Raw genomic sequence first — 57671 nt, forward strand, 5'->3', positions numbered from 1 at the left:
AGGCATCTGGTCCCAGCTCTTGCTCTAATTGCCAAGCTTCCAAATAAATCTGTTCATATAAATCAAACGCATATAGTCCAAAATGCATAGAACCACAGGCTGGGTCAAGCATACGGATGCTACGTGGGTCTTTAAGCTTGCGGTACGGGATATAAACGGGTTGTTTTAGTAACTCTTCCTGACTTAAAGACTCGCCTTCAACGCTATCAGTTTCAGGTAGTTGCTCAGCAGACTTTAAAAATACCTCAGTAGGTCGACGCACCAGATAACTGCAACTGTCAATTAACGCCGTATTACCTTGAGTCATTTCATACCAGATACGCCCTAGGGTATTATCTGTTAAGAACTCCACTACATAACGTGGCGTAAAAAACTGGTTACGTACTGCCATCTCTCTACTATTTCTAGGTGCTCGTGAAGCTGAACGCATTTTATCGATTTCATCACGACCATTCCAAAACTGGTAAATCCAACCAATAGTTTCATCCTCAGCCCAAAGCGCTTCAATTTCGTTATGGTTGATTTCTGCTAGTAATTCTAATAACGCTGTCTCTCGAGGAAACAGTCGACCTTGTGTACTATAACGATCAAACAATACCGCCAGATCTATACTGAACTCATCGAACAAACTAAATAAATAGTTACGATAAGCATCGCCTGTCTCGCCGTGGCTAGTACCAGCCAATTGACGATATAGCTGAAAGCCTTTCGAGCTTTGCCCTTTACCAACAGATTCCAATAAAAAATCGCGAGCCTCTGCCATACGCAAAGCAGCCAAGCGATTAAGCACAGTAAATGCTTGCTCTCGTACGATACGGCTTAACACTTGCTTGACTCTATCTTTATCGCTTTTGCCCGGTGTAGTGGCTAAATAGTGCTCTAAAGTTTCACGTAATATATGAGCCGTTTGGCGCTGACTATTATTCAAATGTGTCAAGGAACTGATATCTGCCACGGTGCCCTGTTTTGGGTCCATACCGTAAACTGCTTGCAACTGACGTGTGAACTCATCACTTAAAATTTCGCGTGCACTATTAACAAATCGTTGTAGTCGATTTCGGGTAGTTTGATCAAATGCCATCTGTTTTTCCTTACCCTTTATCAGTAATAGAATGATTACTATGCGAACCATCAAGTGAAACAAGCAACTCAAACTCTTCAGCATGACGCAACTCACCGCGCAGTTGTTCTAACTTTGTGATAAGTTGATTCAGATCAGTCATATTCGTGATATAGGCCTTTGCTTGTATATTACGAGTAATGAGTGTCTTTCCCTCTTGTTTTTGTACCTCTTGTTCTTCATCCAACTTAGCTTTTAGACGCTGCTGGCTAGTACGCTTGATATTTCTTTTAATCTCCTGCAGCTGATTCTGAATACTATAATCCTGATTGACCAATTTGCGCAGCCCAATCAAGTCTTCACTAACAGATATAGACAAGTTTTCCAAATCTAAAAATACAGTATGTTGTTCTTGCTGCGTTAACTCTTGCCATTCCGCTATAGCAGTTACTTCTTGTTGAGCTTCTTTAATACGTTCAGCTTGCTCAGTTTGCATGATCACAACCGTATTACGGACATGACTCTTAATACTGGTTAAGTAACTAGCAAACTCTACGCTGTATTTAAAAAATTCAGCTTGGTTGAGGCGCTCACTCATATTATCGAGCACTTCTGCTAAGTCCATTTTTAATATACTGGGAGTTCCACTATCTGGTAACGAGTTAATCTCATTACGATGCTGCTGTAGTTTTCTTAAATCAGTCTCTAATCCTTGCTGTAGAGCAAGTGTGAGATCAGCCGACCATTTCAGACTATTATAAAATTCTGAATCCTCTCCCCCTAGTCGCGCTGATACATCAGACCCATCAGTAGAGAGTACTTCTGTAATATTATTAGTTAACGCTTCAATACGATCTGATCCTGGTAAATCCATGCTTTTCAGTTTTTCTGTTAAAGGGGCATATTTACGCTGTAATAAAGGAAATAGCTTAATAGCCGCCTTGCTTATTTCATCTTCTAACGGTACTACAATATCACCGCTTAGTTCAGTCAAGCGACTAGCCGCATTTGCAAGAACTTCCATACTTGGACGCTCTTCACGCAAAGACACACCTATAGATTTAAACGTATTATTAGTTTTTAAGGCGTCAATCGCTTTTTGTCCATTAACAGTCACTTCGCGCCCGGCAACTTTTAGTTTAATTTCTCCTGCCAACAACATAGCAGAAATTAGATAACGCACAGTATCTGGCGACCAACCATAAGGAGCGTCGGTAAAGATATCACTGAGGCGCTTGCCCTCAATAGAACCTTGGCGTTCGACCATGTCACGGATACTTGTAATGGCCTTATGATCTGTATTAATCGTAGCATTACCACTAGTACGCTGTATTAATCCAAGCGGGTCAATATCACTGGTAATACCTGATAAGCTATTAGTACTAAGGAATTTTTCTGCTAGGTTGGTATTCACTCGCACAGGCGCCTCACTGTAACGTTCAAATACTTGCGCCGCCACAATAGCTAAATGTTTACGTCCTGCTTCAATAAGATCTTGGTTAATACTTTCAACAGCCGTTACTTCTCCACGAAATACAAAAGACCCTTGCAATAAGCTACGCTTAATTAAGCGTACAAGTTCACTAAGCTTACGTTTAGAGATTTCTATCTGGCCTGCACAATACTCTTTAACTTCTTGATCTGGCTCATTACGATACTTACTAGCGATTTCACGACATCGATAAATATCTCTAGTGAGATCTATCATCTCAGGCGTAGTGCGACCGACAATGAAAATATTGTGCTTTGCAAGTTTCTCACGGCTTTCACTGATTAAGCGTGCTTTTGTAGCCTCGTAGTCTTTAGGATCAACTAATTCAGCTATTGTTTGTACTGCATTACGCTCACCTAATAAAGACGCAGGAACCCCATTCTCATTTTGAGATTTTAGACCGGTTTGTACTGATAAGGAGCCATTTAATTGTGTTGATGGCAAAGGTGAATATGCTTCTTTCAAACACTCGTTTTGAATACGACTTAGCTCGATAGGCCGTAAAGGTATGGTTGCACGCTCTTGCTCTATGTTATTAAGCTTTTCACTAAAGAAGCATAGATTACCTTCTTGCTCACCAAAAGGAACAATGGCATCGTTAATAAGCTCATCAACTGCTTTTTTCACTGCATCAGCATTAGATGCCGACATAATATCTGAATGCATAAGGCTGGTTATATTTTGCAATGAAATTGGTAAATTACCTAAAATTTGCAACACACATACAGTCTTAGCAATATCTTGATGTAACTCTGAGTCTGAAAAACGAATTTTAACTTTACCAACTGATTGATAAAGTGCTGGATAACCTTTTTCAATATCTTTTTTCAAAGAGTCAAATAAAGTAACCGTATTGGCTAACCAACCTACCGGCTGATTTGCAATAGGCTTGGTGACATCAGTCCCCTCAACCAAAATATCTTGGACGACTTTAATCGCTGAACGTAAACCAATACCCCCCGTCGATTTAGCTAAAGAGCCTAACAGATGTAGCAAAATATCAAAATGTGCTGGCAAGAATGGATAGAGATTAATAAAAGTCTGCTTATCAAAGTCAGCGCCGTAAGCGCGTGCATCTACAAGCTTTGTATGGTTACGTAGAGCTTGACCATGATTATCAAATAGATTCCCTAGTGTTGTTTCACCTGCTGGTGACTTACTGAGCAGACGACTATAACAAATCTCTTTGATGTCATTAGCTTCGAGATCTATTTGTATCGGGAAGCGGTCTTTCAACTTATATAGTTCAGGAGAATTAAGCGAAGCTTTTGGGTCATCTTCTGTGAGTGTTTGCTGTGCGGTACCGATTACCCAAACCTTACCATTACCAATATTTTTTAAGTTTTTGGCCAAGCCGTCCAAGTTGAGAATGAGGTTTTGTCGGGAGCCAACGTACTGACCTACTTCATCGATAATAAAAATGATGTGTTCTTTACCCGAAGCCTCACGGGCTATTTCAATCATTTCCTCTACACGATCATTTTCAAAACGGATTACTTCGCTGTCCTCAGTGTTAAATGATGATGCCGTTTTGAATAGTGTTGGATACATCTGGTGTGCTATTTCAGGAATAACACTATCAACAATCAAGTCATCATTGCGATAATCATCCCATTCCTCTCCTTCAGTGTAATCCCTAAAAATTTGTAAAAACTCATCATGACGTTTTTCTTTTTTTAACTTTCTTTCAAAAGCTGCTACTTTCAAATTACGAGAATAACCTGCCCATTGTAGAACTTTGTAGTACAGGACTGTAGATACCTCTTCCATTGTCGCACCAGCCAGCTGCTCACTAGCTAAGTCAAGCATAAGGACAGCCGCAGGAAATCTTTTTGACACAGAAGCTAGCAAAGCCTTCGTGGTTGATTTTTTAAATCTATCCTGAAGATGCTGGATAAAAGGAGTGCCATCAATCTTAATATTATCGTCAAAAGCTAAACCTAAATACTTTGTAAAAGAGCTCTTCCCTGAACCATAGAAACCTGAAACCCAGACACCTACCTCATTCTGCCCGCCTGCTTCCATAGCTGCTTGCATTTTACTAAGTAGTTTTTCAAATTGCTCTTCGATGCTCTCAGTGACAACATACTCAGATATCTCAGCTTTTAAACGTTCCTCTTGAGATACCCCATAAGTAATGACCTTTTCAATAGTGCGGTAAATATCTTTATTATTATCAAATAAGCTTTTAATTTCCATTATATATCCCTAAGTAAATCTCATTAATTAATTCAGATTATCAGCCACCGACATGTACTGAACGGTAGTTACCATCTTCCGGATAAAACCCTAAAAACTTAAGTTGGGTTTTACCTGTCCTCATACCTGGATAAAAAAATATAGTAGGTACATGAAACTTACCTTGAAGTTGGCTTTCCATAGACCCTATACGGAGATAAGGATGAAGGGCTTCAATATCTGACACTAATAAAATTGAGTTCGGTTTACCTTCAAGATCGGATAACTTAGCTTCAAGCTTATTTTGTAATGCGTTTTTTTTGGTAAGTGCTTCTGCTAATGATTTATTGGTTTTTTGCCACTGCAAACCTAAGTTTTCTGCTGAATCTCTATTCTCAAGAGCTGCTGAATCTTGCTTTTCCCAAGTTTTCTTAATAAAAGCAGGCATTTCATCAAAGACTTCTTGTACGGCTTTAGCCATAGAGAAAATATGCACGTCCCAACCTTCATTTCGGAGTTTTGCTGCCCATGCAGGAAGCTGCCGCTTTATTTTTAATATTTTTTGTGGATCAAAGATTAAATAAAAGATAGGCTCGAAGCTGGCATGACCAAACTCTCGGCCTACTCTCACTCGCTCCATTAACTCATTAAAATCAGTATTGAGCGATGACATCTATTACCTCCTCCATTTTTTTAAACTGCCAACTGATGCGAGTCACATCACCTGCTGACTGCACAATTAACCAGTTATTTTTTGCTAGTGTTCTTAACTCATCACGTACTTCATTAGGCTCCATACCAAAAAGCTTCCAGGACTCATGACTAATGATTGCGTTATCACCTAGACCGTTAAAATGTAGAAAGTGAGCTAAATATAAAGAAGTGTTTAAATGAATACGGATAGGTTGAATGGTTCGCGTAGGCGATCTACCTGACGACAATAGATTATAGTCAGCACAGCAACCAATAATATAAGAAGATACACGTTTAACAACCGAGTCTGCCCATGGTTTTTGCGTTTTCCCTTCATCTATAGCATGGGCCATAAAATCCCGAGCATCTTCAGTAGTTATTGTATCGTGACCACCTAAGTAACGGTTCCAATATACTTCTATAATAAAATCCTGTAGGACTTTATTGGCTTGTGCAGTGTGTATCAAAAATAGCTGATTAATATCTTGTGATGATAAAACTGGAGCCAGTTTTTTTAAATGAACAGCTACATTAGTTTTAATATATCGGGGTGAGAAACACTCAGCAATAATATTGCGCAGTCGACGTGCCGTGACCATTGGAAACAAACCAGAACTTAGTGCCTCTTCATATAACTCAGAAACCGTCATACCATGTTGGTATATCTCCAATAGAAGCTTAGTTTCATTAACGAGGCCTAGGCCGGCTCCCAGTTGCGTAGTATAAAATTGATTTCGAGAAATATCTGAACTCATTATGCTTCCTTCATATAAGGAAAGCTTTTATAGCCTTTTTTAAAGGCATTAAGATAGTGACTCGCTGCTACTTTCAGCATAAGCTCTAAACCCTCATCATTAAATACACCTACATTGACAGGCCCTTCAGACTTTTCAACCTCACTGTAGACCAGCTGTTCCAATGCTTCAACAGCACTATCTTTACTTAGCAGTCTTTCTTTCATATCGATATTTTGCACTGCTTTGGAAACTTCTCTTTCAAGTGAGTCTGGTAGCCTGTATAGATGATAGTTTTCACCTACACCGATATATTCATCGTGTACCAATAATGCTGCCTCACACACTCCATGATACTGTGCTAACAGCATTGTTCTAGGATATGGATACATAAGGAAAGCTGGACTAGATGCACCGAGAAAATTACTTCCCCACCAATCGAATTGACTCTTTTCACCCAGATAGCCAATTAAAAATCGATAATTCAATACTAAGTCTACAATTGGCATTTTTCAAAATTCCATAAAATTCATATTTATTATTAAAATAATCTATACATGCTAACATTCTTATAAACATACCTAACAAGCAATTGTCTAATTTTTCTGAAAAATTGTTCAATATTGCTCTATTACACTATCCGTCGTACCAAACGAATAGTGAATAGTCTCATAAAGTAGTGATCAAGAGCATAAACGATGGATTATTTAAACTGTTCCGCCATTAAAAAATGATAAGTATTAGCTTTTATTTCGGGCTTACTTTTTAGATGTCCTATTATATAGTGCATTTTTCTACTCATAGTATAGGATTTCAAAGCGTCCTAACCTTGTCGGATTTCATGTACTATATGCTATCGCATTAGTAATATTCAGGATAACTCTCCGAACTGCTTTTCGGTAGCTGAAATATTGCCATTTTGATTTTATTGATGGCTTCGGCTTTAAGTGGTGTACTGTATTAGGTTCTTCATTTTTTGTCCATGATAAACCTTACCTATTACGCTTAGTTTAATAGGTTTGATACTATGGTGTCTTCAGCGTAGCTCAGTTTGCGCTTGATTACTTTGAGCACAACATTAACAGCAGCATATTCTACCAATGATGCAAATACACGCTAATTCCAAGTCTTAAAACCAAATGCGTGATTGTCATTGATAATGCTAAGTTTCATAAAAATAAATGCATTCAAAAGCTATTGAACAGACATGGCTATCGTATCCTATGGCTGCCGCCTACAGCCCAGACTTGAAGCATATCAAAAAGAAATGGGCACAAGTGAAGTTTCTACGCCAAGGCTGGATGCAAAATGACTTATCTAAATTAGTTTATGATACTTGCCCTAGACATAACAATTTTATTTTGAACCGACTATCTCACGAGAGTCATTCAGCAATTATATAATCAAGCAAAAAATGATTACGATGATGAAACACTGGAGTATTATATTGATATGCAGGATGAGCTTTTGGCTAGTAATCACTCGTTTGTAAGAAATATGATTGAAAAATTGGGTGGTGGATTGCTAGCATATTTTTTTGAATTTAATATACTATTGAACAATAATCCTTTGAAATTAAACTGAAGAACTTTGGAAAAGTATGAAAAGTTTACAGCTCGCTAAAAATATAAAATTAGAAATCTTAAGACTTCTTGCTCAACAAGAAGAAAAGCTATTCAATAAAATTGATTCTGTAAGTTTTTTCGACTCAATATTAGATTTACGGACTAAACCATCTACGGACCCTAGGTTTGCAGATGCTAGACTCGACTTGCAACAGCACTACGTAAATAATAATGATTGGACACTGGAAGAAATATTACTCGATAGGTATGATTTCACCAATTCTGATGAAAATTTTTTCAAACTTCTTAATCTAGTTATATCCCCTACTGTCAATAATACGGAAGAAGAAGTAAAGTTTTTCTATTACACCCTAAATCCAATATTTAACAGCCACTCACTTGAATATCGCTTAAAAAGCATTAATGAACATGGTATCTCAATATTTGAGTTAGATACTTTGGATAGTGAGAACCAATTCAAAGATATAGTTGATAATCATATCCCAATTTTTGTTAATAAAGATAAAGATGTTAATATAATAGAGAAGCTAAATAAAAATCACCCTTTTTATATCTTGCTTAATCCAACAACATGGGATGATTATTCAAATAAAAATCAATTCACATTGTCAGTTCAATATAAAGATCAACACACAACATTAGGATCGTTGAAAATAATATCAATTGACTCCAAAAGTACAACACTGAGCTTGTCATACCAACTTACAAAGCTAGAAAAAGAATATTGTTCATTGGGAGAGAAAATTGACTACTATAAAAGCATCAAGGATTTTTTCGGAAACGATTATTTAAGTATCTTAAAAGCTTTTAATGATGTTGCTTTTTTTCCACAAATAAGTGAGTCTTTTGAGAACTCTTCGGATTTCAAAAATAGTTTAATCAGGTCTGATGGTCAAGAGCAGTTAATGCGTCAAGCACGTTATATTATTGATGGTTATGATCTAAGTAATCTTTATTCGTTTGAATATCTCTACAAGCCCAATTACTCAAATGATATTGATACTTTAAATATACCTTTTAATTTTAATGATAACTCTATCCTTCCTAATAGGATTTATGCGCTTATTGGTGAGAATGGTGTCGGTAAAACCCAATTAGTTTCAAAACTACCGATAGATTTAGCTAGTCACGTATTAGATACTTTCACTCCTAAAACACCACTTTTCAGCAAAGTTATTGCTGTCTCTTATAGTGTTTTTGATGATTTTAAAATCCCAAAAAGCTCATCAAAAATTAATTATATATATTGTGGTTTAAGACAAGAAAGAAACGGTGAAAAATATACGCTTACTAAAGGTGATTTAAAGGAAAGATTTTTTAGCTCCATTCAAAAAGTTCAAGAAAGTAAAAGGTTCGATAGTTGGTGTGAAATTGTTGACAATTTCTTTCCAAAAAATACAGTCGATCAATGGAAAATATGGAATGAATCTAATCTTGAATACGAATTAAATATTACTGAAATTAGTAATTCTCTCAATAACTTCAGTTCAGGTCAGTCAATTTTTATTTTTATTTTAACGGAAATATTAGCGAATATTCGCTACGATTCATTAATTATATTTGATGAGCCAGAAACGCACTTGCATCCGAATGCTATTTCTCAGCTCATTAATAGTATTCACCTATTAGTTAAAAAGTTCCAATCGTACTGTATTATTGCAACTCACTCTCCAATCATTGTACAAGGTATTCTGTCTAAAAATGTTTATGTTATAAGAAATGAAAATAATATTTTAAGTGCCAAACATCCTTCCATTGAAACATTTGGAGAGAATTTAACCAAAATTACAGATGATATCTTTGGTGCCAGAGATACAACCTCTCAATTCAAAAATGAATTGCAAATATTAATTAATAAAGGTTATCGTTATAACGAAATTATAAATTTACTTAAAACGAACAATGTACCTCTTAGCTTAAATCTTACTATTCTATTAAATAGTATGGTATCGAATTAATATGATTAATTTAAATCCATTACAAGATCCTAGTGTAGAATTTCTTAATGAAGTAGTTTCATCAAAGAAAAAGAAGAAAAATGAAATACCTCCATTTTATAAAGATAGAGTTATAGCATTATCTCAAATAATGTTGCCGGCATATCAAGTGTATGATGTTGCTTTCTTACAAAACACATTGCACAGAGTCACAGCAAGTATAACTTTTACCTCGAATCAAAAAAATGATTTACTTAATTTGTATAATTACAGTAGTAAACCATTTATAAAATTAAAAAACAAAATTATTTCACGACCTAATAATCATGAAGTTCATACTTGTCAATATTGCACTATAAACAGCATTAACACGTTAGACCATATTATGCCTAAAGAGAATTATCCTGAATTTGTAGTTCATCCGAAAAATCTTTTTCCTACATGTTCTCAATGTAATAGTTATAAATCGACAAAATGGATGACAAATGGTGTTTTTGAATTTTTAAATCCTTACCTTCATTATTTACCAAATGAACAATTTTTATTTGCAAATATTAACTATGTTAATGATACTTTTGATGTTCGTTTTTACTTAGGTAATCCAAATCATTTGATACCATCATATTTATTTGATGTTATTCAAAATCATTACAGGAATCTTCATCTTTTAGAGAGATTCACAAATGAATCCTACAAAGTTATTTCTGAATTTGATAATTCTATTCAAGGCTCGCTTACGACACAAAGTCTTGATAATTCTCTTAATAGTGCTCGAGCTTCTATCCGATTAAATCAAGCTACGTTTGGCTTCAATCAATTTGAAAATATTCTTAAGTTGGAGCTATGTAATGGTTTAGCTTTTAGACAATATTGCCAGGTCTCGGGGTATTAAATAGCCCTGCCCCTTTATAGCTAGTGAACTATGCTGAAGAAACCGTAGAGATAAACTTGGTAAACTAACGACCCAATAAGGAGTTTATCATGACCAAGAAATTAAGAACCTACAGTGACGAATTTAAAGCCGAAGCCGTCAAGAATATAGTAGATAATAAGGGTAATGTTTCAGCGACTGCAAAGCAGCTTGGTATTGCCATGCAAACGCTATCTAACTGGCAGAACAAAGCCAATCAAGGCAAGCTTGTCGGCACAGAACAAGTTGCTGAAGAGGAGCGCGAGATCCTAAAAAAGTCTACGGCGTACTTCGCAAAGCATAGTTAATCAGGTACGCCTTTATCAAAGATAATCAGCAGATATTTAACACCACCACTATGTGCCGTGTGCTAAGCGTAAAGCACTCAAGTTACTACGACTGGCTGAGTCGTGACATCAGCGCTCAGCAGATAAATCGTAACCATTGCGAGCTACTGGTGAAAGCAGCTAATGGTGAAACTCATGAGCGCTATGGTGTTGAGCGACTGCATGCAAAGCTAACAGAGCAAGGCTATGACATTAGCCTATACATGGTAGAAGCATCAAAGAAGCACACGGTATCAAATGCCGTCGTCACAAGCGTTTTAAAGTCACCACGGACTCTGACCATAACAAGCTTGTCTATCCAAACGTACTGGATCAAAAGTTTGATGCTAAGTGTCCTAATGAGGCGTGGGTAAGTGACATCTCTTATATTTGGACTACTAAGGGTTGGCTATATTTAGCTGGAGTTAAAGACTTATACACCAAAGAGCTGATTGGCTAGGCCATTAATAAGCGCATGACTGCAGATTTAGTCTGCAGTGCACTCAATATGGCAATCAAAAATAAACGACCCAGCCAAGGATTGATTGTGTACTCTGATAGAGGCAGCCAGTATTGTAGTCCTGCCTACCACAAGATCACCAAACAGCATCTGAACCGCCCCGGGATTGTCGGAGACTCAACATTCTGAGAGAATACGACAATGAAAAGACAAACCTACACTCCTGAGATTAAAGAACGCGCCGTTCGTATGCTGATTGAAGCGTCGAGCGACTACCCCTCTACCTGGTCAACCATCCAAGCCATTGCCCCTAAGATTGGCTGCACGCCTGAAACCCTGCGATCCTGGCATAAAAAGCACATCGATCAAACCATTCCTGCCTCAGTGCAAGCTCAAAGTGATAAAGAGCGCATCAAAGAGCTTGAACGCGAATGCAGAGAGCTCAGACAAGCCAATGAAATCATCAGGAAGGCTGCGGCTTTTTTCGCCCAGGCGGAGCTCGACCGTCCACTCAAGTGATGATCAGCTTCATCGACGACAATAAACAGTTTTATGGAATCGAGCCAATCTGTAGAGTACTACCGATTGCCCCATCAACCTATTATCGCGCTAAAGACTTAAGCGACAACCCACACAAGCACTCACTACGCAGTCAGCATGACGACTATTATGTCAGCGAGATTAAACGTATTTGGCAGGACAGTAAATGCCGTTATGGTGCGCGTAAGGTTTGGCAGCAGATGAAAGCGGATAATATTCATGTGGCTCGTTGTACGGTAGAGCGGTTAATGAGACAGTATGAGCTGCAAGGGGTCTGGCGTGGCAAAGGCAAGATTACCACTAAGTCTCGTGATGATCAGCTGCGAGCGAATGACTTGGTTAATCGCAACTTTAGTGCACGTCAACCCAATCGGCTATGGGTGGCGGACTTTACCTATATTAAGACGACAAGCGGCTGGGGGTATATACCGCTTTTATTATTGATGTGTTTGCTCGCGCTATCGTTGGCTGGAAAGTATCTAATCGTATGAACACCGATATGGTGATGGCGGCGTTAAATCAAGCGATAACAGATAGGAACAATCCTAAGGATGTGATTCATCACAGTGATCGAGGGGTTCAGTACCTATCTATTCGCTACACTTCTAGGATGAAGGATTCTGGCGTGATTGCTTCTGTTGGTACAACAGGCGATTCATACGACAATGCCTTGGCTGAAACGGTCAATGGACTCTATAAGTCTGAGGTAATTTATTACTTAAAAGAGAGCTGGACTGGCATTAATGATGTTGAATTAGCCACGCTTGAGTGGGTAGCACTTCGAGCACAGCTCTTGTCTTGCAAAGCTAAATCGATAATTAATCGATTTTTAACGCTTCTCAGGTTTAACAAAATACGACTGCATAGTTTTATTTGACCACTACAACCCGCCTACCAGCTCAAAAGTGACATCGATAAGCCGTTGACTCCAGCCTTTGCTCGCCAGCAACGCGATTAGCTTTTCTTTGTTATGGTGCATGTTGCACTTCCTATTTTAAGTATATGGGGTAAATCAGAACCTCTTAGCGACAAACTAACCGGTGCCGAGCGTATTTATTGATATTTATTCTTCTTCTCCGGTGATATAGCTATCTACTTCAACGCCGGTATATCTAACTGAACTAAGGCTTATCAGCTTTGGTTTCGAAGCAATAAGTTGATTCACCTGTTTGCTTTGTTAATCAAAGACTCAGACCTTGAATGGGTATTTAGAGACGGTACTCATATAAAAGCGCCTCAGCACAGTAGTGGTACTAATGAGACCGCGCAAGCTATTAGTAAAAGTGTGGGAGGTAGCGCTACTAAGATTCACTTAGCAGTGGATGCTCACGGTAAACCAATCAGTTTTATCGTATCAGATGGTATGACTCACGATGTTAAGGTAGCGCCAGATTCAGTTGATAATATTGATCTGAGTGATAAAGATATTCTATGTGCTGATAAAGGCTACGACTCTGATGCACTGCAAGAACATATTAAACGAGCAGGAAGCTTCGATAATACTCTTAGAAAGCAGAATACAAAATTGGATAACAACCATATGGAATGAGGCTTGTACAAATTTTGCCACTTAGTTGAAAATACATTCGCTCACTTAAAACGATTCCGAGCAATAGCCACTAGATATGACAAGCTTAAACAAAGCTATGAGGATACAGTGGCTATTACTTGTGCCTTTATCTGGATTAAGTTATGAATGTTCAACACGCCCTAATTAAATAGAGCTAAAGAAACTAATTTTTTAAAAATGCATAAAGTCCGTTATTATAATCTTCTAAATGCTGTAGCAGCTTGTTTTGCTGATTTAAACTTTGCCCTGAACAAAAAGTATCTATATAGTAGTCCTCCATTTCACGGAAGCTTTTTTCTAAACCAGTATGAATATTTTCAATCAGGTTCTGCTTATTGCTATCAACCATTTGCTTCATCATCGTATGGATTTGTAGATTAAAAGTATTTTCTTTTTTATCTTTCATCTTAAAAAATCCATAGGCAGCCCCTGCTGCGATGCCTACTACTGCCAAAGGCAAGGCAACGGCAGACAGAGCCGCCCCAATGGTCACTACTGATGCGTTGGCTCCCAAAATAGCCGCATAACCTGCTAAAGCAGTCCCCCCTGCACCCAAAACAGTTCCGCCTTTAATAGCAAAGTCTTTTACATCAGTATTGTCAGCGCTACTATAATCAGAATACGAGATGCTATGACTTTCCATATCCTCTTTCATTTTTTGGGTTTCAAGTATTTGAAAGCGCTTAAAGCGATTGATGATTTCACTAGCGTTAATCTCAAAAGCACTCCTAACGCTTCTATCGTAATTTTGTTCGATACTTGTCCTGATAGGGTCATTGTATCGATGCATGATGGCTGAAAGTTCACTGTCTATAGGTGTAATAGTAGCTGACAGATATATTTTAAGTTCTTGCTCAAAAGACTTATCTTTTAATAATTCATTGTATCTTTTGTCCATATCAAGGATTAAAGATTTTTCAATACGTGCTTCATCACGTCTCAAATCATCTCTATAATCATCGTAGGCGTCTATTTTTTCACGGGTCTGTCTGATGATGGATTGATGCACAATCAACTCTCTACGCGCTAAGGCTTCACAAGAGTCTTGCACGCTATCTTGTTTAACAATTTTGGCCTTATCATTCACTTTGAGCTGTAAATAATCTGTAAACTCATTAAATAAAGTATGATAATGGCTGTCTGCTGCAGCCTCATCATCTTCTATGACTCTAAAAGCTGAGAGAGCAAAAATTTTCTGTAAATAGTCTCCTGATGTACTATCCAGATATTCAATAAGCTCACTAGGGTCTTCATTAATTTCATCTATTTTATTAATAACCGCAATAATGGGCTTGCCCAAATGGGCAATACTAATGATATCTTCAGCAATGTCTGCCTGTCCTAAATGATTGCCATTAACAACCCACACTACCAAATCTGTTTCAAGAGCGATACTTTTTGTTAACGCTGAGTTTTGCTGAGTAATAGTCGCAAGCCCTGGCGAATCTAACAACAGTAAGTTTTTAAGTTTATGATGATGAGATTTGACAATAATTTTTTCTATTTTTTTTGCTTGCTCTAAGCTTTCCGCTGCTGTTCCTACAATACTCATGACTTGCTGGTGCTCCACGTTACTGCACTCACCATTCGTAAACTGTATAACCGTCGAGTCTATAGCATCATAACCTACTTCCCAAATAACAGATGTCGCCTCTAACATATCTGTAGGTGAGACCTTATAGCCCACAAGAGCATTCATTAATGTTGACTTTCCAGCTTTTACTTCACCGATTAAGGTCACTCGCAAAGTTGTTAGGATGTTTCTTTGAACTTTTACTAAATCAGTCTCTACTTTCTTAATATTTTTTAACGCATCCTGACTAATCATATTAGGAACGCTACCCTCAGCTCTTACAGGGGACTGCTGCAAGTAATCTGTAAAGTCATTACACCATTGCTCAAGCTTTATTTGCATTTTTTTGTCTCAATAAATATAGCGATAAAGAAGGTTTTAATTGGATATTTTCTTCAGGCATTTTCTGATTGTTTTTATAAGTTAGATTTAGTTTTTCTTTCAGTTGTGTTGTCAGCTGCTTAACATGTTTGAAGTTACTTGGTGTGGGTTCAAAGTGTAATTGGCTAAATATCTGAAAAAGCGATTCTTTTATTTCCTTCTCAGCATTATCCAGTAATTTTTGAAAAACACTATCTATTTGTTCCGATAGGAGCGCTAGAATATTTGCCGTCAAGTGTTGGGTTAGTTTTGATTTTGCCGCATTAATTTTGCGTCCTTTTGAAAACCCAAAGAAGACATCTGCAGCCCCCGCTAATAAACCAATAGGACCTAATAAAATCATTCCTGCTACTGCCAAACCACCACCTATCAACATTGAAGTTTCATCTTCACCAGAAAAATTAATGTCGGAAGCATTCATGGTAAGAGCACTTGATTTTTTATCATAATCCCCTATAGCCATAGGGTAGAGAGTTTCACTAAGGTGTTTAAATCTTTTGAACTTTTTATTATTTAATTTTTTTTGCCCAGTGACAAAGTCAGAAGTATACTGCTGGTTATCGTTTAATAAACGATTAAGTCCCTGTTGCATATCTTCCATTTTGAAAATATGTTCATTTAAAAACGTATTGCGTTCCCTATCTTCAACGATATCTAAATAACTTACAGCATAGTTATTAATACCAGCTTCAACTTCCGTTTTATAGGCATCTAAAAAATTAATCTTGGCATTGCCTAAGTCTGTCTGCAAGTCTCGAAGTGACTCTTGTAATAACTGATAGCTGGTATTTAGTAACGTCTCATCGACCTTCAAGCGCTCAAGATAGGGGTTTAAATCTCTATCATATCGATGCATTAAGTTCTTATTTAATCGTTCTGATTTTTGCGATATTCTATTAGTACTTTCCTTTGAAAAAACATGGTTAACTCCCTTAAAAATCTCATCATAACCACTACGATATAGTTTGTCCTCATCATTATTGATGACCGCATCAAATGCATCTTTGGCAGAAAACGGAATGATTTTCGTAAAAAAACCACCCAATAGCTTTTTTGCTGCCTGTTCTGCTCTTTTTACGCCCTCATCGCCTGTAGCATTGCGTATTAGGTCAATTCTATTGAGCACAGCAATTTTATTGGTTGTCGTGATGCCATCGCTAGTCTCTTCAAAATCTCGCAGTAGTGCTTCTGGTGTCGCTGCGGCTAGGGTCGTTGCATCAAGTACCCATATCATGCCATCTGCTTGACTGAATGCGGTAACATCCTCTCCCACATAGTTGATGGTATCTTTGCCTGAATGGTTTTGTCCCACTCCAGGCGTGTCTATGATTGAGAATTTATTTAAAATAGACTTACTTTTACTATCAACGTCTATAGCCCATTCTATTTGTCTGATATTAGAGCGATATAAATAAAGGTCATTTAGGTTGCGCGTAATGCCTTCTTTTTCTTCTAAAGTTAGATTGGGATACAGTCGATAATGCTCGCGTCTCTTTGCTAAGATCTCCTTTTCACTATCTTTGCGTTTTTTTTCTTCCGCTTGTACTATTTCTTTGGCTTCTTTTTGATTGGTTATCGTGGTAGGAGAGCCATCTTTATAATGAATGATTGCCTGCTTTGTGTCTGCATCAAAAAATCTATCGACCTTCCATGTTTTTGGCAGCACACCAACTGTGGCAACGTCTTGTCCTACTAGCGCATTAATCAGTGTGGATTTTCCAGCTTTTCCGGCCCCAATAACATATAGTGAAAAAGGCTGTAACATGTCATTTTTGGTGGCAAGTATTTCACTACTCAAACTTTTTGCTTCATTGATAAACTTATCAAACTCAGATTTTTCACGGCTAGTACTGCTGGCATAACCCTGTAAATCATCAATAATGCTAAAGGTATTGTTGTATTTTTCTTGTAGGAAATTCAAAAAATTTAGCTTAATTTCTTGCAAGCGTTCATCATTCTTGTCCATTTGTTTTCGATGGTCTTTCTTCAGAGAAAGATCAAATCCGTTCTCCAATGTAGGATAGTTTTTTAATACGTTATCTAGTGAATGCCGATAGGTATCAAGCAGAGACTGCTCGGTTAGTAATTGATCGGATAATTTCTTAGTCATTACTAATTACCTTACGACAATAGAGTAAATAAGAAAAGCTATAGGCAGTCCAAGAAAAATAACAATAGTAATAGTCGCATATAGGATAGTACGTACAACGCTCTCTGTTTTAGCTTCTAATGCGCGATTGAGTTCACTAGAGAGCTTATGGATTTTTATTTTTAAGTCAGAGATTTCTGAGTTATTAATCTTAAAGCTGGTCTCTATTTTTTGTTTTAATCTTTCAACTTCAGCTGTTAGTAAGTGCTCATTGATAGCACTGAGGTGATTTGATTCATTTTTTATTGCGTTACGAACTTCACTATAATGCTGATGTAGCACCTTTTCGATAGACTGTAGCGCTAAGCTTTGGTTATTTAGCGTCGATGGGATGTCTTCATTCAGATTCTTGATGTTATTGTTTATTTCTAATAAATGATTCTTACTGACTTGTTCTAATCCTTTAGCGTGTGTCTTGCTAGTCTCGTTCAAAAGTACCGCGTGTGCTGCTAACTGTTTAGCGATAGCTGCATTAACATTATTTAAACTGCTATCTATATCTGATAAGTGCTTTTTACCAATATCTTCTAAAGCTTTAGGATGAGCTTTACTGGCACTTTCTAGCAGTATGGCATGTTTGTCTAGTTTGCTTGCAATACTATCGTTAATTTTTCCTAAATTCTTATCTAATCCTGACAAGTATTTATTACTTACATCTTCTAAGCTTTTAGGATGGTTTTTGCCGACTTCTGTGAGAAGTAAAGCATGTTTTTCTAAATTGTCAACAATGTCACTATTGATTTTTTTGATATTTTTATTGGCATCTAATAGGTGTTTTTGACTTACTTGTTGCGATAAGCTCAACACCAATTCATTAAACTCTTTTTGCAAGGCTTGCTGTTGTGCTAAGTCTTCAGTATCCATAATATCCCCGTCAAAAAATTAAATATTATAAGTTATCCTCTGATAGGATAATAGCAATATATAGTCGACTTTTTATGAAGATACTTTGTTATAGAACTAGGGTCTGTTTAACATTCATAATTTCAACCAGAGATCAGCACAAGCAAGAGCCATCGTATTTTCACAGCTTTGTTTAAGCGTATCAAATCTTGTGGCAACGGCTCTATAGTTTTTTAGTTTAGCGAAAGGGTTTTCTAATAAGTGCCGAGCCTTGTATAAGCACCAGTTGACATGATTGTTGGTGAACTTCGTATTCTGTTTACGAGGAATATTATTGAAGTAACCCGCTTGTTTAATACGTTTTCTTAGTGCATCAGAATCATAGCCGTTATCGGCACATAATATCTCTGTTGTAATTAAATCTATCTTATCAATTAAGTTTGGTGCTACCTTCACATCATGAGTAGTGCCATTTGATAATACAAAAGCGATGAAGTAATCAGCTTTTCCAATCATTTCAATCATTTCAATCATTTCACCTGCAACTTGACTGTCATGGACGTCACTCCCAGTAATTTTAAAATTGAGCGGATATCCATCGGCATCACAGTATAGATGTATCTTTGTAGTTGCACCGCCACGGCTTCGTCCAATTGCTCTATATTCACTAATCCTAATTCCACTTGCACGCTGATGACAGTGAACATATACCCCAGCTATTTCAGCCCTCAAACGTATTAGTAGGCTACTTAAAATAGACCGCTATAATGGAACTACTTATAACAAACTGCTGAACCAGCTCATCTATTGAGTTACGTATCATAGATACCGTGTAACCTTTATAATAAAGCTAACTCATAGCTTGTACTAAAACTTCTAAAAGAATTACGCGTCGATTTTATAAGTTATTGAATTTATTGCAATTAACATACTAGACATGTAAGAATATCGGACTAATTCGATCTAACATGTAAAGTATATGGATGCTTTACATATTGTAGAATCTACGACTTGAAAAATATAGGAACTCTACGATCAATCATGTATGCCGTCCAAACCTTCTCACTAATGGTTCAGTTCGTTATATATTTGGTTCAATATAGCTTGAATACAAGAAAACTGAATAAAGTCTCTATAAATAGCAGAGTAAAAACGTTTGAATCCATACCTAATTTACAGAATATCGACTATATCGAATTCGCTGACCATCGTTAATATCTCTAACATGTAAAAGTATCGGACTAATTATAAATATATAGTTATTCTATTCATAGGAATGGTGTTGAAGTTAATAGTGATTTTAAAGAGCTTGTGACGACGGTATTTGACACAGCACTCGTCTTTGTTACTTCTGACCATATATTGGCTGATATCGTACCCTTACGCACTTAAATAGGTATGCAATCAATACTCGCCATAGCACTGACTCGTCTCATCATGAGCTACTCTAATCAGTAATTCAACCTAATTGCGATGGATCTACTGCTCACCAATGTGACGATTGGTACAGTCTTAGTAGCTTGATGATTTTACGTTAATACTAAAACTCATAGGTGTCGTAGTTAAGACTCTCAGCAGTTTAAATAAGGGTTGTTGTACTCAGGATATGTCACATATTAAGGTTCATGAACCAGTTGTTTCTATCTTTAGTATAGATCATTGTTTTTACTAGATAATTATCTCTTTTAACTCGTGAACCTAACTTTAGGTACGCATAAGTTAAATGATACGTTTTAGAGTTAATGCTAGCAATGGCTTTAGATGATTAAATTTCTAGTGCACTATTAATAGCGATTACTTGTTTCTTCTTAAACGCTCAATGAGCCAGCCTGCTAGTGGGAATGACACCATCTGTGTCAACGGAACGAGTATTATCGTTTCAATCAATACCACCAACGGCAGACTTAAATCATGGGTCACAGGCTTTAGTAACGTTAATACGATCAAGAGCGTCGGATAAAGTCCGACATATCCTACTAATATGCGTATCAGTCTGTCTTTAACTTTTTCATTCATTACATTACACCAGAAACCATTAATTTTATAAGTAAAAATAAGGCCACGAATGGCCTTATTTGTTTAACTACTTTTGCTTTTTAACTATTCTTGATATAGTCAATCCACTATTAAATAAATACACCCGTAGCGCCTGATAATAGCGTTGATTTTTTATTTAGGACTGACTATAGCGCGGATAATCACTATAGCCAATCTCAGTGCCGCCATACATCGTGGCAGGATCTGTCTCATTGAGGGGCCAATTATTGGCTATGCGCTCAGGTAAATCGGGATTAGCAATAAAAGGACGACCAAAAGCAAATAAATCCCCATAACCTTTAGATAATATATCGACCGACTTCTGCACAGTGTATTTACCCGCATAAATAATACGTCCTGAAAACTCAGCTCTGACCGCTTGATAAAAAGGCTCTGGTAAATCAGGCGCGTTGTCCCAATCAGCCTCCGCAATGGATAAGTAAGCAATGCCCGCTTGTTCAAGCACTTTAACGGCTTCAATATAAGTATGGTGCGGGTCTGATTCTACCAGCCCTAAATACACACGGGTCTCGTTGGTACTTGCAAATAATGGCGCAAAACGTACGCCTAAACGATCAGCACCAACCACATCACTGACGGCAGCGACGATCTCTTGTAAGAAGCGCAGACGATTGGTCAGTGAACCCCCATATTGATCATCACGTGTATTGCTATGCTCAGAGATAAACTGATTCACTAAGTAACCATTGGCACAATGCAGCTCTACCCCATCGAAACCCGCTTCTAAGGCGTTGCGTGCGGCTGCCGCATACATAGCGACCAGTTCACCCACTTCTTCTGTGCTCAGTGCACGCGGCTCACTTGGGTCGGCTAAAGCGCCCTCGCCTGGACCTGTTTCAATAAATACTTTGACATTGTCAGCAGTGATGGCAGAAGGCCCGATAGGCTGAGCTTGGTTCGGTTGTAAGCTGGTATGAGACACACGGCCAACGTGCCAAAGCTGCGCAAAAATAATACTGCCTTTAGCATGTACCGCCTGCGTGACTTTTTTCCAGCCTTCGATTTGGGCTTGTGAGTGAATACCTGGCGTCCACGCATAACCTTGACCTCTAGGTTCAATCTGCGTACCTTCAGTCACCATAAAGCCCGCTGTAGCGCGCTGTGCATAATAGCTTGCCATTAAGTCATTAGCAATATTATCTGGTTGCGTGCTACGAGAACGCGTCAACGGTGGCATCACGATACGGTTTTTAAGCGTATAAGGGCCAAGCTCTACAGATGAAAATAATGTACTGGTATTTGGTATAGGTTGTTTCATAACACTCTCTTGTAAAGCAAACGGATAGGCTTATTTTTTTGAGCCAAGCACCCTGTTTCCAGGTTTGATTGGCGACTTAAGCAATGTTGGTAAGCATAGAGCGTTACAGGTACAATTAGAAACAACCCTTTCTTGTTTAAGATACAACTATTAATGGTACAGATTATGAATGGTATGAACCGGCTTGATATTAAGCAGCTTAGGGTGCTTCAGTCACTACTTGATCTAAAAAATCTCTCACAAGTCGCGCGCAAAATGGGTCTGACGCAACAAGCGATTAGCGAGCAGTTGCGTAAGCTGCGCGATCTATTTGATGACCGTTTGTTTATTCGTCAAGGCAATAGCATGGTGGCAACGCCAAAGGCACTATCGATGCAGCAACCTATCGACGATATATTAAAGCAGCTAGAGGTGCTATTAGAGCCAGAGGTATTTACACCGCAAACCTACAAAGGCGTCTTTACGATTAGTGCGACCGACTATGCGACGCAGGCATTATTGCCGCAATTGTTTCATATAACGCGCCGTGAAGCGCCTGATTTAAAATTGATCGTGCGCGACTTCGCCTTAGACAATATTAATCAGCTGATTGCCGCAGGCGAACTTGATTTGCTGATTACTTTTCCAGAATTTATCCCTGATAACTTATCGTATGTGACGCTATTTGAAGAGCAGCACTTATGTATTACAGGTTATAAAAATGAGCTGGCGACAGAGATATTGACACTGGCGCAAATTGCCGCACACCCGCAGCTGGTGGTATCCCCTTCGCGTGCCAATTTGCGTGGCTCCCATGATCAATGGTTCGCAGAAAAAGGGCTCAAGCGCAACATCGTTATGTCAGTTCCTAGCTTTTCAGCGGTACCAGATATTCTGCACACCACCGATATGATTGCGTTTTATCCTGCGCGGCTATTGCCAAACAGTAAGGTCAAAGAGATTACGGTGGAAGCCTTACCGCCTACCTTTAAGGTAATAGCCGCATGGCATCCACGTACCAATGACAGTGGCATACATCGCTGGTTAATTGAGCAATTAAGAAATTTATAGTGTATAGGGTTAGCCACTCTTAAAGTTAGCTTATTGAGCAGCCCTAAACTCGATATAACCATCATTTAGACTCAGTAAATATCTTATGCAATACTCGCAAAATCAGGTATAAGGTCTTTATTGGGGATAGAGCGGTCTATATTGATGGCTGTACCTTTACTCAATGCGCCAAGGTTGTAGTCTGAAAATTCATAATATAGAGCAACGACATAACCCATAATCACTAGCGCTGGGGTTGGTAATTTTGCCTATCCAGCAGCAGTGATTTGATAGCAGTTTTTAGTGTTATGAGCGTCACTTGCGGTGACTGAATATAGTCCTGTCTTGTCAGATGCCTACTTTGAACTGGCACGACCCTTGCAGCTTATCACTTGTATTGATACTTATAATGCGAAAGCCTACTTTTATCTTAAACTGTCGGAGTAATTGAGTATGACACGCGAAGAATTAACAGAAGCTATCATTTTGGCTAAAAAGAACAAGGGTCTCAGCTGGGAAGATATTGCCGCCCATTTGGAAATGGGGGTGGTTTGGGTGACGTCAGCTTGTTTTGGTAATAATAGTATGCCAGAAGCGCCTGCTACTAAATTATGCTCATTGCTAGAGCTTCCAGATCAAGCAATGACTACTTTAATGGAATATCCAACAAAAAGTTGGGGGCGTGATGTACCTCAAGATCCTCTTATCTATAGGCTATATGAGGCCGTTGGCATCTACGGTACGAGCATTAAAGAAGTGGTCCAAGAAAAGTTTGGAGATGGCATTATGAGTGCAATCGATTTTTCTATTGATATTGATAAAGAAGAAAATCCTAATGGTGATAGAGTAATTATCGTACTCAATGGCAAATTTTTACCCTATAAAACGTGGTAATTCAACCTGACATAGGATTGAGCTACCAATAATGACTCAAAACCATACTAACCACTACCATCGATAAAACAATGCTTACACCTTGCCAAAATCGCACTGGATCACGATCGATCCATGCGGCTTTGTGATCCCGTTTAAAGTCTGAGCTTGGGCTATTAAGCTCGTAGATAAATTCAGAAACTTCTTTATAGCGACGTTTTGGATCGATATCTAGTGCTTTGTTTATAGCATACACTGACCAATCTGGTATACGTATGCCCAGCTCTAGCAATGATCTAATTTTAAGTTGATGTTGTGCTTTTTTGCTTTGGGCACTAGATAACTTCAAGCCATACGGCAGTTGACCACTTAGAATCTGATACGTTAATACCCCTAGAGAAAAAACATCACTTCCTGCCGTGCCTGCAGCACCTAATAAATATTCAGGTGCCGTATACTGCAAACTTCCCGGCACTGTATTGTCAGCATTAACACCCTCTAAACCTGCAATGTTAACTTCACCAAAATCAATAATCGTGACCGTCCCCTGATCATCTATTAAGATATTCTCTGGTCTTAGATCACGATGAATAATCTCGGCGCGGTGCATGACCTGTAATCCCGTTGCAATTTGCTGAATGATAGACCGTACTTGATGCAGGCTCGGTTTTGGATGCTCTGCCATCCACTGCGCTAAGCTCTGAGCTTCAATATAGTTGCTTAGCGTGTATAGCTTTGAGCGCGGTGTTTTTAGATTCGGCGCGGTCATTAAATGAGTATTATTTAGGCGCCGGGCGACCCACTCTTCCATGAGCATACTCTCAATGTGCTTATTATCCTGACTCTTTTCAGCAGAAGGGGTTTTTAAGACATAGAAATTTTCACTCTGGTCTGTTACCAAGTAGGTATGGCTACGCGGCGTTTTTCCTAATGGCCTAACAACTGATAGTCCATCAATTACTGCCCCTTTTTGTAGCAAATTTATAGGAGTCAGGTTTTTATTGTGCTCATAAAACTCACTTTTATCTGCCACTGGTAAATCGTTAATTTTTATAACTAAAGCACTGGTGTCATCTACAGAGCCTTTTGTGACAGCCAATTCGCACAAGGCTTGAGCACAGGTAGCGTTCGACAGTTTTTCTGGTGTTTGAATAATATCGTTATCACTTAAATATTCATGAACACCGTCACTTAATAAGAAATAAGTCGCGTCTAACTGTGCTTCAATGTTCAGATAATCCAGACGGATGTGATTGTCCAATCCTAATGCGGCACTTAAATAGGTACGTTCGTCATCGTAAACTTGACGATGATCTTGAGTGAGTATGGTGATAGCACCATCATGTAGCATAACGACACGAACATCGCCTGAGTGAAATATGTGAATGGTGCGTGATTTGATAATAAGCGCAGCAAATGCACACACATACCCTTTATTTTGATTAAAACTGTATCCGCCTTGCCGACTTTGCGCCACCAACCATGAATTTATAGACAGTAAAACCTTAAATCCTGATGTTTTTACAGACCAAGTCTCTGGGGTATCTAAATAATCGTTCAAAAAACTACTCACTGCTATTTGACTGGCTTCTGCACCAAATTGACTGGTACTGATACCATCAGCAACGGCAAACACAGCGCCTTTAGATGTTAACAAACTACCGTCAGGCACATAGGCGATAAGGGCATCTTGGTTTACCGGTTTTCCTATTCCTGCTTGTGAGTGCTGACTGATACTCACCGAAAAACGTTTCTGTGTCATAGCAATGTCCAAAAGATAATGTCCAAAAGCTGAGTTTGATGCGTAAGCAATAAACCCCGCTTACGCGAGGTCTATGAACAACAAAACTTGCTTATTATTAAGCCAATTTTCGGCTTGGACGCGTTCGTACATGAGTGAAGTACAGTGGTAAACCTACAAAAACCAGACCCCCTACCAAATTACCTAATACGGTAGGCAACTCATTCCAGATCAAATAATCTGCGACGGTAAAATCACCACCCATAATCATTGAGAATGGAAAGAGGAACATATTGACGATAGAGTGCTCAAAGCCCATATAAAAGAAGAGCATAACTGGCATGTACATGGCAAGCATCTTGCCAGTTGCTGACGTTGAAATCATGGCGCCGACGACACCCATCGAGACCATCCAATTACATAGCATGCCACGAACAAAAATAGTAAACCAGCCTGACGTTCCGTGAGACTGATAACCTAGTGTACGTGCCTCTCCAATAGTACCCACTTTGGCGGCTATCATGCCACCGTCTGTCTCAAAACCAAAGGTCAAGATAAAAGAGGCAAGAAAAGCCACGGTTATGGCTCCGCCCAAATTACCCAAAAATGTAAGTCCCCAATTGCGTAATAACTGAGTCATATCGCAGCCTGGGCGCTTATCTAATACGGCTAAAGGCACTAGGGTGAATACGCCTGTCAACAGATCAAACTTCATTAGATATAGCATGATAAACCCGACTGGAAACAACAATGCTCCTAGTAATGGATTACCTGTATTCACTGTTACTGTAATAGCAAAGAAAGCCGCCAGCGCTAGTATTGCACCTGCCATAAAGGCGCGAATTAAAGTATCACTGGTTGACATATACATTTTAGATTCACCAGAATCTACCATCTTAGTCGTGAATTCGCTTGGATCAATGTACGCCATCAAACACCTCAATTATCAATTTATGAATGTTAATAGGACTACTGTCTTAATGTTTTATAACTTAAGCCTTTCTAAAGGATAATATTGCTGTGCCTTGTCTATACACAGCTGACCTCTACCCTCTGACCTAGTGCTCCAAGATTATAGGCCGCAAACTCTCCATGCAAGGTGACCACATCGCCCATAATCAGTAGTGCAGGTGTCGGCAGATTGGCAAATTTTTGCTGATCGGCGATATCCTTTAGCGTCCCGATAAGTACTTGCTGCGTGGGCAAACTGGCATGGCTAATCACCGCAAAAGGCGTTGCGCTATCTCGTCCCGCTGCCATCAACCCTTTGGTCAATTCATCCAACTGATGTAACCCCATATAAAAAACGACCGTTTGGGTGCTATCTAAATGCTCGTTATAGTTATTGTTTGGCGCTCCCGACTTTTTGTACGCCGTGACGAACTTAACAGACTGAGCATGATCGCGATGCGTCAATGGGATACCCGCTCGACTGGCCGCTGCGCTCGCCGCTGTGACCCCAGGAATAGACTCGAAATAGATACCATGACGCACCACTTCTTGAAGCTCTTCACCGCCACGTCCAAAGATAAAAGGGTCGCCGCCTTTGAGTCTGACAACCGTTTTACCTGCCAGCGCGTGCTTGACCAGCAGCTCATTGATGCTCTCTTGCGGCAGGGCATGATTGGCTCGGCGCTTACCGACGAATATTTTTTCGGCAGTGATCGCGCACATATCCAAAATATCTTCAGAGACCAAGCTGTCATACAGCACCACGTCAGCACGCTGCATGACTCGCAATGCTTTGAGCGTCAAAAGTTCTGGATCACCAGAGCCCGCACCCACTAAATATACGGTGCCCGTACATATAGAGTCTTGTCTGTTGGATGCTTTGGCATTTTGGGCACAATTTTGATTCGTTAAGTCATATGTTGCATGGTTCGGAATAAAGTCAGATGAATCGGTCATGGCGGTCGCTCCTGATGACAGTATAAATACAGCAAAGTGGGCACTTAGCAGTAAGGCAATTTGATAAACAGCAACTTGATAAAAAACAACTAAGGCTGTGATTGACTTATTACTAGTAGTACTCTATAAGCTGCAAGCGATGTGCCATATCATTATCTAAGCCTGCGCGAGCGGCGCATATTCTGCAATCAACTCATTAATCTGACCCACACAAGAGCCGCAGTTGGTACCTGCGCGGCACTGTTTGCCAACGGCTATCGCACTGGTACAGTCGTGCTTAGTAATCGCGTTGATAATGATGTTTTTTCCAACTGCCATGCATGAGCAAATAAGCGTGCCCGGATCGATATAACCACTGGCTGGACGTCCTGCCAGCAGCCATTTATAGCGCTGGTTGTCAGGAATTTGACTGGTATCCGTAAAACAGCTGTCAAGCCAATGAACGCTAGGCAATTGCGGTAGCGTTGGGGCAACATAGACGGCCATTATTAGCCGCTCACTAGGCACCTTAGACCCATTAGTATCAGGCGTTATAACGTCTGTAGCGTTATTATCTGCTGCCGTATCATAGCCGGATTGAGTCACAATCAAACGCAGTTGATCCTGCTGTTTGTTGATAGTAAAAGCAGTATTGATATCGCCTGTTTGCGACGGCGGCTTTGATGACGGGGTTGATAATAAGCCAGATGACGGCTTTGATGATGCGTGTAAGGAGGTTTGCATAGACGCTGCAAACTGCTGCCAAAATTCAGGGGCGCTTAAAGTATCGATAACACTGGCAATCGGACTGGCGAGGTTGAACAATACGCTGTTGGTTTGATGGCTTAAATTCCAAGTGAGCGCTGGCAGTTGACTGGATGCAGGCTGATTCAAATTTGTATCAGTCTCTTTTTCAAATAATGTCTCCTTTACCCTTTGTGCATCAAAATCGGCCAAAATAGCACGCAGTTGCACTATAACGGCGTCTTGCCAGTCAGGATGCACCAAAATCTTGCCAAATGCTTGCATCGGCACCGCCGTGATGCGAATGGCTGAGTTTTTAAGCTCTGGCTGCCCTGAATGCGGGTCCACGACCGTTGGAATAAGCGTACCCATACGGGAAAAGCTGGCAAAAGCATTGCTCCAGTGCATAGGCATAAACGCATCACCAACTCGCATCGTATCGCTAATTGTGACTTGTGCCAGTACTTGACTGACCGGTACGTCACTAGCCAAAGCAGTACTGACGGTCGAATGATTGGGGTCACTGTCAGCTATCGCGCCGTCATTATATCTGCGATGGAGTTGTACGAAGTCATTAGTCGCAAGGCCTAACTGCTGTGCATCCTCAGGATGTACGGTTAATGTCGGCACTGATTGGTGCTGGTTTAACTGCGGTGCTAAGCCAGTGCGAGTCATCGTATGCCACTGGTCGCGCAATCTGCCGGTGATAAGACGTAAATCAATAGTTGGCTGATTAAGTGCTAATAACTCGTCGTCATCTGCTTGGCTTGTAGGTTGAGCGTACTGATTGGACGGTTGCTGATTATCACTATGATATTGCCCGCTATATTTTCGTTTGTGCCGGTGTAAATTGGGAAGACTCGCGTCATCAGAGGGCGTAATTGCTATCAGCTGGGCTTTGGTGCAAGAGACAGTTTGCTTAGATAAGCGGCCTACTGAATCATCTGCGGTATTAATCATCGAGATACGTTTGCCGCCCCATTGAAACGGCAGCATAGCGTCATATTCTTCAACGCTAAGTGCGCTTGGCTGGGTCGTTTGATTAATTTGACTAATAGGTTGACTGTTATGCGCCACCTCTGTAATAGCCTTTATGTCTGCAGCAAAATCAGGCAAGTCGTTGCTGAGATTCAGAAAACGAGGCTGATTCTTAAGTGATACGATTGGATTATTCTCATGTCCATCATTGCGATAGGCTGTCAATGCCACATGCTCGTTAAATATCTCGCTGGGGTCTTGATAGTCAAACCCTGTTAGCCCCATACGCGTCGCCACTTGCGATAGTATCCACCAGTCTGGTTTTGCAACCCCTACCGCAGGCATTAAGGTACGTTGACGAGAGATGCGCCGTTCCGAGTTGGTGACTGTACCTGACTTCTCACCCCACCCTTGGGCAGGTAATACGATGTCCGCGCATTGCACCGTGTCGCTGTCTACCGAGCAATCAGACACAATGACCAAGTCGCATTGAGCAAGCGCTTGGCGGAATCTATCAGCCTCCGGCAAGCTGACCACAGGATTGGTTGCCATAATCCAAATGGCCTTGATACGCCCCTCCAAAATAGCGTCGGCCGCGTCGCAGGCCTTGACGCCGACTTCTGAGGCGATAGCCTGAGGCGACTCCCAAAAATCGGCGACCAACTGCCGATGATCTGCATTGCCTAAGTCCAAATGTGCGGCCAGTAAATTAGCAAGCGCACCTACTTCTCGTCCGCCCATCGCGTTCGGCTGACCCGTAAGAGAGAACGGACTTGCCCCTACTTTACCCACGCGCCCTGTAAACAGATGGGTATTGATAATAGCATTGACCTTGTCAGTACCACTTTTGGATTGATTGACGCCCATACTGAACGCAGTCACTGTTTTATCAGTAGTCGCAATTAACTCATAAAACTGACGAATGCTATCAATAGGCACTTGGCAAGCGCTAGCTACCTTATCGATGGTCCACGTTTTAGCCGCATCCACAGCGTCAGCAACACCTAGGCTTTGGTTGACGTAGTCGTCATCTTGGCACCCTTGCTGCTCAAGGTAATGCAACAAACCATTGTATAAATGGGTGTCCGTGCCAGCAGAAATTGGCAAATGCAAATCCGCAAACTCACAAGAGTCCGTACGGCGTGGGTCAATGACAATGAGCTTTTTGCTAGGATCGGCTTTTTTGGCGGCTAAAAAGCGTCCAAATAGAATAGGATGACACCACGCCATATTTGAGCCGACCAGTACCAATAAATCACAAGCTTCCAAATCCTCATAATTACCCGGTACTAAGTCTGCGCCAAACGCACGTTTGTGCCCAGCTACCGCTGATGACATGCACAGTCGGGAATTGGAGTCGATGTTATTGTTACCGATAAAGCCCTTGATAAATTTATTGGCCACATAATAGTCTTCAGTCAATAGCTGCCCTGAAACATAAAACATAATGCTGTCTCGACCATGCTTTTCGATGGTGTCGTTTAAGCGCCCAGCAATATCTCCTAATACGGTGTCCCAGTCGGTGTTTTCAATGAGCGGTTTCGTAGCAGATACGTTTATAGCGCTAGAGCTAGAGGCTGTATCTAATGGCATATTTGAGAGCATCGCATGCTGTTGTTGCATGGACGCCAGCTTGTTTTGATAATAGGGCTGGGTCAATCGACGCTCAGTGCCCAAAGTTTGTGCCAGTGCGCTACCTTTTGAACACAGTTTGCCAAAGTTGGCCGGATGCTCAGGATCACCTTTTACACTTACTTTGCCTACCATATCTACACTTGCTAAGACCCCGCAGCCTACCCCGCAATAAGGACATGTCGTGCGAATGGTTTTGATTGTGTTCTCAGCATCTATCGGTGGCACTTGAGTAACGTTTTTAGTATCGTTAATGCTGTGAGTAGCAATGATCTGACCAGTCGTACTTTGAGAATGCTCAGGTACACGGTCTAACATATCAGCTTGTGCGTTTTTAGAGATATTTGGGGTTTTATCGATGATATCTTCATTCATGAGGCTTCCTCTACTAGATCGCTTGTCGTGCTATTTGCCATGTTGTTTGCATCTAATGTATCCAAATCGCAGTAGGCTTCTCCAAATATTAACGCTTCTTTTATAGGCGTAATATCGACGTCATCTATGATGAGTTGACTGTAAAAACTGCCGTCATTGACTTCGCCATACAGCACCGCGCCGACGACCTTATTGTCTTTCAGGTAGAGGCAGTGATAATGGTTTAAGGTAGGTTGGCGATAAACCAAAGTTTCGATGCTCTCAACGTCGCTATCGTCAAAGGCAATTTGACCTGCCGAAAATGCCGCGACTCCAGATACTTTTAATTTTAATGACAGTGGCTTGCTGACGAATGGTTGCCAATGTTCTTGCGAGGGCGCACCACTCTCTGATGCGGTTTCATTTGATAAGGTGCCATTTGATGCAATGTCATTTGACGCAATGGAAGGGTCTGATACCACCGTGTCTTTTAGCACCGTCACGAGCGTATCGACTTGCTGATTGACTGGCGCCACCATGCCGAACAGCTCACCGTCGAGCTCGACACACTCGCCGATAGCATAGACATGCGGGCAGCTGGTGTGCATGCAGTCATCAACGACAATGCCGCGATTGACCTCAAGCCCACTGTCTTTAGCCAGCGCTGTGTTGGGAATCACACCCACTGCCATCACGATAAAGTCAGCGGCTAAGGTGCGCCCGTCCTTTAGTGACAATCCGCACACTTCGCCTGCCTCATTTATGGCAATCGATTCGGTGTTTGCGGACACTTCCAGTCCAACGCCGCGGCGGCTAAGCTCTGCTTGTAGCAATTCTGCGGCGGGTAGATCTAATTGAGCATTAAGCACATAGCCGTCCACATGAATAACGGTCATGGTAGCGCCTTGTCCCGCCAGCGCACACGCCGCCTCCAATCCCAATACCCCGCCGCCAATCACTAGTCCCGTTTTGCCTTGACGCGCATATTCAGTCAAGGTGGTGACATCCGTAAAATCTCGAAAGACGTGTACCCCTTTGGCAGTGTGATTGGGGAACGGTATAACGCGCGCAGTTGAGCCTGTAGCAATGACCACTTTGGCATAGTGTAGCGTCTGTCCGTTATCAAGCTCGATATAATGTTGCTCGGTATCAATCGTATCGACGCTGACCCCAGCCAGTACAGTGATGCCCAACTGTTCATAGTCTGATTGATCGTATAAATAAGTATCATCAAACGCCTTGTCACCTGCCAGTACAGGCGACAGCATGATACGGTTGTAGCCTACGTGCGGCTCTTTACTAATCAGAGTAATCGGCGGATGCGAATGAACACTGTCTAATTGCGCCCGTGCAAGCTCAATGGCAAAGCGGCTGCCTGCCATACCAGCACCGATAATGATGATGCCCGCATTTTCGGTATGAGCATCAACATTGTTAGTCGTTTGATGGACAGTCGTTTCAGTAGCGTCTGTATGATGAATATTAGACTGTGTGGCAGTTTGTGATCTATCGAGCGACATCAAGGGAATATCCTTAGCCGCATAGTGCAGCGTTAAATAAGCAATAGCATGTCATTGAAAGTGGACGCTCATGACAGATAAGCCCATAACAATAAGACAATGATGATAGCTTGTATAAAGCAAATGCCATGCCATACCAGTAGAGGGTTGCGCTTGATAAGCGGTTCAGGGTCGCGACTGTTTGCCCTATTGTCAGGGTTAAAGTCTTGTAAAAACTCACCAATGGCCTGATAGCGCGCATTGGTATTGGGATGTAGTGCCCGCATGAGCGCTTGCTGGCTGACGGGTGGGACGTTTTGTTGACGTAGCGGTTGTGCTGGCATGACTAAAGCGTGCCTTAGACTCATTAGATCTTGCGAGCCAAACGGTAGCTGTCCTGTTAGCAGCTCATAACCAATCACTGCGATTGAAAATAGATCCGAGTGCACCCCTTTTGGTGCATCGGTGTAATACTCTGGTGCAGCGTAATGCAAATCGCCATTGGGCGGGCGCGTACTGTCCTTTAAGATGGATGAGCTGGCAGAGCCAAAATCAATCAGCTTGACCGCACCTGATTTGGTTAAGAGGACGTTTTCAGGTTTGATATCTTGGTGCAACAGATAGTTACGGTGCATCACTCGAACCGCCATACCTATCTTGGTCAGTAGATCATAAGTCTGCCACACATCGCATGGGGCATTACGTTCAATAAAATCACGTAAGCTCTCACCTTCGATATATTCAGTTAAGTGGTATAGATAGGTGGTGCTGGCAGGGACAGGATAGTAACGCAGCAGTCCTGATGCGCCCAGTCCAGAACCGATACTTTGAGCGCCGCTGACGGTTGAGCTATTGGCTTGCAAGCGATTTGGGTCGGCTTGATTATAGGCAGGCTCACCCGCACGCCGATGTTTTGAGAGACTTAGGCCAATTTTTCGCTCCTTCAAAAAATCACGCAGATAATGACCGTCATCAATGGTATCGAGGCTGGGCGACTTCAAAACAAAGTCGTTCTCATACTCATCTTGCACCAAATACACATCGCTGCGAGCCGTTCGCGCGATGATATTGACCACAGTAAAACCATCGATATTATCGCCTACTTCTAAACCTGTCGGCAGCTGATAACGAGTCATATCACTAGTGCTTGGACGGCTGTTATTGTCATCAAAACAATCAGAACCATCAAAACCATTAGAGTCGTCAGAACCATCAGCGTCACGCAAAGTACCTGCTCGACTGGCGAGGTTTGCTGTCGCCTTTATACCCAGTAGTATCATGCTCAAGTTATCATGACTGCCCTCTACAAATGCTTGCTCGCATAAGCTCTGACTGACTAAGCTCTGACTGACATTGAACCCTACTGGTAGAGTGTGCGCTGTGGCTAATGCCTGAAACATACTTGTGGCAGCGGTGCACAGTTCAAACTGCAACTCGGTCGCATCGATATGCTCATACACACCATCGGTCATCAGCGCTAAGCATTCATTTTGGTGTAGCGTAAATACTGACTGTTGCAGGTCTACCTGAGTGTCTGCGCCAATAGCCGCAGAGAGTGCCCCTTTGTCTTGACCGCGATGGATGCGGTGATCCTCACTCAATACTGTCAAGCTGTCTATCCCAATACGGTAGATTCGTGAATCGCCGGTATGAAACAGATGGATACGATCACCGATACACAATAAGCCTGATAGCGTGGACAGCAAAGGCGGAACCCTCTGATAGGCTTGCGGAATGCATAAGGTATCATTGGCCTTATTCACCGCCACTTTGATGAGGCTCGCGATTTGATCATCATCAAAGCTCATAACGGCTGTCTGAGAGTGACTTTGATGGGTTGTTTGAGCCAATTTTGACAAGGCTAAGGTTATTTTATTAGCGACGGTGTTGATAACTAATTGACTTGCTTGCTTTGGAAACTGACAAGCGCTTACCCCATCTGCCATGAGCACCAGCAAGGGCGCTGGAGGCATTGCCGTTTGTTTAGCTTGGTTTGAATCGTTAGGGCGGGTCAACGTTGCCTCTAAAAAATGATACGGCAAACAAGTCGTTATCAATAGACTGTCTTGGTTTTCCGCTTTACGGCCTTTCGTTGTAAAAAAATCAAGCCACCACAAGGCATGATCTGCACTGAGGTGGCTTGATTTAATTGAGGATGACTGACTACCAGTGCTTATTTGAGCACTCACCTGATGACCAGCATTTTGTTGGTTGTTATGAGTGCCTTGTTTGTTGACATCTTGACTGGCTTCTGGAGTAGTATTCAAAGTCATCCCTATTTAGTTTTTCTTTAGCTTTTCGGCGCTATCTATGGCTCACTTGGATTTCGGCAAATGACCCATCTGGCATCTCTTCAATAATGACACCTTCTGGTTCTTTGAGTAAGAACAGCGCAAAGAATCCGACCACGGCTGTCGCGGCGATGACAAAGAAAAACACCTGATAAGACACGAGACTGAGTACCGTCAAATACACGACCGAACCGACGTTACCGTAGGCGCCCGTCATACCTGCGAATTGTCCCGTCATACTGCGCTTGATCAGTGGAATCACAGCAAATACCGCGCCTTCACCCGCTTGTACAAAAAACGAGCAAAACATCGTGATTAATAGGGCTAAAGACAGTGGCCATGTTGAATCAAGAAAGCCCATCAATAGATAACCGACTGCCAAACCCGCCGTTAGAATCAACAAGGTAATTTTACGACCGAATTTATCACTGAGCCAGCCGCCACCTGGGCGTGACATTAGGTTCATAAAGGCATAACTCGATGCCAATACACCTGCCATGACAATCGATAAACTAAAGGTCTCTTGATAGAACAGTGGCAGCATAGAGACGACGGCAAGCTCTGAGCCAAAAGTGGCAAAGTATAGAATATTTAAGATACCGACTTGCTTAAAGTCATAACGATGCGCTGCAGGTACAGGCGTAGTAAAGACTTCTTTATTGAAGCGGTAGCTACTGATGAACTCATAGACATATAGGACAGCAAGGCCAATATAGACCATAGTGACACTAGACTGGCTGAGTAAGCTTACGCCCGACGGCGATAATTTCCATGCTAACAATGCCAATGCCAAATACATCGGTAATTTAAAGGCCATCATGAGCCAAAAGTCGCCCGTTGACGTCACCATCATAGCGCCAGACTTTTTAGGTTTAAAGTAAGTCGCGCCTTTAGGCGTATTACGAGCCATTCTATAAAAAATAATACTATAAAGCGCCATCACCACACCCGACATGGCAGTCGCATAACGCCAGCCTTCATCACCACCGAATACCGCGGCAGCGCCGATCGCTACTGTTGGTAATAGTAAGGCTGCTGCTGCTGAACCAAAGTTACCCCAACCGCCATAAATCCCTTCAGCCGTACCCAGCTCACTGGTTGGAAACCAATCACTCATCAAGCGAATACCAACGACGAAGCCTGCACCCACAAAGCCCAGTAAGAAGCGAGACAGCGCTAACGTGTTGTAATCTTGCGCGAAGGCAAAGGTAAAACAGGGAATCGCACCAATAGACAAAATGGCGGTATAGACAATGCGCGGACCGAACCGGTCGGTCAACATGCCGATAATGACCCGTGCTGGAATGGTCAATGCCACGTTGAGAATCAATAAGGTTTTGACTTGATCTTTACTAAGATTAAGGGTCTCACCAATCGCTGATAAGAACGGGGCATGGTTGAACCATACAAAAAAGGTAAGAAAAAACGCCATCCAACCTAAATGGAGGATTTTATTTTTGCCCGAAAAAGACAAGATATTTAGCTTGTCTTTGGTCGGTGCGACGGGGGTCGATGATGACATAGGCAGCTTCCTCAAAGGGTTAACCTCTAAATTATTACAAGGCGTTAAGTGTTCAAAGAACAACAAATTAAGATATCTAATTAAGATGTCTAAGGAGGTGCAATGGCTATGCCAGTTGTTTTTGTGCCAAGCGTTATAAGACGAAAGGGTAACCTGTCATAAATACTTTGACGCCCTTCTATTAAAGGTTTTCAGGCGATATCGGAAACAGATTAATATTTTAATAAGACCTAAGAATGGTCGAAGAGCGTCAAAGAGAGGCAAAAAATCGCTAGGTCTTACGCACAGCACTACAACCCAAGTTGGGGCACGATTGTATCTATTTTGGTGCATTTATATTTTATCGACGCACTTATAAAAAGAGCGCTACCTACCTTCTTCTTCTAAGCATTGATATTGGCTTTAGTCCCTATTTAATTCCTATTTAATCTCCGTAAAACGTTAAGGAACATACTGTTTATCCTTATACTTCAATCAATATTTATTAGGATTGAACGTCAGGAAGTACAGGCGGATAAAGCCGTTTGGCACGATTATTGAATGCTCTGTAGTAGTAGGCATCTAAATGCTGTTTATCAGCTGTTGTTTAGAAGCTGTTGTTTGAAAACAAGCCATTGATAGCGTAAGTATAAATCGCTGGCAATGATATTTAGACAACCCCATTATTAAGGACAGACGCATGAGTAACACGACAGTAAGCACAAAAAATAAAGGCAACTTAGTGGTGATTGGCAACGGCATGGTCGGCCATCATTTTGTCGAGAGAGCCATTGAGCAAGGGCTACATGAGCAGTTTGAGATTCATGTGTTCGCCGAAGAAGACCGCCCTGCTTATGACCGTGTGTATCTATCAAGCTATTTTGAGCACAAAGATGCCAGCAAGCTGAATCTCGTCGATCTAACGACATATGAATCGTCACAAATTAATTTGCATTTAAACCAGCAGATTGTGGATATCGATTCGGCCAATCGATCCATCACAACGGAGGGCGGCGAGCAGATTGAGTATAGTGAGCTGGTGCTAGCGACAGGCTCGTATCCTTTTGTACCCCCGATTCCGGGTCGTGAGCATCCGCATTGTCACGTGTATCGTACGATTGCTGATTTGGATGAGATTTTGACCATTGCCGAATTACCAAAGGTCAAAAAAGGCGTGGTGGTCGGTGGTGGTCTACTCGGGTTAGAAGCCGCAAAAGCATTAGTCACCTTAGGCCTTGATACTTATGTGGTCGAGTTTGCCCCGCAGTTAATGGGTGTACAGCTTGATGCTGCGGGTGGCGAGATTTTGAAGCGCAAAATCGAGGCACTGGGTGTCAAGGTTCTGACCGGTAAAAATACCAAAGAAATTATATCCCATCCAAATGGCGCCAGCGATGATGAGTGCTATCTGAGCATGCAGTTTACAGATGATACTTCGCTCGATACCGATATGATTGTATTTAGTGCGGGTATTCGTCCACAAGATGGCATTATCAAAAACAACCCTGAGTGCGGTATTGAGATGGGTGGCCGTGGTGGAATTTTAATCGATGAGCAGTGTCGTACCAATGCCGAGCACGTCTATGCTATTGGCGAGTGCGCGGTTTGGGACAACAAAATATTCGGTCTGGTTGCGCCCGGCTATAGCATGGCCAGTATTTGCGCCGCACAAATTGCAGGTGATAGCGAGCGAACCTTTACCGGCGCTGACATGAGCACCAAGCTCAAACTGATGGGCGTGGACGTCGGCAGTATCGGTGACGCCCACGGCACTACCGAAGGCGGACTGAGTTATCTGTATCAAAACCCGGCGGAAGGCATCTATAAAAAGCTTGTGACTACCGCTGATAATAAACGCTTGCTCGGTGCGGTATTGGTCGGTGATACCGAAGATTATAATAATTTATTGCAACTGTATTTGAATGATATTGACTTGCCAGCGCACCCTGAAAGCCTAATCTTACCCAACGTCGAAAAACCTGTTATGGGTATCGATAATCTGCCCGATACCGCGACGATTTGCTCATGTTATAACGTGACCAAAGGCGCTATCTGTGCCGCGGTCGAAAACGGCGCGTACTCGATTGCCGATGTGAAAGCAGTGACTAGTGCAGGTACTGGTTGCGGTGGTTGTGCGCCTATGGTCAAAGACACGTTAGGCTACCAGCTGAAAACGCTTGGCTTTGAAGTCAACAACGACTTATGCGAGCATTTTGCTTACTCTCGTCAGGAATTGTATAGCTTGATTCGTGTGCACGGTATTAGAACCTTTGATGAGCTACTGACCGAACATGGCAGCGGTCATGGTTGTGAGATTTGCAAACCGACAGTCGCCTCTATTTTGGCATCGTGCTGGAATGACTATGTACTCAAGCCTGAGCTGACGCCACTACAGGACAGTAACGATTACTATCTGGGTAACATCCAAAAAGATGGCACTTATTCAGTCGTGCCCCGTGTGCCGGGTGGTGAAATCACAGCCGACAAATTAATCATACTCGGGCAAGTGGCGAAAGAATTTAACTTATATACCAAAATTACTGGTGGTCAGCGCGTGGATTTATTTGGTGCACGTTTAGACCAACTACCCGATATTTGGACACAATTGGTGCAAGCTGGCTTTGAAACCGGTCATGCCTACGGTAAGTCGTTACGTACGGTCAAGTCTTGTGTGGGTAATGACTGGTGTCGCTACGGTGTCGATGACAGTATGGGTCTTGCGATTAGGTTAGAGGACCGCTATAAAGGCGTGCGCTCCCCGCACAAGATCAAGATGGGCGTGTCAGGCTGTATGCGAGAGTGTGCTGAGGCGCAAAGCAAAGACTTTGGCATGATCGCAACCGAAAATGGCTGGAACTTATTCGTAGGTGGTAACGGCGGTATTACCCCGCGCCATGGCGAGCTGTTCGCAACCGACCTTGATACCGATACACTGGTCAAATATATCGACCGTATTATCATGTTCTATATCAAGACGGCGGACAAACTACAACGCACCTCAAAGTGGCGTGAGAGCTTGGATGGTGGGCTTGAGTATTTACAAGCCGTCATCATTGAAGACAGCTTGGGGATAGCGGATGAGTTAGAGGCACAAATGCAGATGCTGGTCGACAACTATGTATGCGAATGGGCGGCGACAATCAACGATACCGAAAAACTCAAACGCTTCCGTCATTTTGTGAACAGTGAGCAAGGCGACGAAAACGTCATCTTTGTGACCGAGCGCGATCAGATTCGCCCAGCGACTGACGCTGAAAAGACCACGATTAAGCTGGTTGAGTTGGCTTAACTGAGTGTTAGTGCCCCGCCCTTTTATCTATTAGAAGAAGGGCACTAGTCTTTTAATTCTCTACTTGTTACTTACTACCTAGCATTTATTATCTGCCACTTATTACCTGTCGCTTGTTGATAGCAACGGTATAACCTTTAAGGATAACGCCTCATGAACCAGTACACTATTTGTAATCTCAACGATATCATTCCTGAAACTGGTGTTTGTGCGCTAGTAGACGGCAAGCAAATTGCCATCTTTCGTACCAAGCACAACCACCTATTCGCCCTTGATAATTATGATCCATTCAGTCAGGCCAATGTATTATCTCGCGGTTTAATTGGCGGCACTACCGTCACCAACGACGCCGGCATTGATGAAGCGATACTCTATGTTGCCTCACCTATTTATAAGCAGCGCTTTAACCTTGCTACGGGGCAATGTCTAGATGATGAGAGTGTCACGCTCAATACTTATCAAGTGGCGCTTAACGAGGATGACGTGGTGGTCCAGTTAGAAGCTTCATCTGCAAAACTACTAGAGATGGACGTTGTCTAAGGTGTAGCCGTCTTTTTAGCAAATTGAAACATGTAATTTACATTAAGATACTGAATAAAAAATTGTACTGGCATAATATTGGCGGTAAATATATTTCACTTAATGCTATAACAAGGATCATAAATCATGTCTGACAAGTCTACTAAGAACGACAACATTAAAAATGCCTTAGAGTCTCTTGAGAGTGCAGCGACAACGCTTCCAAATGATGCGTTAACAGGCGTAGAAGTAGTAAAAGGTGATACTGTCGTTTATGAAGACGGTGATTTTGAAGATTACAATGCTGATAAAGACTATGAGGTTGATGAAGACACTAAGTCTGGTAAGGATGATGAGTCTAATAAAGATGATCAAGACGACAACTCTGATAAAGAAGATAAGTCTAATGAAGAAGATAAGCACGGTACGACGATAGCTAACATCTATCAATGGGCTGCTAAGCTCAAAGATGATTTTACGGCTGACAAAAAACCAGCGAAATCTGACGAAGAAGATAAGTCTGATTCTGAAAATGAAAATGAAGACAAGCATGAGGATAAGCATAGTGCGACGATAGCTAATATCTATCAATGGGCTGCTAAGCTCAAAGATGATTTTACGTCTGAAGCGTCTAATATGACACATGACGTTTCTGAAAAAGCGGTTGCTATCATGCTTAACAGACTTTTAGATGCCAAAACCGCCGAGTTAGAAGCTTTTGATAAGAAAGTGGCAGACTCTGAAGGATCGGTAGACAATGCAGAAGAAGAGCGTAGTAAGATTGCTGAGAAAAAAGACAAATACCAAGGTATGATTGACCAGCTACAAGGCTGATTGGTACTTTGAATAACTGATACTTTGAGTAACTGATACTTTGAGTAATTGGCATTATTGATCCAGTGTTAAGTATTTAGCACTGGATTTTTATTGTGTGCGGTTTGTCGTAAGCTCAAGAGTGTTATAGTCAGTGAAATGTAACGCCAAACCAATTACGTAAACACGCCTATCGATTTCTGCTAGTATTATGCCACTACGTTACTAATCACTTATAATATGTAAGGTTAAGAGGATTTAACATGCGATTCAAATCATTCGTTCAAAAACTACATGAACGCAATCCTAAACTTGGCAAAATCGCTTCGCTGACCACAGCAACAGGCGTTATTACCTTTAATAGTATGTTGGCAGGTCCCCCTGTATGGATTATGGGTGCAGCCAAAGCCGTTACTGGTGCAGCGATTGCTGATAAAGCGGTCATTGATGTGACCAATTATTGGATTAACAGCAATAACGCGATGATCGATAACATCCTGCCGGATAAAGACTGGCGTATCAGCCTACCTGACGATATCCATACCAAGGGCAAGTATTTACTGGTAAGCAATCACCAATCATGGGTTGATACCAGTATCGTGCAATATATTAGTGAAAAGCGTTTGCCATTAACGCGATTTTTTACCAAGTTTGAGTTGATATATATTCCGGTCATTGGGCAAGCTTTCTATTTTCTCGATTTTCCAATGATGCGTCGACATTCTAAAGAGGCGATTGCGAAAAATCCTGCCTTAAAAGGCAAAGATATCGAAGAAGCAAAACGCGCTTGTGCATTGCTAAAAGACAAGCCTTTTACACTGCTAAATTATCTAGAAGGCACCCGTTTTACCACCGTAAAACGGGATAAGCAGCAGTCGCCCTATACGCATTTACTTAAACCAAGAGCTGGCGGTCTATCGCTAGCGATTAGTGCGCTTGGCGAAGATATCGATGGTATTTTAGATATGACCATCGTCTATCCTGACGGTGTACCGACATACGGCGACTTATGGAAAGGCAATATCAAGCGTTTGGGCGTCGATGTCAGACATATTGAGATGCCTGATGACTTATTTACCAGTGTTCAAAATGGCGGCTATGAGACTGATGAGGCGATAAAAGCAGAAATGTTTGATTGGGTTGAGCAAGTTTGGCAGCAAAAAGATCAGCTCATTACTAAGATGCTTGCTGAATTTGAAAGTAAGCCCCCTGCTCTTGATGCTTAGTGAACAAGCAAGACTCTTAACTTAACCTGCTTTGTTTGCCCATATATTGATGGTTCTATTGATTTTCTCGCGCAAGGCAATAATAGCAGACGTAGGTTGCTATTATTGCTTACGTCGTTAAACGACCGCACCTTTTATGTCGATGACAAAAGGAAAATACAGTGCCACAGGCTCCGCCAATGTTTGAACCCGCCTCTAATCTTACAACAGAACAAAATACGGCATTAAAAACACTGACGATAATAGGTTATCTAGAAGGTACCTCGTTTTTACTGTTGCTCTGCATCGCGATGCCACTCAAGTACATGATGGACATTCCAGAAGCGGTAAAATATATCGGTATGACTCACGGTGGCTTATTCATCGCCTATATCATTGTACTCATGGGCACAGCCGTCAAGATAAAAATGCCTATATGGGCGATCCCTGCCGGCGTGCTTGGCTCGTTCTTACCATTTGGTCCGTTTATATTCGACCATTGGTTAAAAAAGAGCCTAAAGAAAAGCACGAAAGTTTTCTAAGATAGGGGTTTTCATGACGCTAATCATTGGTTTCACGATATAGCGTGTTTTGTGACTCTTCTCTAAAATCTTCGTATGTGATGGCAGTCTCCGCTTTTGGCGCACTAACAGCTGCTTCATTTTCCTTATTCGTCATGTCTGTTTGAGACTTGGGGTTTGAGGACTTGGCAGTGTCAGAGTCACTGAGCTCTTCAACGACAGCAGGTGGCGTATTAGTTTCTACATTTTGCTCAGTGGTGTTCATTTCAGTGCGATTAGCCGTTTGTTTGGTGACTGAGCTTGTTTGAGTAATGCTCTTGCTAACAGGCGTGCCAGCAGCATCAGATTCTGTAAACTCAGATTCTGTAAACGTAGTACCCGTGGACAAAAAACCAGTTGCAATCAACGTGAATACAGCAGCAGAAATCATGAGTGAGCCAAGCACCATACCTATAATAAGCAGTTTTTTACTATTTGCTGGCTTCTCTTTTGATTTTACCGCTTTATTTTTTTTCAGTTCTTTATTGGGTAAGGTTGTCAAAGATGCAGTGCTGATAGGTTCATCAACATAAGCGCTATTATCTACCTCAGTATCTTCATTTTTAGCTGCAGATGCCCTATCAGTCGCCTCTGTTGTCATTAAAGGGTGTATAACTTTCTCATTTTCTTCATCAGAGAAGTCCAAGGTTACCGATGTACTGCTGTTATTAGATATCTGTAGCCCTGCTGTATTTTCCACATTATCTTGCGCTTGAATGGTAAATAACCCTAGTTCTGCGGCACTTAGTGGCTCATAGGATGACAGCTTGTCAGCGTTTTCAAGCGGCTGTAATATATGCTGCTGAACAGGGCTATCCAGTAAGCGTGCGCTAAGATCAGCATCGACCGCATCATAAGCGTCAGTATTGGCAACAGTTGGCGCGGGCTCGTTTTTTGTCTTCTCAATACTTTCGACAGTACTTTCCACGGTAGTTTCGACAGTACTTTCAATAGTCTCTACGCTTTCAACACGCGTGATATAACGCTCATAGATATTGTTTTTACGATCACGCAGTCGTGGCTTAGTATTAGCGATTTTTGCTAAGTTCGCCTCCAAATCAGCGTTTTGCTTGTCTTTTTTGTCGCTCATGAAGTGATACCAAACCAGTTTATGCCACGAAACCGCAGATGACTGCTAGAATTGAGGGTAAAGGTTTATTAGTTTGCTAAAGTGTAACGCGATCGTTAATCAACAATATAGAGTGTCACCTCGTCTGCTTCAAGCATAATTTTATAGTTGCGCTGTTATTGATATAAAATACAGTCGATATCCACTTAGTCAATTGATCTGATATGACAGATAAATGAGCATAAAACATGGATTTAAAGCAGCTCAATGCATTTATTGCCGTTGCCGAGCTTAGAAGCTTTAGCGCAGCCGCTACCAAAATCGGACTGTCACAGCCGAGTTTGAGCCGTTTGCTCAAGCAGCTAGAGACAGACATGGGCGTGATGTTGATAGATCGCTATCACAGACCGCTACATTTAACAGAAGCTGGCACGTTCTTTTACGATAAAATCAGTACCATACTGACAGAGATGGATACGGTTGTTGGTATGACCCAGCGCTTGTCTGCACCTAGCAGCGCGTTAAATATCGGTTTTGTGCCCTCTATACTGTATGGGCTGCTGCCTGAGATTATCGCTACCCTGAAGCAGTCCAATCCTGAGATTGACGTCAATCTAAAGGACATCAGCTCCTATCAGCAGATAGAAGCGCTAAAATCAGGTGACATTGATATTGGCTTTGGACGCTTTGCCCATCAAGACCCATGGATTCAGCAAATACTGCTACGCCACGAGCGCTATGTCGTCGCATTGCCTAAAGCCCATCCGCTTGCCAATGTGCGCGAGCAACGCTTGATTGATTTGGCAAATAACCGCCTGATTCTCTATCATCAAACCCACTTGCCTGTATCTACAGTGCCAGAAACAGTGCCAGAAACAGTATCAAGCACAGGGACTCATAAAACCTTGGGGCAGAATAAGAAAAATACGAGCCACCATCAAGTATCTGCTACTGAGCAGGTCAAAGAGCCTTTGCTGTATTTATTTGCACAATATGGTATCTCTCCATTTATGACCACCACCGTCAGCGATTTGCAAGTGGCACTCGGGTTGGTGGCGGCGGGCGAAGGTATTACCTTAGTACCTGCCAGCTTAAAGACAGTGCGTACGGAGCAGATTAGCTATCAGCGTCTCATTCACGAAAACGTCACCTCGCCTATTTATCTGCATACACTCAAAGATTTTGTGCATCCTAATATCCCTGACTTATTGCGTGCAACTTATCATGTCTACGAGCAGCGCGGCATCACTTACCGCCGGCAAAAATTTGAATCTCAGCGTTAAATTATCAGATATTGCTCAATAATTGTGGTATAAAGAAGCCCGAAAAAACAGTCATTGATAACTATTGATATTTACATCGAATGATAATAAATATCAGGAATGACTATGCAAAAAATAAGTAATCATTATATGAATAATTATCCTGCTAAACCGGATTAATATGATAAAGTCGAGACGATAAAAATCGTTTTAAGAAACAGTATCAAGAAAAATTGTTAAGCGATGCGCTCATAATCATTGGCAAACTGACACAGGTAAGTGATGATTTGCTGTTTTAACCATTTCGAGGTAAGCATGACCACACAACCACTCAATAACCCAAGCGCCACAGGCGATACTCTCCCCGCGCAGCAAGAAGGCTTTAGCTGGCGAATCTTTGGTCCCGGTATTCTGATGGCGACTGCAGCTATTGGCGGCTCGCATCTGATTTCATCGACGCAAGCTGGCGCGTTATATGGCTGGCAGCTGGCGATTATGATTATATTAGCCAACGTCTTTAAGTATCCGTTTTTCCGCTTTGCCACCGATTATGTCTACGATACCGGCGAGAGTTTAATCGCAGGCTATGCCAAACGCTCAAAAGCCTATCTCTGGATTTATTTTATCCTATCCATTTTATCGGCGGTGATTAGTACGGGGGCTGTGACATTGCTTGCGGCAGTGATCTTGGGCTTTATGCTGCCCGCCTCTGTAGGACTATCGAGTATTGCCTTAGCGGTCATCATCGTTGCGGTATGTTGGTTTTTTCTGATTGCTGGTCATTATAAATTGCTTGACGGCGTCACTAAGTGGATTATGATTGCGCTCGTATCCGCAACCGTGTTGGCGGTAATGATTGCTGCTGGCAAGCCGACGGTGATGGTGGCGGATTTTGTCCCTGCCTCTCCTTGGAACTTGGCGACTTTAGGGTTTATTGTGGCTCTTATGGGTTGGATGCCAGCACCACTTGAGTTCGCTGCCATCACCTCGATGTGGACATCAGCAAAGAGAAAAGCGGACAATACCACGCACCGTCAGGGGTTACTGGATTTTAATGTCGGTTTCTTAGTTTCTGCTATTTTAGCCTTGTTCTTTTTAGCGTTGGGCGTTTTCGTACAATACGGCTCAGGGCAAGAGATTCAAACCGCAGGTGTCGCTTATATTGATCAGCTTATCAATATGTATACCGCCACTATCGGTGAATGGTCAAGACTACTGGTCGCCTTTGTCGCCTTTATGTGTATGTTTGGCACCACGATTACCTGTGCGGATGGCTATGGTCGTGCCAATGCCGAATGCTGGCGTTTGATTAAAGGTGAAGACGAGATTAACAAAAAGCAAATCGCCTTTTGGACCACTTATGCCATCGGTGGCGGTCTGGTGATTATTAGCTTCTTTGCCGGACAATTAGGCGCTATGCTGAAGTTTGCGATGATATCGGCCTTTATATCCGCGCCTATCTTTGGTTGGTTAAACTACTCGCTGGTGAAAAACCATAAAAAGCTATCGGCTGGTATGAACGCCTATTCGATTGCAGGGCTTGTATTCTTAGGCGGCTTTACCTTGTTATTCTTAGCCAGTCTTGCAGGTATCATTGGTTAAAAATAACGGTTAGCAAATATAGATAACCATAGACTCGATAGAGCAAAAGCCCTTTTAGCCAAACTAAGAGGGCTTTTTTGTGGACAACGACAAAACGCTTATATAGTTAAAATATCTCAAAAACGCTACAGTGCTGCTGGTATAAATTTTTTGCAGCCTCTGTCTGCATAGGCACAGCAAGCAAGAAAAATTAATATCAGCAGTACTTGATATATCGATATTACTTTTCCCTGACTATAGTTATAATTGTAACTAAATGTAAATATTTAATCAGAATAAATGTAGGGTTTGATGCGTTATGAATACTGATAGACGCGAACCTCTAATTTATGGATATAATTATCCATAAAATGGATAATATTAAAATTATTAATGTATGAATGTAATTTATATTAATAATTAAATAAAAACACCACTTTTCAGGCAAGTATAATTGGGTATAATCAAGCACAACGATTGAATCGCGCATGACAACGATAAGATCCTCCCTCTACGTAAGGAATACGACATGACCCCATCAGCTGGCGCTCGCTTTCGCAGTGCAATGAAACAAAAAAACGAGAAAAATCAACCACTACAGATTGCCGGCGCGATTAACGCCTATACCGCGATGATGGCAACCCAAGTTGGTCACCAAGCCTTGTACCTCTCTGGTGCTGGCGTGGCAAATGCCTCATTTGGTCTGCCAGATTTGGGAATGACCAGCCTTGATAATGTGCTAGAAGATGCACGCCGTATTACCGATGCTGTTGATACGCCGTTATTGGTCGATATCGACACCGGTTTTGGTGGCGCATTTAATATTGCTCAAACCATTCGCAAAATGGAAAAAGCCGGTGTGGCAGCCGTCCATATCGAAGACCAAGTCGCCCAAAAACGCTGTGGTCATCGTCCAAATAAAGAAATTGTTAGTATCTCAGAGATGGTCGATCGCTTAAAAGCCGCCCTTGATGCCAAAGTGGATAGCGATTTCGTCGTTATGGCACGTACGGACGCATTGTCTGTTGAAGGTTTAGATGCGGCTGTTGAACGTGCCGTTGCCTTTCAAGAAGCGGGCGCTGATATGATTTTTGCTGAAGCGCTAACGGACATTGAGATGTATCGTAAGTTTACCGATGTGCTTGATATTCCAGTCCTCGCTAATATGACTGAGTTTGGTCAAACCGATCTTTATACCACTGAGCAGTTATATAACGTCGGTGTTGGAATGGTGCTATACCCTTTATCAGCATTTCGTGCGATGAACAAAGCGGCATTAAACGTATATCAGCATCTACTCGATGATGGTACGCAAGACAAAGTTGTCGATACCATGCAAACCCGTATGGAGCTGTATGATTTCTTAAATTATCATGAGTTTGAGCAGACGCTAGACAAATTGTTTGCGGATAATAAGTAGTTTTAACCAATAAAAGTGCTGGCTCTGTCATAAATAGAGATAATAATGCTTGCCAGCACAGTATTTTAGACACTGCATCCAATCAAAGCTATCAACCAAAAGCTATCAACAAAAGGAATTTATCATGGCAGCACAGAAAGAACTTTCGGGCGCAGGTCTTCGTGGACAAGTCGCTGGCAAGACCGCTTTATCTACTGTAGGTAAATCAGGCTCTGGTCTGACCTATCGCGGTTATGACGTCTCAGAGCTTGCAGACAAGTGCATCTTTGAAGAAGTCGCTTATTTGCTTTTATATGGCAACCTACCAACCCGAACTGAGCTTGATGGGTATCAGACCAAGCTAAAAGGTTTACGTGGTCTACCACAGTCATTAAAAGATGTGCTTGAGCGTATCCCTGCTGCAGCGCACCCAATGGACGTATTACGTACCGGTTGCTCAATGCTCGGTAACTTAGAAACTGAAATGAGCTTTGATGAAGAAAACGACCAAGCGGATCGTATGCTGGCAGCATTTCCATCAATCATTAACTACTGGTATCGCTTCAGCCATGATAACGTGCGTATCGAAACCGAGACCGATGATGAGACCATTGGTGGTCACTTCTTACATCTGCTCAAAGGCGAGAAGCCAAACGAGCTACATACAAAGGTGATGAACGTGTCACTTATCTTGTATGCAGAGCATGAGTTTAATGCCTCAACCTTTACTGCCCGCGTTTGTGCATCGACCCTGTCTGATATCCATTCTTGTATTACGGGCGCGATTGGCTCACTACGCGGTCCTTTACATGGCGGTGCTAATGAGGCCGCTATGGATATGATTGAAGGTTTTAGCTCAGCTGATGAAGCTGAAAAAGAGATGATGGCAATGCTGGCACGCAAAGACAAAATCATGGGCTTTGGTCATGCTATCTATAGCGAATCTGATCCGCGTAACGTCGTGATTAAAGGTTGGGCTGAAAAGCTGGCTGCTGACGTTGGTGATGAGGTGTTATACCCAGTATCCGTACGCTGTGAAGAAGTGATGTGGCGCGAAAAGAAACTGTTCTGTAATGCAGACTTTTTCCATGCGTCAGCGTATCACTTCATGGGTATTCCAACCAAATTGTTTACGCCAATCTTTGTATGCTCGCGCTTAACCGGCTGGGCGGCACACGTATTTGAGCAGCGTGCGAACAACCGTATCATTCGCCCAAGTGCCCAATATACTGGTGAAGACTTGCGTCCTGTACCAGAGATGAGTGCGCGTTAATTTTTCTTGATATAGAAGCTATGTAGAGTGTGCCGATTTGATGCACTCTACCACTACTTTTAAAACATTTGAAATACTATGATATTCAACAGCACTTTCGATATCAAATCGGCATTAAAGAATGGGCCATTCCTTCATACTTGGTGGTCTTGTGCCAAAGAAAGTAAGGATTTCAAGAAGATTTTCACAGACGAACTAGAAAGAGAGCTTTATATAGGCCACCCACTATATGGATTTGAAGTTGAAGCTCTTGCACAAGGCGTAGGTGATGATTGGTTATTTAAGATTACTCATTCAAACCAAGTCTGTGTTGTGCATCTAACTCGCAAGCAGGCTACTGAAATCCCCCCTTACCCATTAACACAAATATATGAAAGCTTAGATGATTGGTATGAAACAGACTATATACCTGATTTTTTTGAAATATTAGGTATTCCAAGCAATTTGAGCTTTTTTGAGCAAAATGTTATTGGTTACGCCATCGGTTTTATTACGAGCTTGGATTTTGAAAGCTACCTTTATACTTTAGACAGTAAAGAGTGTCTTTTGACAGACGATGAGTATCTCAGTTTTATTTCCTTAAATTTTGATAATAGGTTTGAAGTATTGATAGCTTTTAATCAGTGGTTTAGAAAAATTTTTAACGATGCCAGATATGATTTGTTAGAGATGAACAAAAAATTCAACAAGTAACTATAAACTGAATATCTATCTTATTTTTTAACAAAAACATCCCTATTCCAACCAGCCAACAGCCAAAGGTGACTTATGGACAACGCCCTAGTGCAGCCGATGAATGAACCATTCAAAAAGCCGCTTCCTGATACCGACTTATATTACTTTGATACCCGCGAAGCGATTGAAAATATCGAAGCTGGCGCGTATGACAAACTACCGTTCTGCTCAAAAGTATTGTGTGAAAACTTGGTACGTCGTTGCCCACCAGAGGATTTAACCGCGGCGCTCAAGCAGCATATCTATGGCAAGCAAGATTTAGATTTTCCTTGGTACCCTGCCCGCGTCGTTTGTCATGACATCTTAGGTCAGACCGCCTTTGTTGATTTGGCAGGTTTACGTGATGCCATCGCTGAGCAAGGTGGTGATCCGTCAAAAGTGAATCCAATCGTGCCAACGCAATTGATTGTTGACCATTCACTTGCTGTTGAGCACGCCGGTTTTGAAGAAAATGCCTTTGAAAAAAACCGTGCTATCGAAGAGCGCCGTAACGATGACCGTTTTCATTTTATCAACTGGTGTCAATATGCCTTTGATAACGTCAACGTCGTACCGCCCGGTAACGGCATCATGCACCAAATTAATCTTGAGAAAATGTCACCAGTTGTGCAAGTGGTCAAAAACAAAGCTGGTGAAGAGGTTGCCTTTGCCGATACGTTAGTTGGTACTGATAGCCATACGCCAATGGTTGACGCTTTAGGTGTCATCTCAATCGGTGTTGGGGGCTTGGAAGCTGAAAGCGTCATGCTTGGTAACCCGTCTTATATGCGCTTGCCTGATTACGTTGGCGTGAAGCTAACTGGTAAATTGCAAAAAGGTATTACTGGTACCGATTTGGTGCTTGCTATGACGGAGTTCTTACGTGATGCAGGTGTGGTATCGACTTATATTGAATTCTTTGGCGAAGGGGCTCGCCAGCTAAGTGTTGGTGACCGTGCGTCTATCTCAAACATGACGCCTGAATATGGCGCAACAGCAGCGATGTTCTATATCGATGAGCAAACCATTGACTATTTACGCTTAACTGGTCGTAGTGAAGATCAAATAAAACTGGTTGAGCAATATGCCAAGCAAACTGGTCTGTGGGCTGACGGTATGGAAAAAGCCGAGTACGCGCGTGTGCTAGAGTTTGATTTATCTGCTGTTGTCCGTAACATGGCAGGCCCTTCACGTCCGCATGCTCGTGTCTCAACGACTGACTTAGTGGCTAAAGGTATTGCCCACGGTGACGGAGATAAACTTCCTGAACCAAAAGATGGTCTCATGCCAGATGGCGCAGTAATTATAGCGGCAATTACCAGCTGTACCAATACCTCTAACCCACGCAATATGGTCGCTGCTGGCCTAGTTGCCCGTAATGCCAATGCCAAAGGCTTATTACGTAAACCTTGGGTGAAAACATCACTAGCCCCTGGTTCTAAAACCGTAAAAATGTACCTAGAAGAAGCAGGACTGATGTCTGAAATGCAAGAAATCGGCTTTGATGTGGTTGGTTTCGCTTGTACGACTTGTAATGGTATGAGCGGTGCGTTAGATCCTGATATCGAAAAAGAAATCATCGATAACGATCTGTTCACCACTGCGGTATTATCGGGCAACCGTAACTTTGATGGTCGTATCCACCCGTATGCCAAGCAAGCGTTCTTAGCATCACCGCCCCTGGTCATCGCTTATGCTATCGCCGGTAATATCCGTTTTGATATCGAAAAAGACTCATTGGGTAAAGACCAACATGGCAATGACGTTTATCTAAAAGACATCTGGTTTGATGATGATGAAGTTGATGCCATCGTTGCCAAAGCGGTGAAGCCTGAGCAGTTCAATGCCGTGTATATCCCGATGTTTGATGAAGCCAAAAAAGATACGGGTAAAGCGCTCAGTCCACTGTATAACTGGCGTGATCAGACCACTTATATTCGTCGTCCACCCTATTGGGAAGGCAAAATGGCGGCGATGAACAAGCTAAAAGGTATGCGTCCGTTAGCAGTGCTTGGTGATAACATCACCACTGACCATTTGTCACCATCAAATGCCATCTTGGGTGATTCAGCTGCTGGCGAGTACCTTGACACTATGGGTCTGCCAAGCGAGGACTATAACTCTTATGCCACCCATCGCGGTGACCATTTAACGGCTCAGCGTGCAACCTTTGCCAATCCAAAGCTGTTGAATGAAATGGTACGTGACGAGCAAGGCGAAGTTATCCAAGGGTCGCTTGCTAGAGTTGAGCCACAAGGTCAAGTCATGCGCATGTGGGAAGCAATCGAGACTTACATGAACCGTGAGCAGCCGCTGATCATTATCGCAGGTGACGGCTATGGTCAAGGCTCAAGCCGTGATTGGGCTGCCAAAGGCGTGCGTTTAGCAGGAGTTGAGGTGGTGGTCGCTGAAGATTTTGAACGTATCCATCGTCAAAACCTAGTTGGTATGGGCGCGCTACCTTTGCAGTTTGAGAAAGGCGTGACACGTAATACGCTTAATATCGACGGTACAGAAGTTTTTGATGTTAAAGGTGAAGTCTCTGCTGGCGGCATGATGACGCTAGTAATCAACCGTACTGATGGTAGCAAAACGGAAGTACCTATTATCTGCCGCTTAGATACCGCCGATGAGGTAAAAATGTACAACGCTGGCGGTATGCTACAGCGTTTTGCTAAAGAGTTCATCGATGGCACGTTAGATATTGTGTAATCGTTAGTTTCTAGCGCATAGTCAATAGAAGAGCCGATGTTGTATAGATTATACGGCATCGGTTTTTTAATCTTTAAGTATGAAAAATAATGACACTAGCGCTTTATAATGATTATTAAAGTATTAATTTAACATCACGATAAAAGTTCTCATGTGTGCCAACCATTAACAAAGTAAGGATAAGCCGACCATCATCAATTTGATAAGCCAATAACGTCAGCTGCTTCAACATCTTAAACTTATAGATACGTACAGAGGATAAATCACCTACTTTCTGTATTCCTAAATTAGGATTATCTATTATGGTACGTACAGCAGCATCTAGATCTGCTTTCTGATTTTTATGTAATTTTTTAACCACTTTTTTAAAGCTATGTGATTGAATAACACTTAAAGGCTGAGTCATCATCTATCCAAAATAAATTATCCAAATTCGTAAGGCTCGACCATGCCAGCATCGACTTCTGCTTGTGCAATTAATAGTTGTCTAACAAACTCATAGGATAGATCAGGATTGTCTTCCATAATTTGGCCAATGGTTGCCCAATGCTCTATTTGCTTTGGCGGGGTGCGATGTTGTGCTTTTGAGATCGCATAGGCTTTATCAACCAACGCTTTATTAAGACGTATGCTTGCAGTAGACATAGGATTCTCCTTATTTAATAATATTAAGCTTTGTGGTATTTTACCACAGCTATAATATATTAACGACTATCATTCTGATGAAACGATAAAAGGAATAAAAAATGCCACAACAAAACACTAAGCCAAATATGCCTTTCGCTCCCCAAATATCCGTCCCTGCTACCTACATGCGCGGCGGTACCTCAAAAGGCACTTTCTTTAAACTCTCTGATTTACCTGAGCGTTGCCAAGTCGCTGGCGAGTCACGTGATAAGTTTTTGTTACGTGTCATCGGTAGCCCTGACCCTTATGGTAAGCAAATCGACGGTTTAGGCAATGGCAGCTCTAGCACGTCAAAGACGGTGATATTGTCTGAGTCTGATAAAGCAGACCACGATGTCAATTATCTGTTCGGACAAGTGAATATCGCCAAACCAATGATTGATTGGGCGGGTAACTGCGGTAATTTAACCGCTGCAGTTGGGGCTTGTGCGATTAATATGGGTTTGGTAGATGCCGACAAGATTGCTAACAGTATCCATGAAAATGCTGAAAGTGGTATTTGCGAAGTACGTATTTGGCAACAGAATATCGGTAAAACTATTATTACTCATGTACCGGTTTATACCGACGCGCAAGGCAAGGTACAAGTACAAGAAACCGGCGACTTTGAATTAGACGGTGTGACCTTCCCAGCTGCCGAAGTCAAGATTGAATTTATTGATCCGGTAGACTCGTCTAGCGATATGTTCCCTACTGGTAATCTGGTCGATGATTTTGACGTGTCTGGTTGTGGTCTCAATGCCGATAGCGTCAAAGCAACCTTTATCAGTGCGGGTATCCCAACGATTTTTATGCAGGCGGAAGATTTAGGCTTCACTGGCACAGAATTACAAGGTGATATCAATAGTGATAGCGAGCTACTTGCCAAGCTTGAAAAAATCCGCGCCAAAGGCGGTGTGGCGATGGGCTTGTTCAAAGACATTAGTGAGGCGCAAAGCAGTCAGCATATTCCAAAAATCGCTTGGGTAGCGCCTGCGCAAAGCTACAGCGCCTCTAGTGGCAAAGCCGTTGATGCCAATGAGATTGATCTGGTCGTACGAGCGATGAGTATGGGACAATTGCATCATGCGATGATGGGCACAGCAGCGGTTGCGATTGCCGCCGCAGCGACGACACAGGGTACATTGGTTAATCAAGCGGCAGGTGCAGGTGAATTGATGGAAGTGCGTTTTGGTCATCCTTCTGGCACGCTACTCGTAGGCGGTAAAACCGAAAAAGTCGATGGACGCTGGCAAGCCAAAAAAGTCTCGATGAGCCGCTCAGCCCGCCGTATTATGATCGGTGAAGTGTTTGTACCAGCGGATAGTTTTTAACCGTTAACTCTCGTCTCACCATATATCATTAACATCCCGCCTATAGTGACTAAGGCTAAGCCAGCAATTTTATAGATATCTATCGCTTTAATTTCTAAGCCAAACAAGCCCGTTTGGCTTAGTATCAGGGCAAAATACATTTGCCCAAGAAATACCCAAAGCAGTGTATTACCTGCGCCTATCTTTGGCGCGGCAATAAACATGAATAAGATATAAAAACTGCCCAAAAATCCTGGTAACCACATCCACCACGTCGCATTTTCAATCATTGGCGGCTTGATACCGCCACTCATCACATACGACAGCACTAAAGAAGCTAATGCACCTCCTAAGTATAAATAAAAGGTCGATTGTATTTGAGAGGCTTGTGTACTTTCTCGAAAAGCATTGACAATAGCCAGTTGCAGCGGAACAATAGCACCGCCTAACAGGCTAATCAAAACATAAGGAAGGATTTTCAAACGGTGTTCACCAAAAAAGAACAAAGAATGTCTCTATATAATATCAAACTTTATTTTATTAATTTAATATAAAGTTTGTAAAATATTAAAATCCATGAGCTAAGTGTTTATGCCAACTCGTCCTCAGCCGCGCCATGCCACTCTCAAGAACAAGCCGCCACTCAAAAAAGTTGAGCGCCGCGCATTGCTGTGGGATATCCTTAAAAAGCTAGCTGTCTTTGCCGCGCCTTATAAAATCTTAATCATAGCGACCTTGATACTAACGGTACTTGGCTCCTTTACCGCACAGGTCAATGCCTTTGTACTGCGCTATGCTGTTGATACCTTGACCGAGATTGCCACCCTTGCCGAGCCTTGGGAAGCTGGCTTGCGTATGTTAACCATCATCAGTGCAGTGCTATTAACCAAAGAGATACTATCAATATTTATCTCTTTTGGTCAGCGCTTTTATGGCGAAAAAATCCGTATCAATCTGTCGCGTGATTTGTCGCAAAAGATTATTGAACGTATCTTGACCTATCGCATGGCGTTTTATACCAGTAGCGAAAACGACAGCGGCAAATTACAAACCCGTATTGATTATGGCGTAAGCAGCTTAACAAGTTTGGTGCAAAACTTCTTTATCGATATGCTGCCGCTATTTGCCAGTGCGATTGTCTCACTCATTATTATGTTTTCGACCAACGTTTGGATAGGCTTGGTCGGACTTATTATTATCCCGATTTACTTCTTTATCAGTCAAAAACAAGCCAAGCGTTTGCAAGGTTTCCGTCGGCAGATGCGCGGCTTTAGAGAAGCCAAAAGCGGTCTGGTCATCTCGTTGATTAACTCTATCAGTGTGGTCAAGTCCTTTGTCCGTGAATCTATTGAGGCGGAAAAGCACTTAACCATTCAAAAAGAGATGACCGACAATCAGCTGCGCATTCGTAGTATTGGTTTTGTTTACGACGCGGTAAAAACCTTTATCGAGCAAATCGGCGTGGTGGTGATTATCGTGCTGACGTCTTACTTTGTATTAAAGGGTCAAATGACCATCGGTATGATTTTATTCCACGTCATGCTGTTTCAAAACGTCGCCGCCCCTATCCGTCAATTACATCGTATCTATGATCAAATCAATAATGCCCTGACCTATGCTGAAGGCTTCTTTGAGATATTAGAGGATGAAAGCCAAGTCGAAAACATAGCGGGAATGAGCACCAAAAATCTGCAAGGTCACATTGAATTAAAAAACGTCGATTTTACTTACCCTAATGGCACCCAAGCACTAAAAGATGTCAGCTTTACCATCAAGCCCAATCGTATCACTGCGCTGGTGGGCTTAAGCGGTGCTGGCAAGAGTACGATTATCAATTTATTGGTAAAGTTTTATGCGCCAGATGCTGGCACGATATGTTTAGATGGGCACGACTTAGCAGACTGCGATACCCATGAATTGCGTCAAAATATCGGTCTGGTGCTGCAAAGCAATCATATATTTTCAGGTACGATCAGCGAAAATATTCGTTATGGCGATATGAATGCTAGTGATGAGGATATTGTTATCGCTGCCAAAAAAGCCTCGATTCATGAGCAAATCATATCGTTATCAAAAGGTTATGAGAGTACGGCTAAATCCTTATCAGGTGGTCAACAGCAGCGTATTGCGCTGGCACGAATGTTTTTAAAGGATCCGCCCATTGTGTTTTTGGATGAGCCAACGGCTAGCCTTGATGCCATCGCCAGTCAACAAGTGAAGAAAAGCTTGGATTTGATTAAAAAAGACAGGACGGTGATTATGGTGTCTCATAACATTGCCCAAATCATCGATGCTGATGATTTGGTGGTGATAGAAGATGGGCGCGTGGTTGAGACCGGCACGCACGAAGCGCTCTATGAGCAGCGCGGCAAGTATTTCGAGATATTTAGCGCCATGTCAGATAGTCTGAACTTAGATAAAATCAGTCAAACCTTGAATAGTTAATGCGGCACGAAATCGTTATAATGCTCACTCTTTGCTGCATCTTATTTTTGATTATCCTTTAAATCGTTAGAAGCTGTGTGATTATGACTTGTGAAATTTCGATAAAAACCTTTGATGAATTAACCTCTGTTGATCTATATCATATTTTAAAAGCGCGCTCGCAAGTGTTTGTGGTTGAGCAAAATTGCCCTTATCAAGACATGGACGAGGTTGATTTTGACTGCTTACATCTGGTCGCGCACCAAAACGAGCAACTGATTGGCTATTGCCGTATCATTCCGCCTGTTTTTAATAGCAAAAAATCCGTCGTCACCGCATCCGGTCCTATTCCCTCGATTGGTCGCGTGCTGGTATTAGCCGCGCACCGCGGTGATGGTGTTGCACGGCAAATGATGCTAGAGGCCATCAAATATTGCCGTAAAAAATACGGTAAAAAGCCTATCATCATCTCAGCCCAGACCTATTTATTACATTTTTATCACTCTCTTGGGTTTATCGCTGAAGGTGAGCCTTATTTTGAGGACGGCATTGAGCATGTCATCATGGTGTTACCTATTATTAAAAAGATAAAGGT

At 41.9% G+C, this 57671-nt stretch carries 41 protein-coding genes, 5 pseudogenes and 1 other annotated feature (2 of these 47 cut by a window edge); of the genes and pseudogenes, 22 read left to right on the plus strand and 24 right to left on the minus strand.

Translation table 11 applies throughout. The features are described from left to right. The 5 genes in view from pglX to JMW90_RS00440 are tightly spaced (at most 40 nt apart) and all read right to left on the minus strand, a layout consistent with a single transcriptional unit that may run on beyond the window. Positions 1 to 1081, minus strand: the beginning of a protein-coding gene (gene pglX / locus JMW90_RS00420) for a BREX-1 system adenine-specific DNA-methyltransferase PglX (protein WP_201561159.1). Its footprint begins 2909 nt before the window's first position; the window shows 1081 of its 3990 coding nt (coding positions 1-1081); its start codon is at positions 1079 to 1081; its stop codon lies beyond the left edge, outside the window. Positions 1082 to 1091: 10 nt separating this feature from the next. After that, positions 1092 to 4751: a BREX system P-loop protein BrxC gene (brxC, locus tag JMW90_RS00425; RefSeq protein WP_201561160.1), complete on the minus strand. Its 3660-nt coding sequence runs from the start codon at positions 4749 to 4751 to the stop codon at positions 1092 to 1094. A gap of 40 nt (positions 4752 to 4791) precedes the next feature. Beyond that, positions 4792 to 5403: a BREX protein BrxB domain-containing protein gene (locus JMW90_RS00430; RefSeq protein WP_201561161.1), complete on the minus strand. Its 612-nt coding sequence runs from the start codon at positions 5401 to 5403 to the stop codon at positions 4792 to 4794. After that, positions 5384 to 6178 carry a BrxA family protein gene (locus JMW90_RS00435; RefSeq protein WP_201561162.1) on the minus strand — a complete coding sequence of 265 codons (795 nt, stop codon included), beginning with the start codon at positions 6176 to 6178 and terminating at the stop codon, positions 5384 to 5386. Before JMW90_RS00435 ends, JMW90_RS00430 begins: the two co-directional genes overlap by 20 nt. Beyond that, on the minus strand, positions 6178 to 6666 hold the full coding sequence (locus JMW90_RS00440) for a BrxE family protein (protein ID WP_201561163.1): 489 nt from the start codon (positions 6664 to 6666) through the stop codon (positions 6178 to 6180). Before JMW90_RS00440 ends, JMW90_RS00435 begins: the two co-directional genes overlap by 1 nt. 634 nt (positions 6667 to 7300) lie before the next feature. Here JMW90_RS00440 and JMW90_RS14010 point away from each other — a divergent pair. The 6 genes and pseudogenes from JMW90_RS14010 to JMW90_RS00480 form a co-directional block, all read left to right on the plus strand. After that, on the plus strand, positions 7301 to 7408 hold the full coding sequence (locus tag JMW90_RS14010) for a transposase (RefSeq protein ID WP_201561164.1): 108 nt from the start codon (positions 7301 to 7303) through the stop codon (positions 7406 to 7408). A 349-nt stretch (positions 7409 to 7757) separates the two neighbouring features. Next, complete coding sequence (locus JMW90_RS00450; RefSeq protein ID WP_201561165.1) at positions 7758 to 9701, plus strand: AbiJ-related protein; 1944 nt, start codon at positions 7758 to 7760, stop codon at positions 9699 to 9701. A gap of 1 nt (position 9702) precedes the next feature. Further along, the gene (locus tag JMW90_RS00455; protein WP_201561166.1) at positions 9703 to 10572 is read left to right on the plus strand and encodes an HNH endonuclease; all 870 of its coding nucleotides are present in this window, start codon (positions 9703 to 9705) and stop codon (positions 10570 to 10572) included. 89 nt (positions 10573 to 10661) lie between these two features. Beyond that, positions 10662 to 11526 (plus strand): annotated as a pseudogene (locus JMW90_RS00460) (IS3 family transposase); the annotation flags it as partial. Positions 11527 to 11577: 51 nt separating this feature from the next. After that, positions 11578 to 12691 (plus strand): annotated as a pseudogene (locus JMW90_RS13700) (IS3 family transposase); the annotation flags it as partial. Beyond that, positions 11853 to 11969: a sequence feature (AL1L pseudoknot), on the plus strand. Its footprint overlaps the pseudogene before it by 117 nt. Positions 12692 to 13039: 348 nt before the next feature. After that, a pseudogene (locus JMW90_RS00480) lies at positions 13040 to 13612 on the plus strand (IS5 family transposase); the annotation flags it as partial. A gap of 37 nt (positions 13613 to 13649) precedes the next feature. Here the strand turns inward: JMW90_RS00480 and JMW90_RS00485 are convergent. From JMW90_RS00485 to JMW90_RS00510, 7 genes and pseudogenes are all read right to left on the minus strand, one after another. Next, entirely contained in the window at positions 13650 to 15401 is a 1752-nt protein-coding gene (locus tag JMW90_RS00485) for a dynamin family protein (RefSeq protein WP_201561170.1), read from the minus strand. Continuing rightward, complete coding sequence (locus tag JMW90_RS00490; protein ID WP_201561171.1) at positions 15385 to 17550, minus strand: dynamin family protein; 2166 nt, start codon at positions 17548 to 17550, stop codon at positions 15385 to 15387. Before JMW90_RS00490 ends, JMW90_RS00485 begins: the two co-directional genes overlap by 17 nt. A 6-nt stretch (positions 17551 to 17556) precedes the next feature. Then, entirely contained in the window at positions 17557 to 18453 is an 897-nt protein-coding gene (locus JMW90_RS00495) for a hypothetical protein (RefSeq protein ID WP_201561172.1), read from the minus strand. 114 nt (positions 18454 to 18567) lie between these two features. Next, positions 18568 to 19152 (minus strand): annotated as a pseudogene (locus JMW90_RS14015) (transposase); the annotation flags it as partial. Between the two features lie 561 nt (positions 19153 to 19713). Then, a pseudogene (locus JMW90_RS14020) lies at positions 19714 to 19893 on the minus strand (IS3-like element ISPar1 family transposase); the annotation flags it as partial. 333 nt (positions 19894 to 20226) lie between these two features. Continuing rightward, entirely contained in the window at positions 20227 to 20448 is a 222-nt protein-coding gene (locus JMW90_RS00505; RefSeq protein WP_201561173.1) for a putative antibiotic biosynthesis monooxygenase, read from the minus strand. Between the two features lie 157 nt (positions 20449 to 20605). Next, on the minus strand, positions 20606 to 21748 hold the full coding sequence (locus JMW90_RS00510; RefSeq protein ID WP_201561174.1) for an alkene reductase: 1143 nt from the start codon (positions 21746 to 21748) through the stop codon (positions 20606 to 20608). Positions 21749 to 21913: 165 nt separating this feature from the next. Here JMW90_RS00510 and JMW90_RS00515 point away from each other — a divergent pair, with 165 nt between their 5' ends. Further along, positions 21914 to 22798 carry a LysR family transcriptional regulator gene (locus JMW90_RS00515; RefSeq protein WP_201561175.1) on the plus strand — a complete coding sequence of 295 codons (885 nt, stop codon included), beginning with the start codon at positions 21914 to 21916 and terminating at the stop codon, positions 22796 to 22798. An 83-nt stretch (positions 22799 to 22881) separates the two neighbouring features. On the opposite strand, the gene JMW90_RS13860 is transcribed toward JMW90_RS00515, so the two are convergent. Then, positions 22882 to 23016, minus strand: a complete 135-nt coding sequence (locus tag JMW90_RS13860) for a hypothetical protein (RefSeq protein ID WP_265089205.1) — start codon at positions 23014 to 23016, stop codon at positions 22882 to 22884. 214 nt (positions 23017 to 23230) lie between these two features. On the opposite strand from JMW90_RS13860, the gene cynS reads away from it, so the two are divergent. Further along, on the plus strand, positions 23231 to 23671 hold the full coding sequence (gene cynS / locus JMW90_RS00520) for a cyanase (protein WP_201561176.1): 441 nt from the start codon (positions 23231 to 23233) through the stop codon (positions 23669 to 23671). A 22-nt stretch (positions 23672 to 23693) separates the two neighbouring features. On the opposite strand, the gene JMW90_RS00525 is transcribed toward cynS, so the two are convergent. The 7 genes from JMW90_RS00525 to JMW90_RS00555 all read right to left on the minus strand — a co-directional run bounded on the left by JMW90_RS00525 (position 23694) and on the right by JMW90_RS00555 (position 36298). Further along, positions 23694 to 25412, minus strand: a complete 1719-nt coding sequence (locus tag JMW90_RS00525) for a bifunctional protein-serine/threonine kinase/phosphatase (RefSeq protein ID WP_201561177.1) — start codon at positions 25410 to 25412, stop codon at positions 23694 to 23696. A 97-nt stretch (positions 25413 to 25509) separates the two neighbouring features. Then, positions 25510 to 26322 (minus strand): formate/nitrite transporter family protein, encoded by an 813-nt coding sequence (locus JMW90_RS00530; RefSeq protein WP_201561178.1) that lies wholly within the window; start codon positions 26320 to 26322, stop codon positions 25510 to 25512. 98 nt (positions 26323 to 26420) lie between these two features. Then, positions 26421 to 27299 (minus strand): uroporphyrinogen-III C-methyltransferase, encoded by an 879-nt coding sequence (cobA, locus tag JMW90_RS00535; RefSeq protein ID WP_201561179.1) that lies wholly within the window; start codon positions 27297 to 27299, stop codon positions 26421 to 26423. A gap of 156 nt (positions 27300 to 27455) precedes the next feature. Further along, positions 27456 to 31007, minus strand: a complete 3552-nt coding sequence (locus JMW90_RS00540) for a nitrate reductase (RefSeq protein WP_201561180.1) — start codon at positions 31005 to 31007, stop codon at positions 27456 to 27458. Then, on the minus strand, positions 31004 to 32506 hold the full coding sequence (locus JMW90_RS00545; protein WP_201561181.1) for an NAD(P)/FAD-dependent oxidoreductase: 1503 nt from the start codon (positions 32504 to 32506) through the stop codon (positions 31004 to 31006). Before JMW90_RS00545 ends, JMW90_RS00540 begins: the two co-directional genes overlap by 4 nt. Before the next feature lie 68 nt (positions 32507 to 32574). Beyond that, the gene (locus JMW90_RS00550; protein ID WP_338103755.1) at positions 32575 to 34752 is read right to left on the minus strand and encodes a bifunctional protein-serine/threonine kinase/phosphatase; all 2178 of its coding nucleotides are present in this window, start codon (positions 34750 to 34752) and stop codon (positions 32575 to 32577) included. Between the two features lie 37 nt (positions 34753 to 34789). Beyond that, positions 34790 to 36298, minus strand: coding sequence for a NarK family nitrate/nitrite MFS transporter (locus JMW90_RS00555; protein ID WP_201561183.1), 1509 nt, complete (start codon positions 36296 to 36298; stop codon positions 34790 to 34792). Between the two features lie 679 nt (positions 36299 to 36977). Between JMW90_RS00555 and nirB the strand changes: the two genes are divergently transcribed. The 5 genes from nirB (at position 36978) to JMW90_RS00580 (ending at position 42645) form a co-directional block, all read left to right on the plus strand. After that, positions 36978 to 39566 carry a nitrite reductase large subunit NirB gene (gene nirB, locus JMW90_RS00560; protein ID WP_201561184.1) on the plus strand — a complete coding sequence of 863 codons (2589 nt, stop codon included), beginning with the start codon at positions 36978 to 36980 and terminating at the stop codon, positions 39564 to 39566. 153 nt (positions 39567 to 39719) lie between these two features. After that, positions 39720 to 40106, plus strand: coding sequence for a nitrite reductase small subunit NirD (nirD, locus tag JMW90_RS00565; RefSeq protein ID WP_201561185.1), 387 nt, complete (start codon positions 39720 to 39722; stop codon positions 40104 to 40106). Between the two features lie 126 nt (positions 40107 to 40232). Then, on the plus strand, positions 40233 to 40919 hold the full coding sequence (locus JMW90_RS00570) for a hypothetical protein (RefSeq protein WP_201561186.1): 687 nt from the start codon (positions 40233 to 40235) through the stop codon (positions 40917 to 40919). Between the two features lie 242 nt (positions 40920 to 41161). Beyond that, positions 41162 to 42124, plus strand: coding sequence for an acyltransferase (locus JMW90_RS00575; RefSeq protein WP_201561187.1), 963 nt, complete (start codon positions 41162 to 41164; stop codon positions 42122 to 42124). A gap of 161 nt (positions 42125 to 42285) precedes the next feature. Continuing rightward, complete coding sequence (locus tag JMW90_RS00580) at positions 42286 to 42645, plus strand: DUF3817 domain-containing protein (protein WP_379607336.1); 360 nt, start codon at positions 42286 to 42288, stop codon at positions 42643 to 42645. 19 nt (positions 42646 to 42664) lie between these two features. Here the strand turns inward: JMW90_RS00580 and JMW90_RS00585 are convergent, their stop codons facing one another. Continuing rightward, the gene (locus tag JMW90_RS00585; protein WP_201561188.1) at positions 42665 to 43753 is read right to left on the minus strand and encodes a hypothetical protein; all 1089 of its coding nucleotides are present in this window, start codon (positions 43751 to 43753) and stop codon (positions 42665 to 42667) included. A 227-nt stretch (positions 43754 to 43980) separates the two neighbouring features. Here JMW90_RS00585 and JMW90_RS00590 point away from each other — a divergent pair, with 227 nt between their 5' ends. The 6 genes from JMW90_RS00590 (at position 43981) to acnD (ending at position 52673) form a co-directional block, all read left to right on the plus strand. Then, the gene (locus JMW90_RS00590) at positions 43981 to 45015 is read left to right on the plus strand and encodes a LysR family transcriptional regulator (RefSeq protein WP_201561189.1); all 1035 of its coding nucleotides are present in this window, start codon (positions 43981 to 43983) and stop codon (positions 45013 to 45015) included. 294 nt (positions 45016 to 45309) lie between these two features. Beyond that, entirely contained in the window at positions 45310 to 46596 is a 1287-nt protein-coding gene (locus tag JMW90_RS00595) for an NRAMP family divalent metal transporter (RefSeq protein ID WP_201561190.1), read from the plus strand. Between the two features lie 508 nt (positions 46597 to 47104). Continuing rightward, the gene (gene prpB / locus JMW90_RS00600) at positions 47105 to 47995 is read left to right on the plus strand and encodes a methylisocitrate lyase (protein ID WP_201561191.1); all 891 of its coding nucleotides are present in this window, start codon (positions 47105 to 47107) and stop codon (positions 47993 to 47995) included. Between the two features lie 124 nt (positions 47996 to 48119). After that, positions 48120 to 49247, plus strand: coding sequence for a bifunctional 2-methylcitrate synthase/citrate synthase (prpC, locus tag JMW90_RS00605; RefSeq protein WP_201561192.1), 1128 nt, complete (start codon positions 48120 to 48122; stop codon positions 49245 to 49247). Between the two features lie 78 nt (positions 49248 to 49325). Further along, positions 49326 to 49940: a hypothetical protein gene (locus JMW90_RS00610; protein ID WP_201561193.1), complete on the plus strand. Its 615-nt coding sequence runs from the start codon at positions 49326 to 49328 to the stop codon at positions 49938 to 49940. Positions 49941 to 50039: 99 nt separating this feature from the next. Beyond that, a complete protein-coding gene (acnD, locus tag JMW90_RS00615) occupies positions 50040 to 52673 on the plus strand; it encodes a Fe/S-dependent 2-methylisocitrate dehydratase AcnD (protein WP_201561288.1) in 2634 nt (877 codons plus the stop codon). Between the two features lie 115 nt (positions 52674 to 52788). Here acnD and JMW90_RS00620 read toward each other — a convergent pair whose 3' ends face one another. Together JMW90_RS00620 and JMW90_RS00625 are read right to left on the minus strand one after the other, a co-directional pair. Beyond that, positions 52789 to 53079 (minus strand): type II toxin-antitoxin system RelE/ParE family toxin, encoded by a 291-nt coding sequence (locus JMW90_RS00620; RefSeq protein ID WP_201561194.1) that lies wholly within the window; start codon positions 53077 to 53079, stop codon positions 52789 to 52791. 17 nt (positions 53080 to 53096) lie between these two features. Then, positions 53097 to 53318, minus strand: coding sequence for a TA system antitoxin ParD family protein (locus JMW90_RS00625; protein ID WP_068404729.1), 222 nt, complete (start codon positions 53316 to 53318; stop codon positions 53097 to 53099). 128 nt (positions 53319 to 53446) lie between these two features. Here JMW90_RS00625 and prpF point away from each other — a divergent pair, with 128 nt between their 5' ends. After that, on the plus strand, positions 53447 to 54673 hold the full coding sequence (gene prpF, locus JMW90_RS00630; protein WP_201561289.1) for a 2-methylaconitate cis-trans isomerase PrpF: 1227 nt from the start codon (positions 53447 to 53449) through the stop codon (positions 54671 to 54673). Here prpF and JMW90_RS00635 read toward each other — a convergent pair. Then, positions 54670 to 55134: a DMT family transporter gene (locus JMW90_RS00635; RefSeq protein WP_201561195.1), complete on the minus strand. Its 465-nt coding sequence runs from the start codon at positions 55132 to 55134 to the stop codon at positions 54670 to 54672. The genes prpF and JMW90_RS00635 overlap by 4 nt on opposite strands. Positions 55135 to 55243: 109 nt before the next feature. On the opposite strand from JMW90_RS00635, the gene JMW90_RS00640 reads away from it, so the two are divergent. Beyond that, a complete protein-coding gene (locus tag JMW90_RS00640) occupies positions 55244 to 57097 on the plus strand; it encodes an ABC transporter ATP-binding protein (RefSeq protein WP_227691805.1) in 1854 nt (617 codons plus the stop codon). An 83-nt stretch (positions 57098 to 57180) separates the two neighbouring features. Further along, positions 57181 to 57671 carry the 5' portion of a GNAT family N-acetyltransferase gene (locus tag JMW90_RS00645; protein ID WP_201561196.1) on the plus strand. It continues 100 nt past the right edge of the window, so only the first 491 of its 591 coding nucleotides appear in the window; the start codon lies at positions 57181 to 57183; the stop codon falls past the right edge of the window.

The sequence above is a fragment of the Psychrobacter glacincola genome, assembly GCF_904846215.1.
In the GTDB taxonomy this organism is placed as follows: Bacteria; Pseudomonadota; Gammaproteobacteria; order Pseudomonadales; family Moraxellaceae; genus Psychrobacter; species Psychrobacter glacincola.

What these genes read in the sequence shown, in the direction of transcription:
- brxC (WP_201561160.1), bottom strand. Translation starts at nt 4,751, where the DNA reads ATGGAAATTAAAAGCTTATTTGATAATAATAAAGATATTTACCGCACT.
- JMW90_RS00430 (WP_201561161.1), bottom strand. Translation starts at nt 5,403, where the DNA reads ATGTCATCGCTCAATACTGATTTTAATGAGTTAATGGAGCGAGTGAGA.
- JMW90_RS00435 (WP_201561162.1), bottom strand. Translation starts at nt 6,178, where the DNA reads ATGAGTTCAGATATTTCTCGAAATCAATTTTATACTACGCAACTGGGA.
- JMW90_RS00440 (WP_201561163.1), bottom strand. Translation starts at nt 6,666, where the DNA reads ATGCCAATTGTAGACTTAGTATTGAATTATCGATTTTTAATTGGCTAT.
- JMW90_RS00450 (WP_201561165.1), top strand. Translation starts at nt 7,758, where the DNA reads ATGAAAAGTTTACAGCTCGCTAAAAATATAAAATTAGAAATCTTAAGA.
- JMW90_RS00455 (WP_201561166.1), top strand. Translation starts at nt 9,703, where the DNA reads ATGATTAATTTAAATCCATTACAAGATCCTAGTGTAGAATTTCTTAAT.
- JMW90_RS00485 (WP_201561170.1), bottom strand. Translation starts at nt 15,401, where the DNA reads ATGCAAATAAAGCTTGAGCAATGGTGTAATGACTTTACAGATTACTTG.
- JMW90_RS00490 (WP_201561171.1), bottom strand. Translation starts at nt 17,550, where the DNA reads ATGACTAAGAAATTATCCGATCAATTACTAACCGAGCAGTCTCTGCTT.
- JMW90_RS00495 (WP_201561172.1), bottom strand. Translation starts at nt 18,453, where the DNA reads ATGGATACTGAAGACTTAGCACAACAGCAAGCCTTGCAAAAAGAGTTT.
- JMW90_RS00505 (WP_201561173.1), bottom strand. Translation starts at nt 20,448, where the DNA reads ATGAATGAAAAAGTTAAAGACAGACTGATACGCATATTAGTAGGATAT.
- JMW90_RS00510 (WP_201561174.1), bottom strand. Translation starts at nt 21,748, where the DNA reads ATGAAACAACCTATACCAAATACCAGTACATTATTTTCATCTGTAGAG.
- JMW90_RS00515 (WP_201561175.1), top strand. Translation starts at nt 21,914, where the DNA reads ATGAATGGTATGAACCGGCTTGATATTAAGCAGCTTAGGGTGCTTCAG.
- JMW90_RS13860 (WP_265089205.1), bottom strand. Translation starts at nt 23,016, where the DNA reads ATGGGTTATGTCGTTGCTCTATATTATGAATTTTCAGACTACAACCTT.
- cynS (WP_201561176.1), top strand. Translation starts at nt 23,231, where the DNA reads ATGACACGCGAAGAATTAACAGAAGCTATCATTTTGGCTAAAAAGAAC.
- JMW90_RS00525 (WP_201561177.1), bottom strand. Translation starts at nt 25,412, where the DNA reads ATGACACAGAAACGTTTTTCGGTGAGTATCAGTCAGCACTCACAAGCA.
- JMW90_RS00530 (WP_201561178.1), bottom strand. Translation starts at nt 26,322, where the DNA reads ATGGCGTACATTGATCCAAGCGAATTCACGACTAAGATGGTAGATTCT.
- cobA (WP_201561179.1), bottom strand. Translation starts at nt 27,299, where the DNA reads ATGACCGATTCATCTGACTTTATTCCGAACCATGCAACATATGACTTA.
- JMW90_RS00540 (WP_201561180.1), bottom strand. Translation starts at nt 31,007, where the DNA reads ATGAATGAAGATATCATCGATAAAACCCCAAATATCTCTAAAAACGCA.
- JMW90_RS00545 (WP_201561181.1), bottom strand. Translation starts at nt 32,506, where the DNA reads ATGTCGCTCGATAGATCACAAACTGCCACACAGTCTAATATTCATCAT.
- JMW90_RS00555 (WP_201561183.1), bottom strand. Translation starts at nt 36,298, where the DNA reads ATGTCATCATCGACCCCCGTCGCACCGACCAAAGACAAGCTAAATATC.
- nirB (WP_201561184.1), top strand. Translation starts at nt 36,978, where the DNA reads ATGAGTAACACGACAGTAAGCACAAAAAATAAAGGCAACTTAGTGGTG.
- nirD (WP_201561185.1), top strand. Translation starts at nt 39,720, where the DNA reads ATGAACCAGTACACTATTTGTAATCTCAACGATATCATTCCTGAAACT.
- JMW90_RS00570 (WP_201561186.1), top strand. Translation starts at nt 40,233, where the DNA reads ATGTCTGACAAGTCTACTAAGAACGACAACATTAAAAATGCCTTAGAG.
- JMW90_RS00575 (WP_201561187.1), top strand. Translation starts at nt 41,162, where the DNA reads ATGCGATTCAAATCATTCGTTCAAAAACTACATGAACGCAATCCTAAA.
- JMW90_RS00585 (WP_201561188.1), bottom strand. Translation starts at nt 43,753, where the DNA reads ATGAGCGACAAAAAAGACAAGCAAAACGCTGATTTGGAGGCGAACTTA.
- JMW90_RS00590 (WP_201561189.1), top strand. Translation starts at nt 43,981, where the DNA reads ATGGATTTAAAGCAGCTCAATGCATTTATTGCCGTTGCCGAGCTTAGA.
- JMW90_RS00595 (WP_201561190.1), top strand. Translation starts at nt 45,310, where the DNA reads ATGACCACACAACCACTCAATAACCCAAGCGCCACAGGCGATACTCTC.
- prpB (WP_201561191.1), top strand. Translation starts at nt 47,105, where the DNA reads ATGACCCCATCAGCTGGCGCTCGCTTTCGCAGTGCAATGAAACAAAAA.
- prpC (WP_201561192.1), top strand. Translation starts at nt 48,120, where the DNA reads ATGGCAGCACAGAAAGAACTTTCGGGCGCAGGTCTTCGTGGACAAGTC.
- JMW90_RS00610 (WP_201561193.1), top strand. Translation starts at nt 49,326, where the DNA reads ATGATATTCAACAGCACTTTCGATATCAAATCGGCATTAAAGAATGGG.
- acnD (WP_201561288.1), top strand. Translation starts at nt 50,040, where the DNA reads ATGAATGAACCATTCAAAAAGCCGCTTCCTGATACCGACTTATATTAC.
- JMW90_RS00620 (WP_201561194.1), bottom strand. Translation starts at nt 53,079, where the DNA reads ATGACTCAGCCTTTAAGTGTTATTCAATCACATAGCTTTAAAAAAGTG.
- JMW90_RS00625 (WP_068404729.1), bottom strand. Translation starts at nt 53,318, where the DNA reads ATGTCTACTGCAAGCATACGTCTTAATAAAGCGTTGGTTGATAAAGCC.
- prpF (WP_201561289.1), top strand. Translation starts at nt 53,447, where the DNA reads ATGCCTTTCGCTCCCCAAATATCCGTCCCTGCTACCTACATGCGCGGC.
- JMW90_RS00640 (WP_227691805.1), top strand. Translation starts at nt 55,244, where the DNA reads ATGCCAACTCGTCCTCAGCCGCGCCATGCCACTCTCAAGAACAAGCCG.